Source organism: Arthrobacter sp. TJ-238 (assembly GCF_058269215.1).
This window is the reverse complement of the sequence record NZ_JBZCNH010000006.1, coordinates 224280-279185: the sequence shown is the minus strand read 5'-3', so window position 1 is coordinate 279185 and position 54906 is coordinate 224280. Positions and strand designations below refer to the sequence as shown.

Genomic DNA, 54906 nt, shown 5'->3' with positions numbered 1-54906 from the left:
CTGGTCCTCGAACTTCCTGCTCGAATCGAGTGGGAATATGACGTCAGGCATTTCATCTCCTTTGATGATTGTCGCCGTGCCAAGAACTATGGCCGCGGCAGTTTCCGATGGAGCGGATTGGACGAGTAGAGCGGGGATCTGTGTGGGCCCGTCGACGGCAGCGACCCGGAGACGACCTGGGGTTCCGACGCGCTCTGGTTGGTCGCATCGAGCAACCGGAACGCTGCAGTTCCGGTCCTGGCGAGGTGAGGAGCGGTGAAGCGTCGCGCGGCAGGCTCCCCGCAGGTGGGGCAGGCATCCACTCCCTGTGCTGCGCCCATGGCGCGGACGACCTCGAAGACATCGCACCGGGGACAGCGATACTCGTAGATCGGCATTCGGAGGACCTTTCTTCCCGATGAGCAACGATCAGGCCGGCGAGACCGCCGCACCTTCCCGCGACGACGCCGTGCCGCGCGGGATACCTCTCCTGCCGAGGACGAACGCCACGCCGAGGGCTGCAGCGGCAACGATCGCCACCAGCACCGCCAGGACGGTGTTCGTCTCATATCTGCCCACCAGCAGGAAGAACGCCGGGATGGTGCCGGTGAGATGGGCGACGAAGATGGTGAACCAGCCTGTGGCGTAGGTCAGCGATTCCTTCCCCAGCCCCAGCAGCAGGAAGAACAGCAGCCACAGGATGGCCCAGGTCCACCAGATGACGCCGAAGACGGGATCCCCCACGAGGGTGAACTGAAGGGCACCTATCACCACGGCACACGTCGCGACGAATAGCGAGAACCAGCCCAGGCCCTCACCGCTGATCCCGGTGATCTGGAGGATGCCTACGTACAGGTAGGTGAACCCGAAGAGATACAGGCCGGCCGCACCGAAGATCGTCGGGAGGTCGTTGTCGGCCTGTACCAGGATGATCGTCGGGAAAACCACCTGCATCGTCCCGACGAAGAAGTTGAGGATGGCCGCTGATCTGCCGGGGACTACCCCGATGAGCATGAGCCCGTTGATGAAGAGGACGGCGCCGACGTACAACAGACCAACACTGCTCATGGTCGCTCCATTGCGAAACGAAGAGTGGGAAAGTGACACGGGAAGGCTGTCTCCGACTGCACCTGTGGGCGGTGCGGGAACAGCGGTCGAGATTACCGACGTTCAGTTGTGACGGCGAGCCTAGCCCCGGGCATTTTCGCTGTCAACGATGCGGGCCGCGACCTCTTTCCAGCTCTGCAGGGCTTCGGGCGTCAGCCGTGTCCAGTCGGGGACTCAGGGCCACAGGGCGATGGTCAGGACCGCTGCGGCGAGCAGGAACAGGGCGATCGCCATCGGGATGGAGCGCTTCACGGTTCCCGTGGAGAAACGGTCGAACACCTTCTGCAGGCGAGCGCTGACATTGTCGCCGTGGGTCATGCCCAGTACGAGCAGGATCAGGCACGGCAGGCAGTACACGAGCGAGTAGGCGGCGAGCACCATGAGCCCGATCGGTATGCCGACGTCCGCGTCGACCATCCGCTCGATCGCGATGAAGTAGGGGAACGCGTTCGGCAGATCGGCTCCGGTCACGAGAACCCCGAGGGGAAACGCAGTCCATACACCGAACCAGGCCGGCAGGGCCACGCCCTTCCTCGCCCGGTCCTTGAAGCGGCGGACACCAGCGACGGCGAGGGCGACGGCGGCAATCAGGAATACGCCGCGACGCAACCAGATCAGTCCTTCACCGACGGCGTCGGCCGCGGCACTGGCACCGAGGAAGATCGCCATGCCCAGCACGAAGACGGTGCTCATCGCCCCCAGGACGAAGGTCAGGGCCGAGCCGACCGGACGGCGCCGGACCGTGAGGAGTATGAGGGTGATGACGACGATCGTCGCCGGATTCAGGGAGTCAGCAAGGGCAAGGCCGGTGATACCGGCGAGCAGGGCGCCGCTGATCATCTCCTGGACCTGCGATCGAGCCATCGCAGGATCGAGTCGATGTCATGCTCGGCATCGTCCGCGAGACTGTTCAGCAGGAGCCCGTCGCCCAGAAGACGGACAACCGTCGCTGTCACCGAATCCCCCGTCTCCGCAGCGAAGAGCCGCTCCCACCGTTCGGTGGACTCCGCCGCCTGCTGCAGCAGCGTCTCCGTCAGCGAGGAGTGGTCCGTCAGGATGATCGACATCGCCCGGTAGAGGGCTGCTTCCTCGCGGGACACCGACAACCGCAACCACGTCTCGACGGCCGTTCCCTGTGCAGCCGCCGTTTCCAGCGCGTCATTCATGTCCAGCATCGCCTCCCGGGCGATGCCCTCGACGAGGGCGGCCCGGGACGTGAAGTGGTGCATCATCCCACCCTTGGAAACGCCGGCGGCCCGGGCAATGACATCCATCGACGGGACCACGCCGACTTCGATGGTCAGGTCACGGGCGGTCTGCAGAATCTTGTCTCTGGTGCTCATGGAGCAACCATACCCGCGAGACAGACCGACCGGTCGGTCTTGAGGAATTCGAGGCACGATTCGAGGCGAACTCCCAGCTTCGGAGGATCGCCGGCTCGATGCCGGATGACCTTCACGGTGGAAACCGGACTCGGACCCCTCGGGTGCGGGTCAGTTGCGGCGAGTGCTTCGTAGTGGGCGTGATGTCGGTGGGCGTGCCGGCGAGCTCGTCCGCGATCCCCCGTCTGACACGTTCCGGTGTGGCCGGGTGTCGGCCAGCTGTGTTGTCGTGCTCCGGTGGGATCATTGCTGAGTGTCTGTTCCCGATCTGCGTCCGCTGCCGGCAGGCGAGGTGGAGTTGCATGACGCTCGACGTCGACGCAGGTGGTCCGTGCAGCTCGAACCGTACGAGATCGGGGCCTTCCCCGTTTCCGAGGCCCAGTACACGCAGGTGATGGGATGCGCTGGATCGGCGGTGGGCTCGCCCACCGTGGAGCTGAGCTGGCTGGACGCCGTCAGGTTCTGCAATGCGGCCTCGATTCACGCCGGGCTCCCACCCGCCTATGTGCTCGATGAAGGCACTGTCACGTGGCAGACCGAAGCTTCGGGGTACCGGCTGCCGACGGAAGCCGAGTGGGAGCATGCCTGCCGTGCCGGCACGAAGGGGCCGCACTACCAGTCCCTTGAGCGCATCGCGTGGACCGCCGATGATGAGGTGGACCGGCCGCAGCCCGTCGGGTCGAAGCAGGCCAACGCCTTCGGCCTGTACGACAGCCTCGGCAATGTCTGGGAGTGGTGCTGGGATCTGCTCGATCCAGCGCGCTATGGAGACTACCGGGTCTTCCGCGGAGGTGGATTCGCTGACGAACGGTGGAGCGTCCGCGCATCGACCCGGCGGGGCGGAGCGCCTGGGATGAGTCATCCCGACGTCGGCCTGCGGCTGGCGAGAGGCGCGCTCGATGCAGGCCGGGCAGCACAGGGCTGGTCAGCAAGGACAGATGCCGAACGAGGAGCCATCAGCGGAGCGTTGCCGTCAGGCTGGACCCCCCGACGGTCCTGACCCGGACGAGCACCGCCCAGCAGCCGAGTGGCGTCGGTCGTGGTTCGCGCGTCGGGGGATCCTTCAGCGTCCGTCAGCCGGTACCTGCCGATGGACCGGCAGTCGCCCTTGGAGGAGCCGTCACGGACCACGCGGTCCTGTCGCCGGAACGGTGGATGGACGGGATCGAAGGCGGGCCGTCATGGTCCGAAAATGAAAGAGTCGACAATTGAGCCTGCACCGGCCTGGTCGAGGTACTCGCTGAGGGTGTGCTGTTCGAGCAGGGCGGTCACCTCGATGGCGACGTTCCCGCCCTCCCAGTCAAGAAGGATGAGGCGCATTTCCAGGGGGATGCCGATGACGTGGTGGAAGTCGGAGATCCCGCCTCCGATGAGGACAGGAATGACGTCGGTGGCACCGGGCGGGCAGGAGTTCTCCCATCCATCGTCGACCGTAAGGTCGAGCGCCACTCCGGTGAGCCCGCCCACTGTCACCGGAACGTCCCGCCCGATCTCGAGGCCCGGTATCGAGCGGTAGTAGGCAGCGAGTTCCTCGGCGCTCGCGCCGATTCCGGGTTGCGCTTTCTCACCGCGGGGAGCCGGCGCACGGACGTTCTGGTAGATGCCGATGTAGCTGCCACCCCAGGTAGCCTCCTCAGGGTCATCGACCCTGCTCAGCAGCACCTGACCCGGTAGGTCCTCACGATCCGTCCAGCCCTCGGGCACCGCGTACGCGAGCCCTGGTTCGAAGGACTTCGTCGCGTAGTCCCCCGCAGCGAGAGTGCGCAGGGGACGAGGCCATGTCCGCACGTCCGTTATGATCCCGTTGAAGAAGTCAGAGGGCTGCCTGCGCGTCTGGGCCCGGCCGAACAGCAGCCAACCGCCTGCCCGGTACACACGGTCCGTGGCGATGGGGCCAGGCCGGGAGGTGCTGGCGTACGAGGTACTGCCCACCCGCAGGCCCTCGCCTGTCCATCGGGCTCCGTTCTCGGCGTATAACGCTCGATCTCCGACCGACGGATCAGGGCGCGTCAGAAACCAGACATTCTCGGCCCCCGATTCCTCGGGCGCGCTACAGGCGTTCAGGGTTCCGATCAGGATCCCGACGAGGAGCATCACGACGGCACGCGGCCGACCGTGAACTCCTGATCGCGAGGACGCGGCCCGTCCCGCGGTGATGTCCCCGTCGACCATGATGATCTCTCGTCATTGTGGGAAGGATCGAGGAGAACGTCCGATGATGCGGACGACGAATCAGGTGCGTCCAGGAGACCATACCCGGGTCACCGACAGGATGAACGCGGGCCGTCATGGTACGCCTGGCGCACGACCATGAACAGGGCGGAGCGCAAAGCAGCCGTCATCGTCGCTTCATCGCGCGCCCGGTCCCATCGACCACGTCAGATGGGAGCCCCGTCATGTAAACGATTCTTGACACAGCTCAGGGGTAGGCATAGCTTGGCCGTGTCAAATAATTTTTACATGGGAGTGGCTGTGTCGGCACAGGAGAAGAGCGCCTGGATCTTCGGGGTCGTCGCGGCACTCGGGTACTCGATCTACCTCGGCCTACTGCTCGGCAGCGGGTTCGGCGCACTGACTGAGCGCCCCTACGCGCCGATCATGCTCTGGACCATCGGCGGCGGAATCCTTGCCGGCATCGTGATCAACATCCTCGTCGGCATCGTCTCCGGCATGTTCCGCCGGGATGCCCGACGCGTCGACCAGCGGGACCGGCAGATCGCGCGATTCGGCGACCAGGTCGGCCAGTCGTTCGTCATCCTCGGCGCTGTCTCGGCGCTGTTGCTCGCGGTGCTCGAGGCGGACCTCTTCTGGATCGCGAATGTCATCTACCTGGGGTTCGTGCTGTCCGCGATCCTCGGATCGATGACCAAGGTCGTAGGGTACCGGCGAGGGCTGCCGGAGTGGTGAAGCCCACCCGCGTACGCAACAGGATCCGCACCCTGCGCGCGACCTACGGCGAGATGACGCAGGCCGAGCTGGCCGACCGGATCGGCGTCACCCGACAGACCGTGATCGCCATCGAGCAGGGCCGCTACTCCCCCACCCTCGAGCTCGCGTTCCAGATCGCGCTTGTCTTCGGCGTCGGACTCGATGCCGTCTTCGAATATCCGGACACCGACGAAGGAGCATCCACATGAGGGCGATCGTGCAGGATCGATACGGAGACGCCGAGGTGCTGCGCCTCGAGGAGGTCGAGCAACCGGAGCCCGGACGCAAACAGGTCCTCATCCGCGTCCGGGCGGCGGGCGTCGATCCCGCCGTGTGGCACGTCATGGCGGGCCGGCCTCTCGGCGTGCGGCCGGCCTTCGGCATCCGCGGACCGCGACAGCGCACCCGCGGAACTGATGTCGCGGGAATCGTGGAAGCCGTCGGCCCCGAGGTCACCCGGTTCGCGCCGGGCGACGAAGTCTTCGGCGTCGCATCCGGCAGCTTCGCAGAGTTCGCGCTTGCCTCGTCGGAGAAAGGGCTGGCACACAAGCCTGCCGGGCTGAGCTTCGCCGAGGCGGCGATCATCCCGATCTCCGGCTGCACGGCGCTCCAGGGTCTCCGCGCCGGTGGCGTGGCAGCAGGCACACGCGTGCTCGTGCTCGGCGCTTCCGGCGGCGTCGGATCGTTCGCTGCACAGCTGGCGAAGGTGTTCGGCGCCCACGTCACCGGAGTCGCGAGCACGAACAAGCTCGATTTCGTCCGCGACCTCGGCGCTGACGAGGTGCTCGACTACAAGCAGCAGGACCCGGTGGACGGCACACGCCGCTACGACCTCATCCTGGACACCGGCGGCAACCGGCCGCTGCGGAACCTGCGGCGGGCCCTCGCTCCCGAAGGAACGCTCGTCATCGTCGGCGGCGAGGGCGGCCGCGGATTGCTTGGCGGCTTCGAACGGGCGATGCTCGGCGCGCCGGCTCTGTCGCTTGTCACACGTCAAAAACTCCGGGGGCTCATGGCGACCACGAGCCACGACGATCTCGTCACACTCACCGAATTGGTCGAGGCGAGTCGGCTTCGCGCACCACTCGATCGCACCTTCCCCCTCGAGGAGGCTCCGGACGCGATCCGTTACCTGCATGAAGGGAAGGCGCGCGGCAAGGTTGCAATCACGATCTGACCGCTTGGCCGCTGTCGTCGTTGGCGTCGTCACCCGGGCCCGCTCTCGGGGAGCTGAGACATGAGCTAAGGCGTTGCGAGGACGAGCGCCATGCTGAGGAGGCCCATGATCAGCGTCGTTGCAGTGACCAGTCCGGGGAGCACTCCATCTCGTCGGCGCAGTGGCGCGACCGATCCGGTCACCGGGCGGTGATGGGGCGGGTACCGTCGTCGCGCCTCGGCGAGGAGCAGGAGGGAGGAGATCACGCCCAGGAGTGAGGGTGCGAGTACCCAGCCCCCGAGGACCTCAGGCAGTACCCGTAGTGAGACGAGGGAGGCTGCTGTGAGCACGAGTGCGGTGCGCCACCAGGCCATCACGGTGCGCTCGGGCTGGAGACCGCCGTCGGCGTCCTGCGCGCCCGGGGGTGTGCTGCTCATGCAAGGATCACGCCGAGGAATACGAGCAGCCCGCCCGCAATGGCCGCGATGCTCATCGGTAGTGCGAAGAGTGCCGGTGGCAGGGGGTCCTGCTGACGGATGGCTCGCTCCGCCCGGTACCAGCCGAGCCACGCCTGGAGGGAAGCCGCGATGCCGGTGAGGATCAGGAGTAGTGCTGCCGCTAGTTGCAGGTCCGGCTGTAGGCGCAGGTTCAAGGCGCCCAGAGCGACGCCGCCTGCGAGGAGTGCCAGTGAGGTGCGAATCCAGGCGAGGAAGGTGCGCTCGTTCGCGAGCGAGAAGCGGACATCGGGTTCGATGCCGTGGCCGTACACTCCTGCGGGAAACCGCTTCATCGAGTGCTCGCAGCCAGGGCGAGAATGATTCTCACGGGATCTTCCTCCTGGGCCAGCAGCTCCTCTTCCGGAATCCTCTCATCGACCGAAGCTGGACAGCTTCACCCCAGCGGAGTGACATGCCCCAGGCGAACCGTCCTCGGAACGGTGGAGAACGCCCTTGCCATGATTGCAGTCCACGACAACCGATGATCAGGGCCGCGGAAGTGTGAGTCCGATAGAGCGCACGGGTAGCGACTTCAGCCCCATCATAGGGTTCGCTTCCCGCTTGCTCCCGGGCTTTCATCCGGACAAGGTGAGGTCCTCACTGCGCGGCGGACGGTCGCTGCAACAATTGCCGCAGCGGCCGTCCGCCGGTCAGTAAGGCCGGCAGACGTCAGCGATATGGACGTAGACCTACGAGGGAGCTTCCAGTGTCAAAATCACACCCTTTCCTTACCTGCCTCTCTGCGACTGGAGTAGTGGTCATGGCGCTGACGGGCTGCGGTTCCGATGCGCCAAGCAGTACGCCGACCGGCACTGAAAGTCCGAGCACCAGCAGCAGCCCGAGCACCAGCAGCAGTCCGAGCACCAGCAGCGGGCAGAATCAGGCCGACGTGGACCGCCTCTGTGAGACTGCTTCGGATTTCGACGGTGCGGTGACCGATTTCGTGACGATCCTTACCCCCGAGGTCAGGATCGAGCAGCTCCGGGAGGCTCGGGATGAGGTTGCAAGGACCTACACCGAGATGGAGAGGGCTGCGGTGGACGTCGCCGCGGGCCGTCTCGCCGACGTCACTGCTGCTAAAGAAGAACTCGAGGAATCCGTCGCGGACATCCCTGATCAGGCTACGGTGCCCCAGGCGGTCGATTCGCTCCGAGACGAGGCAGCCGAGCTTCGGACTGCCCTTGGTGGTCTCATCGAGGAGGTCGAGTGCCAGGACCCGGCTGCCTGAGGCAAAGTTACACACCCCGAATATCGACCGGGTTGCCGATGAAGGGGCGCGCTTCACCGCTACTACGGGGAGCAGGGCTGCACAGCCGGCCGCCGCCTTCATCTGCGGGCAGAATCCCATCAGGACAGGCCAGACGAAGGTAGGCATGCCCGGAGCTGCACTTGGCCTGCAGCCGGAGCATCCGACAATCCGTCAGGACCGTCTTGGACCGGGACGCAATGAGCTCCAATGGATGGCGGAAATGGACCTTTCCACGAACGCACGCGGCATTGAGGACCAGTCGGATGCCCGGAGCCTCGCGTTCGAGCCGGACGGGTTCGTTGCTGACCCCTCATCGGCGCGAACGTCCAGCGGCGGTCACCGATGAAGCCCCGCCGCTCCATCTGGCTGTCGGGCTACTGGATAGTGCTTGTGCTCCTGGCACTCTCCTATACCTTCTGCGCGATCCAGGGTTCGCAGTATCCGAGCGTCTTCGCCCTGTTGTGGCAACTCGGCACCGTCGCCGCCACGCTCAAGGTCGCCGAGGTCAGTGCGCGAGCCCGGTACACCGGATGGGTGGCACTGGCGGTGACCGGGCTGGCTCTGGTGGTGGTGTTGACCGAGGGCCTCGAAGGACGACTGCTCAACGTGTTGCTCACATCGGCATCACTGGTGGCCTATTTCCTCGCGCCGGCGATCATCATTTCCCACCAGTTAGGACGAAAGCAGGTCGACGGCCAGACGCTGCTTGCTTCCATCGCTGCGTACATCATGGTCGGCATGTTCTTCACCTTCGTCTACAACCTGATCGGGCTCACGACCACAGAACCCTTGTTCGGTGTCGGTAACAACGATTCGCTGAGCAGCCAACTGTTCTTCTCCTTCACCACGCTGACCACGACGGGCTACGGCAATCTGGTTCCGGTCGGGGCCCTTGTCCAGAGCGTCGCCATCGCGGAGGCGATCACGGGTCAGCTGTTCCTCGTGATAGCGGTCGCGGGAGTCGTCTCCGCCTGGCGGCCACCGGCGCGGGGCTCAGCGTGATAGCCAGTCGGCGCTCACCGGACCAGAGGCTGACCGATGGAGCGGAGGACCTAGGTCAACGAGTCGATCGCGACCGCGATTGTCAGGATCAGAGGAACATCCTCACCCGATGCGATGGAGATGCCGTAGGACTCGCGCACACGGAACCACTTCTTGGATACGGTCGCGACTGCTCGATCGTCACGCTCGATCTGGTACTCGTGGCCGACAACGTTCCCGTGCGCCTTCATCTCGGCCCCGCCCCTCACCTGGATCGAGAAGCGATCCCGGATCCCCACCAGTGCTTTGTGGATCGTCGCGACTTTGTCGCCGCCTTGCTCGATGACGACTGTGTCTCGGACCGAGAGCTTGCGCTCCTGGAGACGTGTCAGCTCCTTTCCCGAGCTGTCCTCCAGAACGAAGGTGTCCCGAAGTCGAAGCGCTTTGCCGTTGACCTTGTAGCGGCGTCTGCCGTTGTCATCCTCGATCCAGAAATCATCCCCGATCGACGCCAACTTCTCTCGCATCTGAAAGCGCTCCCCGACGGGTTGGTCAGCCCTCTGCCGAAACAGTCCCATACGGTGACCATAAAACGTCCTGCCGACGGGTGCTTCACCCGAACCGGATGACCTGGATAGTGCACCGTCGTCGCCACCGAAGGACGCTGTGCAGGCGTCGGGTGACAATGGCCTGTCGAGTGGTCAGTCGATGCGCTTCCCCGTCTTCAGTACGCCGGCAAGGATGATGACGAACAGGCCGGCAAGCGGTACGACGAGGAGCCCGTAGCGAAGGTCGGTAGCGTCGGCGATCGCGCCGACGATGGGTGGCGAGATCAGGAATCCTACGCGAAGCAACCAGCTGAGGATGGTCAGTCCGGCACCCGTTCTGAAACCGGGCAGCTCATCAGCAGCTTGCATTGCGGCCGGTATCAGGGTGGCGACGCCCAGACCGGCGAGGCCGAATCCGATGATGGTCGCCGGGATACTCGGCATGAGGAGGGCTGTGCCCATGCCGGTGAGGACAATGATCCCGCCGAGGCGGGCGATGAGTTGTTGGCCGAACCTGTCGACCAGGCGGTCGCCGAAGAGCCGGCCGATGAACTGCATGCCCTGCAGGGCGATGAATCCGAGTCCGGCCGCGAAGGACGATGCGGCGAGAGAACCGCTGAGATAGATTGCGGCCCAGGAACTTCCCGCGTCCTCTACCAGGGCTCCGGAGGAGGCGAGGATCACCAGTCCGGCCAGGACCGCGTACTTGCTCGTTGCAGCACGTCGTTTACGGACGCCTGGTTCCGTGGTCGTCGCCTCGCGCTGAGTGGTGCCGGCGGCGGTCTCGGTGCGGAGGGGCTCAGGCCCCTGCAGCAGGAGGCGGTAGATGCCGGCAGCTGCGGCACTGAAGATGAGGGCGGTCAGCCCCAGGTGCAGAGCGCGAGCCACACCGATTTCCGCGGCCAGCGCGCCGAGAGCACCGCCAGCGACCGCTCCGATACTCCAGACGGCGTGGAACGAGTTCAGGATGGACCGCTTGTACAGTTTCTGCACGCGCAGCCCGTGTGAGTTCTGGGCGACGTCGGTGATCGAGTCCATGGCTCCGGCGATGAAGAGAGCCCCAGCCAGCACGGCCCAGCTCTGGCCTGTGGCTGCGATGAAGATGCCTGCCGCGGCCGCGAACGTCGCAGCGATGGCCACTCTCGAGGAACGGTACCGCCGAATCAGGACACCCGCGGCCAGACCTGCCAGCAAGGCCCCTAACGGGTACGCCGCGACCGCCGCCCCGAACGCAGTATTCGTCAGCCCCAGCGCCTCCTTGATCTCCGGATACCGCGGAAGGATGCTGGCGAAGATGGCGCCGTTGGTGAAGAACAGGACGGAGACAGCGAACCTGGCCCGTGAAGCATCACGGGTGGGAGCCATCTGACCGGGACGTGCGAGGACCATAAAGGGCCTTTCCTATGACAGGTCTGTAAGGGCGGGATGGAAGGGCAGGGGCACCAGGCCCCTTACCTCAAGAGCGGGCTCCGGAAAGGATCGAGAGGTCGCAGGATCTGCGCCAAAGCTGCTCCGGCCCGCTCGTCATACAAGCTCCTACCTCTTCCCCACCTACGACGCGGATACAAGTGCCGGGACAGTCGACGCACGGGCCACATGGAAGGACGAGCAGCCTCTCCGTGAACGTTCCCGGTTACCTTCACGGAACCGTAGCATTACGCTTGAAGGCATGGCAAACAGTCCCAGACCGGCGACCATTCTGGACGTCGCGCGGGTGGCAGGAGTCTCCCGGCAGACGGTGAGTCGGGCAATGAATGGCCTGCCCGACATCAGCGCTGCAACTCGAGAGCGCGTGGTCGATGCTGCACGCTCCTTGAACTACCGGCCCAACCGTGCTGCACAGGGTCTTGTCCGCGGGCGGGATACGACGATCGGCTTCGTCGTGGAGGACCTGCAGAACCCCTACTACCCCGAGCTCGCGTCGGCTCTGAGCCGGAGCGCGGGCGACCGGGGATGGAGCGTCATGCTGTGCGACGTCGGGCAGAGCGAGGCGGCGGCGTCGGCCCGATTCACAGCACTCCTGCGTCGAGTCGATGCGCTCATCATCACCGGCTGCCAGGGCGGCAGCGTCGGTGCGGTGCCGCTCGACGCCTTCAAACGGTCCGTCCTCGGAATTCCCACGGTGATCCTCGACGGGTCGTCCGAGGACGGCTTCGACGCGTGCGTGAGCATCGATCACAGCGCCGGAGTCATGAGGGCCTTGAACCATCTGATGGACAACGGACGCCGGCACATCGCCATGATCGACACCCTGCAGGTCGACTCACTGCGGCGTGATTCCTACCGGAACTACCTCGCCCACCATGACCTGGCCTGGACGGACGAGTCAGAAGTCCGGACCGAGGAAACCCTCCAGGGAGGTATCACCGCCGCAACGACACTCCTGGAGCAATACCCGCGGTTGGATGCCATCCTCGCCTACAACGACATTCTGGCCATCGGCGCTCTCAAAGGGCTAGGTCGGGCAGGGATCGAGGTGCCCGACGCTGTCTCGGTCGTAGGGATCGATGGGCTCGCTGTCGGAACGATGGTCACGCCAGAACTGACGACCCTCGCCATCGACAAGACCGAACTCGCGCGCCACGCCATCGAACTCCTCGACGGACTCATGAGCAACCCGGAGGTGCCCGAGCCCAACGCGTATCGGAACCTGGACTACGACCTCATCATCAGGGCTTCCAGCTGAGTCGACTTCTGCCGGTGATCCGATGGGGAACGACTGGTCGCGCTCGGGGGCGGTGACCGGCTAGCGCGGTGAGGGCCTCGAGCTGTGCATCATCGAGATGTGTGTCGGCCGCGCCTGCGTTGGCCTGCAGTTCCTCGGGGGTTTCCGCACCGACGATCACTGAGGCGACGGCGGGGCGTCGAGCTCGCGTTCAGTAGGGAGTACTGCAAGAAGGCTTCTCCTTCACCGTGTTCTGAGCTGGCGTCGACGCGCTGCGTCACGGCGAACCTGATGCACCGCCCTGGCAGGGTGCCGTCGACTCAGCGAATCCGAGCGAGATCCCGCCGGATATAGCGCAAGTGCGCCCACTCCTCCTCCAGGATCACGCGAAGGCAGTCACCGACGGTGGGCCGCCAGTCACCACCGCCCCACGGGTCCGCGCGTTCCTCTGCGAGCACCTCTGGCGAGGCCGCGGCCAGGAAGTCGGTCACCTGCAGCTGCCGCTCGGCCCGCACGTCGAGTATCTCCTCGTATGTCGGCGGGTCCACGCGGAAGACCGACAGGTCGAAGCCCGTCTCGCCCGCACCCGTGAAGGGCTGCCCGATCTCGTGGAACGGCTGCTCCATCCGAAGGATTCCACCGCGGAGCCACGCATCGGTTGCCAGAACGAGGTGCCGCAGGGTCTGGGCCAAGGACCACTCGTCCTCCACGCAGGCATCTACCAGCTCCGGCGGCGTACCCGTCACCGTCTCCTGCCACGCGGACTGCACAGCAACCCACCCCTCCCGTAGGCCTTCGGGCGTCTGTGCCTTCTGCAGCTCGCGGCCGGGGAACTGCCGGTTGAGTTCGGCGTCCACAAGTGGCACCACGTCGACCCCGTTGACGAGAAGGCTGCCGAAAAAGAGGTCGTGGCTGTCGATGTCGAGTCCGTCGACGTCGACGCCGCGCATCACCATACCGCTGACATCGGAGAATCGGAGGGTGGCGCCCTTGAAGCTCGCCCTGACGAAGGTTGCGCCTTCGAAATCTTTCGTGCCGGAATAGGTCGTCATGGTCCCAGTATCACCGCTGTCGCGGACCACCCCTCGGGTCCCACGCGGGGACCACGATCCGGCATCAAGCATGATCGGCTCGAGGGCTGCGGGTAACTCGAAGCAGAGGAGAGAGCCGGGGTGCAATCGGTGCGGCCTCAGTTCGTGGCTCTCCAGGCGAGGACCGATGCTCCTGCTTTCATTGCTGGTCCTGCGGGCATTACTCTCATCATGGTGTTGCGGACAGTGATGCTGATCCTGCCTTCGAGGCCGGCCCCCACTCGCCCGGCGCTTCGTGACTGTCGGGCTATCTTCTGCGTGCGGGGGCGGCGAAGCGCGTCGAACGTGCTCAATGCGGCCTGCAGGGACACTCCCTCGTTGACGGGTCGTCCGATCAGAAGTCCGATGCATGCGCCGTCCTCCAGTGAGGAGTTCGCTCCCTGGCCCATCGTGGGGATCATGGCGTGTGCTGCATCGCCGATGAGCACCACGCGTCCGAACACATAGGTCCTGAGATCAGGGGCGAGGTCATGGACGTCGTGTCGCATGACCTGGTCGCTCGGCGTGTGATCGATGAGAGGTTGCACGGGGTCTGCCCATGCCCTGAAATGATGCAGAGCCGCGGTCTTCTCATCTGGCCAGCGATGGCCTTCCTTCGAGGAGGTGTACCCGTACCAGTACACCTGTGCAGGTCCGATTCGTACGGCCCCGAACTCTGTTCCCGGACCCCATCGAACAGTGAAATCCTCGGTGACGAGCGCCGAGTCGGCGACGATTCCCCGCCACGATGACTTGCCACTGAATCGAGGCACCGTGGTGGGAGCAACGAGGCCCCTGACCGCGCTCCGAAGACCGTCGGCCCCGATGACAAGGTCGGCATCGTAGGACACGGCACCCTTCGCGCTGACACAGGTCACTCGCGCCCTGGCTCCGCTCGGTGTACCCGGGCCGACGTTGATCACCCGGGTACCAGTCACCAGCACGGCCCCTTGAGCCGCAGCAAGCAGCAAGCCATGGAGGTCCCGTCGGTGAATCCCGTGGATCTCCTGGCTCGAGTCCGATGGACTGGTGAGTGGAACGCGCAGCAGCCACGAGCCGTGTTCATCGGTGGTACCGGCCATACGTACCCGATGACCCGCACTGCGGACAGCGGCGTCAACACCAAGAGCTGCCAGTGCCGACATCCCATTGGGAGTGATTGCCAGGCCTGCACCGACCTCCGTGAAGGCCTGAGCCCGCTCGAGCACGGTCACCGTCCAGCCCTCACGTACGAGCGAAACCGCCGCAGCCAGACCGGCAACGCCCCCGCCGACAACTACTGCGTGGTGCGCGACCGTCATGACAACACCCTTTCACTGCCTCGCTGCCCGAGCCTACGCCGAGCAGCACCGATTGATCGCCGCCGTCGAGCCGTGCCCGCTCGGTTCGTGAGGGGACTCCTCTGATCTGGTTCGCCTAGGTACCCGCCACCGGCAGGGCAGTATCTGCGCGGCCGGCAGCGGACCACCATGGACGCTCCTCGTGTCTGAGAGGGAAGTTCCGCTCGGGTCTCTAGCGGGTACTGCGGCCTTGAGTGGCAGAGGTGATGAGGTCACTCTTGGTCAGCGTCACGCCTGTGCGTAGTGCCGCGGCCCAGGTTGCGGTGTCGGTGACGGCAGCCCAGTTCGAGTGCAGGACAGCCATGAGGGTTTCGTGGACCTGGCGTGCGGGTGCGGTACCGGCGTCGTTGGCGAGATCGATCGCTCCGGTTGCATCGGAGAGGACCTCGACGGCGAAGCCGAGGGGCTCGGCGGCCGCAGCGGAGGCGATCACACAGTTGTTGGTCATGTAGCCGACCAGAGTGATCGTGTCGATGTTCTGTTCACGCAACCAGGCCTCGAGGTCCGTGTCCGCGAAGATGCTGGAGAACTGCTTGCTGATGCGCTTGGTTGCGGCGCCCTCGTGGACGGCTACCGTGGGATGGTTCTGCCAGGTCGACGATCCGGAGGCGAACACGGGTGCTCCTGCCGGGAGTTCGTGCTGGACGAGCACCACAGGCGTGTCTGTTTGCCGGGCCGCGTCGACCACCGCCTGGATGCGGGCGATGGAGTCCTCGCGAGCCGGGAACTGGATAGGGAGTAGTCCATCGAAGTATTCCTGCTGGGCGTCGATGACAATGAGGGCTCGGCGTGGTGCGGTCATGAGGACCTCTTTCTGGGGGCTGATCGGGAATGCGGGACGTGCACACTGTGTGTGATCCGGGAAGTCGGCTCTACTGCACGGCCCGACGCCACGACCATTCCTCACGGGAAAACAGCTTGTTTGACATGATGCGAGCCTAACACCCCTCTCATGGTTAAAAGTCACTGATAACATGAGACCTATGTCTGAATCACTGCTGGCTGCCGCCCCGGGCGCGCAGGATCATCCGAGCCTCGCCCTGGTCAACAGCGCAGGCGACGTGGTGGGCGGCAAGGGCTACGACGAGATGAACACCCCAGAGGCCGCAACGGCCTGGCTGATGGCACGCGATCTCATCGGGCCGGAGGCCGTGCTGCACGAGCATTGCCACGGCCGGCTCGTGGCGCTGCGCTCGGATCTGCGCGATCTTTTCACCGCTCACACCACCGGAGACGTGCCCATGACGTCCTCGGTGCACGCTCTGAATTCTGCCCTGACCTGCGTCCCCGGCGCTCTGCTGTTGCGGTTCGATCCGCAGGCGGGATTCACCCGTCGCGCCGACCATCCCGTAACTCAGGTCGTGGAACACGTCATGGCGTTGATCGCCGACGATGCAGCCTCGCTGCTCAGCGGCGACCACGCCTCGCAGCTCGCGTCCTGCGATGCAGACTCCTGCCGGCGGTTCTTCGTGCGCACCCACGCACGACGGCAGTGGTGCTCAACGCGGTGCGGCGACCGGGTCCGCGCCGCGCGTGCCTACTCACGCAGACGTTCGAGCTCCAGCGTGCAGACCGTGTAAAGCCTCCGTGCTCCTCCGATCACGGGGCGACGCGGCCGAGCCGCCCCAGTATCCGAGTCTGTCGGTCGGCATCCTCGGGAACGGGTACAGCCGGCCCGCAGATACCGTCCATGTGCAACGCGCTCCCGAAGCTGTCAGCGCCGGCCTCGATGCGTTCCATCTCGCCGGGGGTGAGAACCTCCGTCCCACCTGTGGCGCGCGCAATATCCCAGCGGTGAACGAGCATGTCCCACACATAGAACTGTTCCAGGGTTGCTCCAACGGTGGTGGGCCCGAAGAAACCCTCGTACGAGACATCGACGATGTCGTCGCGGCTCACCAGCCTGGACACCCGGTCTGCGTGGTCTCGGAATCCGCGGGCAGGATCGGTCAGGTCGGGGGCCGGCCCGAGGTCGTGCCCATGTTCCGTCAGCAGGCTCCGCTGCGTGTCGATCATGTGCGCGACGACGTCACGCGCGGTCCATCCCGGGCAGGGGGAAGGGTTGGCCCATGCTTCGGCCGGAACAGCGCTGAGAAGGAGAGAAAGAGGGCGGAGGGAGGCCTCGTAGGCGAGTGAGGTGGAATTCATGTGCTCAATGGTGTCGGGTACGGCATTCTGGGTCTTGATGGAACCCGACACAGCACCGCCTGCTCTGAACGAGATCGAACGGGCGCACCTCAAGGCTCCCGACGACACATCCCACGTGATGTATCGGTATCCGGTTCCGTCCGAACTGGCCGGCCTGGTGCAGCGGTTCTGGATCCCGGTGTGGGCCGTTCCTGCGGGGGAACAGTCCGTGCAGCAGGTTCTGCAGTACCCGGTGTCGTTGCTTGTCATCGCATCGGATTACGCCCGCTTCTACGGTGTCACGACCGGGCTGTCGCGGACTGTGCTCGCCGGCAACGGGTGGGCCGCCGGCGTCATGTGCACTCCGGCCGCCGGCTCACTCATCTCCCGGGGTTCGATGGCTCGCTTCACGGACATGCACGTCGACGTCTCGGACGTCCTCGGCCAGGCGGGCACGGACCTGACCATCCGTGTCCGAGCAGCGATGCTCGACGACCCGCACCTCTCCAGCGCGCACCAGGCCGTGATGAACGCGTTCGGCGATGCCCTCCGGCCTCTGCTGCCCGTCGATCCGGAGGGTGAACTCGTCGACCGCGTCGTGGCACTCGTAGAGGAACGCCCCGACGTGCTCACGGTCGCCCAGCTGTGCGCCGAGATGAAGCTGCCCGAACGCGCCCTGCAACGCCTGGTCCGCCGACGACTCGGGTTGACCCCGAAATGGCTCATCCAGCGGCGTCGCCTCCAGGAAGCCGCGGAGCGACTGCGCACCACGGAGGGGACCCTGGCCGGGACGGCTGCGATGCTGGGCTACGCCGATCAGGCCCACTTCACCCGTGATTTCTCCCGCGTCACTGGAACCACGCCAAGCAGGTTTGCCGCCGAGCACCGAACGACGAGCACCCCTCCATGAAGAAGGAACCGCTGTGCGTCAGGTGCGCCGATGAGCTGGATTGCTCGGACGGTAGTGCTCATCCGCCCTGCCGCAGCTGCTGATCGCGCCGCGCGCTCCGCCACCCGGAGTTAGCTGGTTGCGCGGCTCGAAGGATAGCTTCCGCCGCGGGGCCCCTATCTGCGTCTCCCCTCGACAGACTCCAGCGATCCTTCCTCTGACGGCACTGGTGGCTGTTGGTCCCGTTTAGGGTTGAATCATGGCTGCCGTGGGGGAAGTGCTTGAAGCTGATGATCTGCTGGTCGGGTATACCGGCACTCCTGTATGCGGTGAGGTCTCTTTCGCCATCGGTCCGGGTGAGATCCTCGGGGTGGTGGGTTTCAACGGCGCGGGTAAGTCCACGGTCGTCCGGACCCTGGCGGGTCGTCAGGATCCGCTGGCGGGTGATGTGCGGATCCACGGTCTACCGGTGATGCCCGACGCTCTGGTGTTCCGCCGGCAGGTGGCCGCGGTGTTCGACGAGGACGTGTTCTTTCCGTCGTTGACGGTCCGGGAGCACCTGCTCCTGGTCGCTCGGGGTCATTCGGTGGCTGCTCCTGAAGAAGCAGTGGATGCGGAGCTGGACTTCTTTGGGATCGCGGACAGAGCCCGCGCGGTCCCTGATGCCTTGTCCTCCGGGCAGCGCCGGCGCCTGCTTCTAGCCGCCGGGTTCATCCGGCCGTCGTCACTGTTGTTCCTCGACGAGCCCGAGCAGCGCCTGGACCCGGTGATGCGTGACGCACTGTCCCGGCGGATCCGGGAGCGTGCTGCTGCCGGGACGGCTTGCCTGCTGGTCACTCACGACCCCCAGTTGCTGGTCAGCACGGCGACGTCGTGCCTGGTCATCGACGAGGTGTGCGCGACCGTGGGTACGGAGCGGGGAGCGCAGATCATTGCAGGTTCCTGATCGGGTCCGGACCCCGACGACAGGATGGGCGGCACCGGACCGCGAAACGGCGCGTCTGGCCCGGGACGTGGTCGCCTTCACGCGGCAGGCATCCCGGCAGTACAACCGAGCCCGCTCATCAGTGCGCGATCTTTTCGTCGATGTGTACTCGAACGCGTTGGCGGGCGTTTGCTTCGCCATGATGGTGGCGTCGCTCGTTGTGGCGCTTCGGGACGAGATCACACACAGGAACGTCGGCGGAGCGAGCCTCGTGGCCGCGCGCTGGCAGGTACTACCCTCCGACGTCCTGTGGGTGGTTCTGACCTACCTGGCGTTGGCCGGGATAGTTCTGTTGGCTCGCAGGCTCGGGCCTGTCGTCGTGGGTCAGGCGGAAGGAGCGTGGTGGTTGCCGCTGCCGGTCGATCGCCGGCCGATGGTCCTCCCGTCGTTCCTCCGCCGGCTGGTCGGCGTCGGTGTTGCAGCCTGCATCTCCTATGTGCCGTTCAGTCTCCTGACCGCGCTCGACCGGTCACCCGTGGAGCATGCGAGCTCGGCGGTGACCTTCAGCGGAACCGCCGTCGTGGCTATTGCCGGGGCGGCTGTCCTGCAACTGCGACCGGCGTACAGGCCGTACCGGGTAGGGATCCTCCTGGGGCTCATGCCCCTGGCAGTCCTACCGTTCCTTGCTCCCGCAATATGGCCGCTCGTCCTGGTCTTCACTCTCGCGGTGGTGCTCGGTGCGTACGTGGCCCCTCGCGTCGGTGACGTCCATGGCGTCGAGTTGCAGCGCGGCGGCGCTGTCTCGGGCCACGCGGCTGCGTCCGTCTTCTTCATCGACATCAACGAGCTGCATCGCTCACTGGTAGCCGCACCCTCGGTGCGTGTCAGCCGCCGCGGCTCGCGCTACTACGGCCGCCCTACCCGGCGGGCCTACACTGCGATGATGCGCGCCGACGTCGTGGCATACCTTCGCCTAATGCCATCGCCCACGGTCGCCCTGGTGTGGTTCGGGATATGCGTCAGCGTCGCCCTTGTCACCCCAGCCCTTCCCGTGCTCCTCCAGCTGGTCATGATCCTCATCGCAGGCTGTGCTACGACAGCGCGAACGGGGACCGTTGCGCGACGGACGGCAGTCGTTCCCGAAGTCGACGCGCTTCTACCTGTCAGCTCGGTCCTGGTGCGGTGCAGCCGGATGCTCATGCCCGCGTTGACCATGGGTGCGTGGATGGGCGGCCTCAGCGGAGTGCTGATGGTGCTTGGGGCCGGCCCGCCGAGCCTCGCGCTCCTCGGCGCCCTCGCGGGCCTGGGGATGGGGGCCGGCGCTGTCCGCGCGGCAACACGTCCCGCTACGGACTGGACTACACCGCCGGTAGAGACTCCTTTCGGCCCCGTACCCAGAACCCAGATGTCCTCGCTCCTGCGCGGAACAGACACGACAGTGCTCGCGATGGCCCCGCTCCTCCTCACCCTCTACCTGGGCGCGGTCCACCCTTGGCTGATCCTCGCCCAGATCATCGCCAGCGCCACGGCCATCATCGTGCAGACGTCGACCCCGACCGTGCGCTGAAGAATCGCCCAGCGGGACATTCCGAGTTCTACGTGCCGGTGTTCGCGCCCGGGCCGGCAGTCGCAGGGTCGTGTGGTTTCCGGGCGATGATCGTGTAGGTGCACGGAACGAGGTCGCGCTCCGACTCGGGCCAGGCGAAGCCGTCGGGTACTTCGACCATACGGGGTGAGAACCGCCACGGAAGCGTCGTGCCTTCGTCGACGCGAAGGACCTGCAGGCCTGCTCCGATGAGGGAGTTCAGGATCTCGGACAACGGATGCGGCCACTGGTAGGTCCGGGTATGGGCAACCGTTCCGTCTCCTGCGTAGGTGGATTCCTCATCCCATACCTGAGCCTGACCGGTGCTGAAGTACGGGTACCGAAGATGCAAACCGTCGGCGTTCTCGTCGAGTGCTTCGAGGAGAGGATGCCCGTCCCGGATGTAGAAGGTGCCGCCGGCTCGGAGGAGTCCGGCTACCTGTGCCGCCCAGCGGTTCAGGTCCGGTAGCCAGGTGATGGTCCCGATGCTGGTGTACACGAGGTCGAAGTCGCCCGGGACAGCGGCGCGGGCATCCAGCACATCGGTCTCGACCCACGTCGCATCCAGACCCAGCCGCTGCGCCAGGCCGGCTGCGGAGGCGAGGGCGCCGCGGGAGAAGTCGACGCCGGTGACGCGGGCTCCTGCCCGAGCCAGGGACAGCGTGTCGGTCCCGATGTGACACTGAAGGTGGCAGACATCCAGTCCCGTGACTGTGCCCTTCGGGAGGAAGGGCGCCAGAGCCGTCAGGTCTGTTCGGACGACCGAACTGAGATGGTCGGGGTTGTCGAAATCGCTGATCTCGTAGGCCTTCTCGTGCAGAGGTACCCTGTCTTCCCAGTTCTCCCTATTGCTTGTGCGTGCGTCATCCCAGTCGATCGAGGTCCGGTTATCGCCCATGAAGCGAGCCTAAGTGAGGGAGACCAGGAAAGCGTGCCACTGATTGCGGGTTCTGGTCAGCCACGTCAAGCCCAGGCCCCACAGGGCCGAGAGGCCGGCGCTGGATGCCTCGAGCGAAAGCCGGTCCTCCGGAAGCGTGATCGTCAATGCAAGCAGGACTCCCCCACGACGAATCCGATACTGCGTCTGGCGAAGCCGGCCACATACGGCCCTCATCTCACCGGCAGACCAAACCTGGCGCCCTGCCCACTGCGGCCGGACAGGCGTCCGCGAACGGCCGCAGTTGGTGGTTGCTCGTGGGGTTCGATGTCACCTTCGGGCGCGCCGTAACGCTCTCGGGCCGGGTGCGGGGTCAGTCTGGTGCCAGGATCTTCCGAAAAAGAAGGGGAGAACCGTGAACTTCTCGAAGTGATCGGGCATTACTGAGTGTGAACACAGACGCAGAGATAGTTGAGCGGTCGCGCTACGGCCCGGCGGCTTTTGGGGAACTCTACGACCGGCACGGCCCGGACATCTACCGGTACGCCGCCCGTCGAGCCGGTGATTTCGTGGCGGAAGACGTCATGTCGGAGACATTCCTGATCGCCTTCGAAGGACGTTTCGAATTCGTCGGACCTGCGGGTGCGGTACGGCCGTGGTTGTTCGGAATTGCCACGAACCTGCTGCGCAGACACCATCGGGCCGAGGCACGCGTGCTACGGGCCCTCGTAAAGCTAGGCGGACGTGTTGAGGAGCCCGATCTGCTGCGTGCCGTCGACGAACGGCTTGATGCCCCCGGCAACCAGGCCCGGATCGGACGGGCGTTACAGGACCTTCCTCCGATCGATCGGGACGCGATCCTGCTGCTGGTCTGGGCGGGCCTGTCCTACGAGGACATCGCCACAGCTACAGCTGTGCCTCTGGGAACGGTCCGTTCCCGTATCAATCGCGCCCGGCGCAAGCTCCGCGTGAACCTCACTCTCAGCGATCAGGAAGACGGTCATGGACGATCTGCAGTTGCTCCGCGCCACGCGTAACGACGTTGGCCTCATCCCCGCCGCCACGCTCGCTCGAGGACGTGAGCGCCTGATGCGCGCGGCCCATAGCGAGGAGGCCCTACAGCCGCACCAGGAACAAGCTGCCGCGCACGCCGCCCCTCATGTTGCCCGTCGGAGGGTCAGCACGTTGAGGGTTCGTCGCGGCTTCGCCCTGGCAGCGGCCGCCGCGGTCTTCCTCACAGGAGTGCTGGTCGCCTCTGATGTCGCTCTACCTGAGCGGCAGCCCCTGAGCGCTGCCGCAGCAGTACTCGAGGACGCAGCAGCCGCAACAATCCGGACGTCGGACCCCGTCGTCCTCCCCGGTCAGTACCTCGAGGTCGAGACCGAAGCCCTCACCGGGGCCAGTAGCGTCGCGGACGGCCAGCAGGTGTCCTGGTACAACACGACAACCGACAAGCTCTACATCCCCGCGGACACCGATGGCGAGTGGATCTGGAACAGGCAGGCACCCGTACCCACCGAATCGGCTCCCGAGGTTGTGAAGGAAGCAGCCCGGCTGCAGCCGACCGTGGACCCTGCGACATACGCGGCACTCACCGGAGTCTTCCGCGCACCTGGTGGAGCGTTCGGGAGCGGGGAGCAGTACACGATCATCGGGACGCCCCTGACGGAGACCGGTGATCTACCCCGCGACCCGCAGGCACTGCTGGACAGGATCTACGAGCACACGAAGGGAGCCGGAAAGAATCCGGACCTTGAGGCCTTCGAAACCATCGCGGAGTCCCTGCGCACCGGCATCATTCCCGCCGACCTACGGGCGGCCTTCTACAGGGCCGCGGCACTCATCCCCGGGGTCGAGGTCATGGACAGGCAGGCGACCATCGATGGCCGCGCAGGCATCGCGATCGGCAAAGCAGCCCCTGAGGGCGGGTCCCGCCAGGACATCATCATCGACCCGACATCAGGCCTGGTCATCGGCGAGCAAATCGTCATCCTCAAGGGCTATCCGGGGGCACCTGCCGGCACCGTGGAGTCCTGGACCTCCGTCCAAACCTCCGTCGTGGACTCAGCGCCATGAGCCCGGGCCCTTGAACGTACTGACCACGCGGAGGACATGGGTAGCGACGGCCCGGAGCAGCGCCGGAGAGAACCTGACAATTACCTACTTTCCGACGAATCACTGTCGGAATACCAGGTGTCCTACGCCGTCTACTTCCGCTACATGTTGCGGAAGCCCTACCGGACCTCGGGCGATTTCGTGGACGGAATGGCGCCGAACTTCGTGGCGTCGATGTGGCGCATGACCAAAGCCGCAGAAATGAGAGCCGCGGAAAAGGGCAGGCAAGCCAAGGGTGCCAGCAGGTAGATCTGGGTCAGAACGACGAAGAACGCGTTCTCACCATTGAAGGTGGTTGCGCCGAAGTTCTGCATGAACAGGTTCGTGAAGAGCATCGCGAGGAGGCCGACCACCCCGACGATGATTCCTGCCCGCAGTGTTCGCCGATACATGCTCGATGGTTCTGTTACGGTCACTTGTCCCCCAAGGATTGCAGTCGGCGCCTCCAGGGCTTCACCTAAACACGTAGCAGGGGCTGGAGCAAGCATGATGGCAGGGCACGAGGCTCAGATGCCACGACGCCAGTAGTCCAGGGTTCATGACCTCGGCGCGTCGCCGTATCCCCTTTCCGGACGGCCCTTGCATCCGCTGGGCCGAAGATAGAACAGTTGGGCAGATGCGCTCCCACGTCCTTTTCATCAGCGGTCGTTCCGGTGTCGGCAAGTCCACCGCTGCCCTGACCCTTCACGAGCAACTCATCGATCATGACATTCAGCACGCCGTCATTGAGGGCGACTATCTCGACCTCGCCTATCCCGCTCCACATCTCGCATTCCCCGATGCCAATCTCACCGAGCAGAATCTTGCCACCATGTGGGCCCGCTATCGATCGCTGGGCTACCGCCGACTCGTCTACACCAACACTGCGGCCGTCCTTGAACTCTCGAGCCTGGTGGCAGCGATGGGCGATGACCCACTAGTCACAGCGGTTCTGCTGCGCAGCAGCGACGAGCAGGCCCGTCCGCGGCTGGAGCGTCGGAACCACCGGGCACTAGAACCTGCCCTGCTCCATCACAGTGCCGCTATGGCGGACAGGCTCGATGAGCAAGCTCCTGCGTCCGTGCACCGCATCGATACCGACGAACTCGACCCGTCCGATGTCGCGACCCATCTGCTCTCACTCACTGGATGGGCGGAGGCCCGTCCTCTCACTAGGCGACAGCGCCGATCTCAGGGATGAGCCCGAGCTGGATCCCGGGAAGTTCCTCGAATGCCGGCCTGGCGAACCAGTATCCCTGGAACAGGCGGATGCCCTGTGCCTTCAGGAACAGGAACTCCGCCTCGGTCTCGATGCCTTCTGCGAGCACCGTGATGCCGAGGTCCTCGGCGATGCCCACGATGCCGGCGATGACGGCCCGGCGGGCCGGGCTGCAGTCGACCCCCCTGACGAGCTTCATGTCGATCTTGATCAGATCGGGCTGGAACTCGACCAGGAGCCCCAATCCCGCATGACCGGCACCGAAGTCGTCGATGGCGGTGGTGAAACCGTGCTTGCGATACTCGGTGATGATGTTCGTCAGGTGAGCGGTGTCCGCCACCTCCTCGTTCTCCGTGAACTCGAACATGATCGACGACGTCGGGAAACTGCACCGGGCGGCTGCGAGCAGGGTCGCCCGCAGGCAGGCAGCCGGTTCGTAGACCGCATTGGGCATGAAGTTGATCGACAGCTTCAGATCGTCGCCCACCGGGAACAGCCGCGCTGCGAGCTCGATCGCCTTCACACGGCAGTCCTGGTCGAAGCGATACTTCTGCTCCGGCGAGATCCGCGAGAGGACATCGAAGGCGCTCTCCCCCGACATCCCTCGGACGAGCGCCTCATAGCCCCAGACGCGGTCGTCAATGGCGTCGTAGATCGGCTGGAAGGCCATGCTGAACTCGAAGTCGAGCCTCGCGGATGTCGCGCAGCCGTTGCATGCCATACAGAACGCCCCCTCACTGGTCTCGTCCAGCCTAGAACAATCAGTTCAGAACGAGACCGAGGCACGACAACCAGGATGATCTCTGATCCGGAGCCAGGGCGCCGCCCGATCAGGAGCCCGGCTTCTCCTCGATGACCTTCAGCACCGCGGCGTCATCGAGCTTCTGCCACGGCGACGCATCCGAGCCCTGCTCGGCCGCCTCCGGGCTGTCGCTCTGGCTCCACCACTTCGCCTCGTACACGCGGCCCTCCACCAGAATCCGGTCGCCGCGCTCGTACACGGCCTTCGCGTCCCACTCGGGATAGAGCCCCGCCGGCGCTGTGACCGCGGGGACCGGCCGCTCGTTCGGCAACACCGGGCCCAGCAGGGTCCACGGGGTCTCCTCCGCCTGCAGCACGGGATCGTCCGGCAGGTCGCCCTGCGTCCAGTACTTCGCGGTGTACACGTTGCCGTGCCACACCACGCGGTCGTCCTCGCGGTACGTCCCGACGTCGGACCAGACCGGGTAGGGGCTCGTCTCGGGATCGTCCTCGACCAGTGCTTCCGGCGCCTCCTCGACCACGGGCTCCTCCGCGAGCGTCGCTGCCCGGCCCTCGAAACCGTCCCCCAGCAGGGGCGCGAACTGCAGGCCCTCCTGGTCGATGCCGCTGCACGCGTCCGAGACGACGGTCCTGTCCGCGTAGTTCTCGCTGCACGTGCCGTCGCGGTTCAGCGACCACATGGACATGCGGCCCACTCCGCGCTCAGCGGCGAAGGCATTGAACGCCTTGGCGTCGTCGAGCGTGAAGACCTCGCCCTTGACGTCGTTCTGCCCGATCATCGGCGTCAGACCGACCTTCCGCCACGCGGCCTGCGGGCCGATCCCGATGCCCGCCCGCTCGTACAGCACCTGTAGTTGGCGGTGCGTGGCGTCGGCGGCGTTCTGCGACGCGGTCAGCATGCTGGTGCCCTCGGGCCGGCTGCCGCCGTAGTCCATGGTCATGACGTTCACCCCGGCGAGATCGACGCCGGCCTCGAGAAACTGTGCGACGGCGGCGGTTCCGTCAGCGGTCAGCCCGCTCGGTGCGACCGGCAGGGTCAACCAGACGTTGAGCGGGGTCTCCGTACCGGCCCGCTCGGACTGCAAGGCGGCGAGGGCCTCCGCGCGACGCTGCCCGGCTTCGGTGTCCTTCAGGTTCTCGCCCTCGATGTCGAGGTCCACGGTGGAGAGCTTGTACCGGTCGACGACGTCCGCATATGCGTCCTTCAAGTCGTCGGGATCCGTGCAGGCGGTGGCGAGCTCATCATTGAGGAGGCCGCCGAACGACACGATGACCTCCCCGCCGTCCTGCACCAGCCGGGCGACGCGACGGTCCAGGTCCAGCCCGGCCTCGGCCTCATCCAGCCCGTAGAAGGTTCCCCAGGACGGGGTGCACGGCTCGGTCTTCGACGCGACGATGAAGGACAGCACCACGCTCCCGCCGGTTTCCACCGCCGGGTCCTCGAACTCGTACGACGGCGTTGCGGTGACGTCCACGTACCCCGCGAAGAACGCACCCGTGCTCTCGGCGGCCCGCGCGTCCTCCCAGCGGTCGAAGCCGGTCAGGCCGCCGACAGCGAGACCGCCGACGACGACGGACAGGAGGGAGAGGCGCAGGACGGAGAGTTTCCGGCCGGGAAAGCGAGCAGACACATGGACCCCAGATGACAGCCTCGAGAAAGGCGGAAGAGCGCACCCAGGGTGCGCGAGACGCTTGAAGCGTAAAGGAAAATCACGTCGCCGTCATTCTTTTGCCTAACGCCGACGGCGCGCGGGCCGATGGTGGAGAGTGACGCTGCGTATCGCGGGGGCGACGTCGTGCGTCCACCCGTCCGCCTACTGCCGAGGTAGCCATGTCCAGATCCAGCGATGCCACCGAGTCCGCACCCAAACCGCGATCGCGAGCCGGTTCCGAGGCGGCCGGGACCGTGGGCGCGACCGCCGTGCCGTCCTCGGGCGTCGCCGCTGCCGCCGTCCTCGAGCAGGTGGCCGCCGCTGCTCCCGGTGCCGCACCGGCTAGGCGTCGGCAGTGGGGGGCCGAGCGGCGCTCGGAGCCGCTGTCCATCGTGCACCCGACGCCGTCGTCGCGGAAGATCGCGCTCGGCCGGGTCGGCATCGTGGTCACAGTGCTGGCGTGGCTCACCTACATCGTCACGACGATCCTTCGGCAGTTCGCCAACAATCCGAACGCCGGCTTCCGGTTCCAGATCGAGGCGACGTCGTACCTGATCGTCGTCACGTTCCTGACGTTCTCGGCGCTCATGTACCTGCTGGCGCGCCAGGGTGCGCTGTACCGGTTCCGTGACCACCGGCGCGTACCGCGCGGCGAGCTGGACCGGCACTTCGCGCACCACGAGGAGGGCATCACCGTCCTGGTGCCGTCCTACGCGGAGGAGCCCGCCGTCGTCCGCGCCACGCTCTGGTCCGCAGCCCTGCAGGAGTTCCCCAACATCCGGGTGGTGCTCCTCCTCGACGACCCGCCCCACCCCAAGGACCCCGTCGTCCGCGAGCGCCTGGACGCCACGCGGGCCCTGTCCTTCGAGATCGAGTCCGCCCTCCTCGAACCCTCCACCCGGGCGACTGCTGCGCTCGCCGCGTTCGAGGCGCACCTCGCCGCGCGCGATATCGACACCCCTCCGTCGTGCGATGACCTGCCCCCACTCATCGCCGCGTACGAGGCCGCCGCCGTCTGGCTCGAGGACATGGCCGACGCAGAGACCGTGGACGACCACGTGGACGAGTTCTTCGTGGACCTCGTCCTCATGGGCCTCGCCCGCGAGCTCCGCCTGACCATCTACGCGCTCGACGCCGCACTGGTGCAGGAGCAGTGCCCCGAGCCGGACCGCATCCGCGAGCTGTATGTACGGCTCGTACGGATCTTCAACACGCGGCTCGAGACGTTCGAGCGGAAGGCCTACGCCTCCCTCTCACACGAGGCGAACAAGGCCATGAACCTCAACGCGTACATCTCGCTGATGGGCCAGCGATGGCGGAAGGAGCAGGTGGCCACAGGCACGGTGCTGCGGCCCCTCGCGGACGGGGAGGGCGGTGAGGACGACGACATCCTCGACGTCCCCGACTCCACGTACCTGCTCACGCTGGACGCCGACTCGCTGCTGCTGCGCGACTACTGCCTGCGCCTCGTGCACCTGCTCGAATCACCCGGCAACGAGCGGATCGCCGTCACGCAGACTCCGTACTCGTCCTTCCGCGGCGCACCGACGCGCATCGAGCGGGTGGCGGGCGCGACGACGGACATCCAACACATCCTGCATCAGGGCATGTCCTACTACGGGGCGACTTTCTGGGTGGGTGCCAACGCCGTCATCCGGAAGCGGGCGGTGGAGGACATCGTCGAGGTCGAGAACGTGGGCGGCTTCGAGATCAAGACCTACATCCAGGACCGCACCGTCATCGAGGACACCGAGTCCAGCGTGGACCTCGGCACCCACGGGTGGACGCTCATGAACTACCCCGAGCGCCTCAGCTACAGCGCCACACCGCCCGACTTCGGGTCCCTCGTGGTCCAGCGCCGGCGCTGGGCGAACGGCGGCCTGCTGATCCTGCCGAAGCTGTGGAACCAGCTCCGCCGGCGGCGCCACCTCCGCGAGCAGGTGCTGGCCCGCGAGGTGCTGCTGCGCGTCAACTACATGGCGTCCATCGCGTGGGCGAGCTTCGGGCTGCTGTTCCTCCTCGCGTACCCCTACGACAGCAGGCTCCTCAGCCCCGTCGTGTTCCTCGCGGCCGCGCCGTACTTCCTTGCGATGGGCAGTGACCTCCGCGACTGCGGGCACCGCTTCTCGGACATCTTTCGGATCTACGGCTTCAACCTGGTGCTGCTGCCGGTCAACCTCGCCGGCGTGCTGAAGTCCATTCAGCAGGCGTTCACGGGTGAGAAGATCCCGTTCGTCCGGACACCGAAGGTGAAGGACCGCACCGCGGCGCCGGGCCTCTACGTGGTGATCCCGTACCTGATCGTCGCGTTCTCACTGCTCACCCTCGCCCGCGACGTCCTGAACCAGAACTGGGGCAACGCCGTTTTCGCCGGTCTGAACGCCGTCCTGGCCGCCGGCGCCATCCGCGCCTACATCGGGATCAAGAATTCCCTGGTGGACATGTGGCTCGGCGTCCTGAACTGGCTGTACGTGGCGCCGCGGACGAAGAAGGTCGAGGAGTCGAAGGTCGTCCCGAAGACTGCGGCCGAGGCGGACTGGTCATCGATCCTCTACCACGGCGACCGCCGTCTGAACCGTGACCTGCGCTCGGGCAACGACCGCCGCCGTCGGGCCGGGGTGCGCTGACCCGCCCTCGGCGAGGCACTACCGGTCACTCCCCCCGGTCCGGACCGGGCAGCACGAGCAGCCCGTCGATCCGGCGGGGAACGGCCTCGTAACCGTCGCGCAGTTCTTCCGGGGAGGGCGGCCTGCGGAGCGTTCCGCCAGGCCACAGGCCGAAGGAAGCGCCGCACTGCCGTGACGCCTGCCGGACCTCCTCGAGCGCGGAGTACCGCGCTGCGACGATCAGCTGGCCGAAGCACTCTTCGGCCAGCTCCTCCGTCAGCAGCGCGCCGGAGGTTTCAAGGACCGTGGGCGTGACCATGAATCCTCCGGACGGTCGACCGCCGGTATCCGTAGCCGGCACCGGGAGGTCGAGGCCGGTCGCTACCCTGGCAGCCCCGCCCTTGACGAGACGCTCCGAGATCGCACCGAATGACGCGCGGATTCGATCGTTGAGGAGAACCTGTGGATGTGCTTGGTGGTCATAGCGCTGACACCGGTGCGCGGGTCGGTTGTCGTCAATATGGCGCATCCTTTGCCGGGTGGTCAGAGCCGATCGGCTCCGGGTCAAGCGCTTTCGCGGGGTATCACGGAGAATCCGAGATCGACCTTCGGGGTGAGTACGGGCTGATCCGTCATCCGGGCGAGCAGCAGTCGCCCGGCGGTGGTGCCGATCTCCCGGTTCGGGACCGCGACAGTCGTGAGGGTCGGTACGAGATGCCGGGCGATCTCGAAATCGCCGAAGCCGGTGATCGCGATGTCACGGGGGATGGACATCCCGCGCCGAGCGCATTCGAGCAGGGCACCCGCGGCGAACACGTCGCTCGCGAACATCAGGACGTCAGTCTCCGGATAGGCAGTCAGGGTTGCGTCGAGCAGTTGGCGCCCCGTGTCGAAATCCACGGTTGCGGTGCCCGAGTCTACGACACGCACCTGCTCGCCCGGGTACAACTCGCGTACCGCGGCCTCGAAGCTGGCCCGCCGGGCCACGGCGCGGAAGTCGCCGCTCTGGAAGGACCCGGCGAAGGTGGGGTGCGCGTACCCCCGCCCGGCGGCGAACTCCACGACCGCCCTGAGGGCGTCGCCGTTCGAGAATCCGACGACGCTGTCGATGGGGTCCTCCGTGAGGTCCCACGCCTCGACGACCGGTACCTGGGCTTCACGAAGGAGATGGTCGGTCAGCGGTGAGTGGTGAGTCCCCACGATGAAGATGCCATCCGGCCGGCGGCCGAGGAACGCGCGCACGAGTTCCTCCTCGTGCGCGGGCCGGTAGTCGGTGGAACCGATGAACAGCTGGTAACCGGCGGGGGCGAGGATCTCATCGAGCCCATGAAGCGCGTCGGCGAACACCGATGCCGAAATGGCCGGGATGATCGCGGCTACGGTCATGCTGCGGTTGGAGGCGAGGTTGCTCGCCGCCAGATTCGGTACGTACCCCGTCGCCTCGATGGATCGCCGGACGCGTTCGAGGGTGAACCTGGAGACCAGCTCGGGCGAACGGATGGACCGTGAGACCGTCTGCGGCGATACACCGGCGTGCAGCGCGACATCGGTGAGGGTCACCGTGTTCGTTGAACGCCGGGTCTGTCGAGGGCCGGCAGGTCCGGCGCCCGTCCCGTCAGGGTGGTCCGGCCCGAGACCGGACCGGACAGGTGGCGCCGGTGCCGGGGGGCCCGCGTCGGTCACAGCAGGCTCCGGCTCGCAAGATTCCGCATCAGAGAACCGATGCCGAACTCCCACCGGTCGCACCTCTCGCTCTCCTCGACGTAATTGACAAGAGTACCCAGTTCCCGAGAGGAGATCCTAACGACGTCGCCCCGCTTGTGCGTGAAGCCCTGGCCTTCCGCACCGCGGTCGACGATCGGGGCGAACATCGTCCCGAGCATGAGCACTGCGCCGTCGGGGTACTGGTGCTGCGGCCCCATGAGCTGAGAGACGAGTTCGAGCGGGTCGCGGCTGATCTGCGCCATGTCGGAGGTCGCTTCGAGGGTGAAGCCGTCCGGGCCGTCGATCTCCAGGCTCACCTGCATGATCCGGACCGCCTCCAGATCGAAGGTGCCATCGAACAACCGGATGAAGGGACCCAGTGCGCAGGACGCGTTGTTGTCCTTCGCCTTGGGCAGCAGGAGCGCCGACCTTCCCTCGATGTCGCGCAGATTGACGTCATTGCCGAGGGTGGTGCCCACGATGCGCCCGGTCGAGTCGACGATCAGTGCAACCTCGGGTTCGGGGTTGTTCCAGAGCGACGTGGACAGTACTCCGACCTGCGCTGCTGTGCCGACGGCCGACAGGGTCGGACCTTTCGTGAAGATCTCCGCATCGGGGCCGATGCCGACTTCGAGGTATTGGCTCCAGAGCCCCTCGGCGAGGAGGTAGTTCTTGAGTGCGATCGCGCCGTCGGACCCAGGCCGCACTTCGTGCAGGTCGGTCCCGATCTCGGCCAGGATGCTGTCACGCATCCTCGCCGCCGCCTTGATGTCCCCGCGGACACGCTCCTCGATCACGCGTTCGATCATCGACACGGCGAAGGTGACACCTGCCGCGCGGAGTGTCTGGAGGTCGACGGGGGCGAGGAACCGGGGCGCCGAGGCGTTCCGGATCGGAGGCATCGTGTTGGCGTAGATGGCGCTGAAGGAGCCCAGGTGGTTACCCGCGGCGGCCCGGGCGGCGCTCGCAGGCTCCGGAACCTCGCACAGTTCGCTCATCGTCGGGAAGGTGGCGCTGAGATCGAAGACGCCGTCCTCTCCGATGATCACAGGGGACGGACCGCCGGCGGCAGGATCCCAGACGCGTCCGATCAGTGTCCCCGCAAAGCGGTCAGCCGGAAGTGCCGGGGCGGCATCATCGTTGCGCTCGCCCGCCACGACGCCGTCCGGCGTCACAGTGCTGTTGATCGTGTCCTTGGTGCTCATCGATTCTCCTGGATCAGTGCTCGGGACGGGGCAGTGCAACCCGCCGGTGTGCGTATCACCGGCGCCGGAAGGTTCCCTGGCGTTTCTCGGCGAAGGCAGCCCGACCCTCTGCTGCGTCGTTAGTGGCGAAGGCCACCGTCTGGAGGTCCCGCTCGTAGGCGATCGCCTGGTCCTGCGGGAGGTTGAACGCCGCGTGAAGGTTCGCCTTCGCCGTCTCTGCGGCGATCGGAGGGCGTGAGGCGATGGTCGCGGCGAGTTCCGCGGCGCGGGCGAGCAGCGCATCAGGTGCCACGACCTCCGACACGAGTCCCCATGAGAGAGCGCGATGGGCGTTGACCGGGTCGCCGGTCATCAGCATCATGGCCGCATTGGTGGCACCGATCGAATGAGCGAGAAGAGCGCTCATTCCTCCGCCCCCGATCCAGCCAAGCTTGATCTCGGGGGCCGCGAACGACGCGGTGGCCGAGGCGATCCGGATATCGCAGGCCATCGCCGTCTCCAGACCACCCCCGAACGCGTAGCCGTTGATGGCCGCGATCACGGGCTTCCGTAGGAGGTGGAGCGCATCGCAGTAGTCCGCTCGATTACGGAAATCCCAGGGGGTGGCGTACTTGTCGAGCTGCCGGATGTCCGATCCCGTGCAGAAGGAGCGTTCACCAGCCCCTGTGAGGACGATGGCGCGGACGTCGTCGCTGTTATTTGCCCATTCCGCGGCCAGGACGAGGGCATCCGACATGCCCTGCGTCACCGAGTTGAGCTTCCCGGGGCGGTTGAGGGTGATGGTGGCGACCTGCCCTGAGAGATCGACCAGGATCTCCTCGGTTTCGAGCTCGAGCGGGGGCAGCATCAAGAGACCCTTTCTGTCGGGACGGGGAGTGCGGCGGCGAACGCTCTGCGGAGCCGGCCGAAGCCCGACTTCGCGGTTTCCTGCCCTCTCACCACGTCTCGCACGATCGCCGAGGCGGCTGACTGGAATTCGATATAGCCGGGGAACCGAGGGCGTACCGAGGAGTCCTCGATCGTGGCAAGCGTGGAGCGGTAGAAACCAGCGGAGGCGTGGTTGACCTCGTCGTCGATCCACGCGTGCCGGCTGGACGGCTGGCCATCGTGTCGCGGAATGAATCGGCCCTGGACGTCCGGCGACATCAGCCAGTCGATGTGGTGGACGAGGGCGGAAGTGACCAGCGCACGGGTGCTGACGGCGAGGCCGGTCCCTCCGATCGTGGATCCGTGCCGTCCTCCCGGAACCGCGGATGGTGCGTCCCCGAAGCGGAGGGTCGGCGAGGAGTAGTTCACGTAGCCGTAGACGAGCGGGCAGTAGGCGATGTCGTCGGTGTCTGCCATACGCTGCAGCAGGGAGATGGGGTTCTGCCCGGCTGCGTCGGCTGGCGCGCGGGAGCCGATGACCCGCATCCGCGAGAGGGCGCGGACGCCGATTTCTTCCGGCACGAAGGCATCGGCGGCACTCGCGGAGCCTCCATCCGCGCCGCCCACCGGGGCATCGTAGGCCGCGCAGATCGAGGCGAAGGTGAGGAAGGCATGCGGGCCGGCGAGTGAAAGGGCCACGGGCACGTTTGTCGAGAGGATCTCGACGTCGTCCCAGAGTGCTGGCGGGTCGGGTACGAGCGCGGGTTTGTACGCGGAAACCTGGGTGGCCGCATCGAGGGGTAGGGCCCACTGGATGCCGCCGACGGAGTACGAATCGAACGAGGGCCCCACGGATTGTCGAGACCAGCGCTCGATGCGTTCAGCCCCTACGACCTCTTCCATGGGCATCAGCGCGTCGTGCTGCAGGGCTTCACCCAGATGGGGGTGGTCGAGGACGATGAGGTCGTAGTCCTGGGCGAGGTCGTCGATCGGATGTGACTCGAAGTGCTCCAGGGAGTGCGCGAACCAGGTGAGCTGAAAGTCGGTTCCGCGCCTCCGTTCGTCCTCGGCGGCAGCCACGAGCGCGTTCCTACCGCGAGGGTGGTCCCACGTGATGCCCCGGTAGGAGGTCATACGGATCCCCCGTCCGGCGCGATAGTCCGGGAGCGTCCCGCGGTGACGGGCGCATCATCGACGACGACTCCGGATTCCACCAGCGCTGCAGCCCGATCGCCCCCGATACCGAGTTCGGTGAGGATCTCCAGCGTGTGCTCACCCGTCAGCGGTGCCCCCCTGTGGATGCGTGGAGGAGTGGCAGAAAGGCGGTAGGGGAAGCCCGGCGTCTTCACGAGTCCCTCCGTGGGGTGCTCGTACTCGACGAAAGTGCCGTTGTGGGCGATCTGCTCGTCGCCGAGGAGGTCCTGGTAGTCGTAGACGGGACCTGCCCAGATGCCCGCGGCTCCCAGGAGTTCGAGCCACTCGGCGCTGGTGCGGGTGACGAGCCGGCCAGCGGTCTTCTCGAAGATCTCGTCGCGAGCGGTCCAGCTGTCGGTCTCCGAGTCCATGCCCAGGAACGAGGGCTCGCCGATGACGTCACCAAGGACATGCAGGTCGGGCATGGCGAGCGCAATGAAGCCGTCCGCGGTGGAAAAGGTTCCGTACGGCGCCCGGATGTAGACGTGCGCATGAGCCTGTTCCCCACGGGTCTGCGGGATATTTCCGACGGTGAAGACCGACAGCTCCTGCATCTGCAGGGTTGTGATTGCGTCGAGCATGTTGACCGACACGAGTTGCCCCTCACCCGTCCGTTCGCGGTGGAACAACGCGGCGAGAACTCCTTCGAACGCCGTCGACGCCGTGACGGCGTCCACCAGGTACTGGCCTGCTGCTGCCGGAGGTTCGCCGTGGCGACCCGAGGAGAGCATCGCACCGCTCATCGCCTGGAGTAGCAGATCCTGTCCGGGCCGGTTGCGGTAGGGTCCGTCCTCTCCGTAGCCGGAGATCGAAACATAGATGATTCCCGGATTGAGGGCCCTGATCGTCTCGTAGTCGACGCCGAGTCGGGCGGCGACCCCCGGGCGGTAGTTCTGGAGAAATACGTCCGCTGTTTTCACCAGGTCATGGATGATCCCTCTGCCTTCATCGGACTTGAGGTCGACCGCGATCGACCGCTTGTTCCGGTTCAATGACAGGAACGACACATTGATGCGGTTACCTGTCGCCCCGCCGGCGGCAGCATGGCGCTGCCACTCTCCGGTGGTCGGTTCGACCTTGATCACGTCCGCACCGAGGTCGCCGAGGCGTTGCGCCGCGAAGGGCCCCGCCATGGCGATGGAGCAGTCGAGAACCCGGATGCCGGACAGCACCTCCGGAGCATCGTTGGCGGTTCGGTCACTCATCATGGATTCCTCGTGATCGGTTGGCAGGGCCTCCGTCGACCGACGGAGCGCTTGCATTGCAGGGGTGGGTTGGGTGGACCGCCGCGGATCCTGTACTACTCGGGCTGGTCACCGGCTGCCCTGATCGTGCTCCGTGCAGCGTCGACGGCGCCCGCGCCGTCGAGGATCCGGATGGTGGTGCGGTACTCGCGCGACTGTCCGTGATCAAGCCAGATCATCGAGCCGTCGGCGCGGGCTCCTGCGTCGCCGGTCACGTGATGCGTGGAGGGCTCGAGGCCTATCGCGTATTGACCGCTCCGCAGGTTCTGCCATTCGAAGAAGCGCGGCATACCTGCTGCATCCCAGGACACCTCGACGCCGAATTCGCTGTCCGCGGAGAGGAGCGCCACCCGGTGGCGGCCTTCTTCATCCGCCAGCAAGTCATGCTCGAAAACCTGTTCGACGAAGCTTTTCTGCGGCCGCGGCAGCTTGCGATAGGACACGCCCTGGAGCGCGGCCGAGTCCGACGCCCACAGCGTGGAGCCGATGGCCGCGACGAACTCGGTGCCCTCGTCGACCAGCGGCCAGCCGAAGTTGAGGTGGTAGAGGAACATGTGCGGCGTCCGTTCGAAGCCGAGATTGTCCACGACATCATGCAGCCGGATCTCGCGCCCGTCGAAGTCCAGTTCGATGGTCCGCGTGAGCCGCAGGTGTTCGCCGAACGAGGTGGCCTGCACGATTTCCCCCACGACCCTCAGGACCGAACACCCGTCGTCATCTACGATCTCTCGCGCCTCGAGCAACCGGGCAGGAATCGCGGTGAGGCGGCCGTGCAGGCCGTGGGTCACCTTCCGCTTGGGCGGGTAGCCGTAACCCGTCGCGTCCACCTCGCCTCCGAAGAGGGTGTGGTCCAGGCCTCCGCTCACGAGCAGTCCGTCGAGTGCACGGAGCCAGGAGAGTCCTCCCTCGTCGTTGTGCTCGTGGAGGCCCGGGTGGCGGAAGCCGTTCCCCGAGCGCCAGCCAACTGGCAATCCCCGGTATCGTGCAGACCCGAGGTCGAAGGCTCGGTCCACCAGCACCTCGACCTCCAGGCCCGCCGCAGTGCGTAGGTCGATGGCCCGCACCCCCCGTTCGAGGCCGTTGTCGAGAACCACCTGGCGGATGCCCGCCACTGCCGAGAGGTCACCGGTACGCTGCGCGAGCTCCGCTCGCGTCAGGTTCGTGCCGAAGATATTCATACCGAGATCCTCATTCCATGATCCATCCGCCGTCGACATTGATGGTCTGCCCTGTCACGAAGGACGAGTCGGGGCCGACCAGGAAGGAGATCACCGCGGCGAGTTCGGCATCGGTGCCACGGCGCTTGAGCGACTGGTGCGCGAGGACGTGCGCACTGTAGTGCGCGGCGTCGCCCTGGATCTCCTCCGCCTTGGTGGGGAACGCGCCCGGCGAGACGGCGTTCACCCGGACACCGAACTCCCCGAGTTCCCGCGCCAGGGCCCGTGTCAACGAGACCGCAGCGCCTTTGGTCGACACATAGCTGGCAAGGTTCGACCAGCCACCGTGCCAGGTGATCGATCCGACGTTGACGATCGCGCCTTCACGGCGCTCCACCATCCCCCGCGCGGCCACCTGGGCTGCATAGAAGTAGGCGCGCTGGTTGACCGTGACGACGTCGTCGTACTCGGAAAGGGGGATGTCGATGAACGGCGTGCTGGGATAGATCGCGGCGTTGTTCACGAGGACCGCGACGGGCCCGAAGTCCTCGTTCGTAGATGTCAGGGCGACGTCGATGGCGTCGGCGTCCCGCAGGTCCACCTCGAGGATGCGGGTCGGGACGGACTGCGCTTCGAGCTGGCGCGCTGTCTCCTCCAACTCGGTACTCTTCCGTCCGAGCACGGCAACAGCGAGGCCGTCCGACCCCAACCGGAGAGACGTGGCACGTCCCAATGCCCCTCCGGCTCCTGTGACCACTGCGACGCGCTGATGCAGCGCTCGCCCCCCTGCCACTGTCAGATTCCGTATCTCTTGAGCGTCTCGACGATGAACTGCTTGGCGCGCGGCACATCCGACTCGTCCAGGTGCTCGATGATGAGCGGGACGTTCGGATTGCGCTCGGCAAGCCGCTGGAGGTAGAGGTCGTAGTTCAGGGACCCCAAGCCGGCTGCGGGCAGTTCGATGTCCCCGACCCCGCGGAAGGTGTGGGACGCCAGGGCGTTCTCGTCCCCGATGTCGGCGTGCTTTTCGCTCTTGTCGTCGCCCGCGCGCTTGACGTCCTTCGCGTGGGCGACCCGAACCCGGTCTCCCAAGGTGTCGAACACCTCGTTCAGAACGGCGTCCATCTGATCGATGTTGTTGCCGTCGAAATAGTTCGTCGGGTCCATGAGGAGTTCGAGACCGGGCGTGCGGATGTCGTTGAAAACGCGCACCGTCTCGCGGACGGAGCCGATGACGTTGTTGACATAGGTCTCCAGGAGGAACGTGGCACCGTGGTCGTAGGCCGTCTGTGCGAGCTCCGTAAGGACGCTCCGCACCTGCTCGTAGCCTTCTTCCGTGCGGTTGTGGGGGTGGTGGTCCCACTCGCTGTCGGGATTGAAGGTGCCCGATTCGCTGATGACGTAGGGGGTGCCGAAGGAGCGTGCGTTGCGCAGGATCTCTTTCAGGTACTCGACGTTCGCCTTCCGGTGGTCGGGGTCCGGGTGCACGATGTTCGTATAGCCGGAGATAGCGCAGATCGGGAGGTCATTGTTGCGGAAGGTGTCGCTCACCCTCTTCGCCTTCTCCTTGGTGATCTGTCCTGCTGACAGATCCAGGTCCTTGAAGTGCAGGTCGAGTTGCACGGTGTTGAATCCGAGGTCGCGAATGGTCTTCGCGGTGGTCTCGAGTTCGTAAGGGAAGTACCCGCTGAAGATACCGACTTGGATCATGGCGTCATTGCTCCTTGTGATCGAAATGGGACTGCAAATGGAACCGGGATTGAACGGGCAGCGGAGCACGCGAAAGCGCGCCCTCCGGAGGATCAGAGATCGAACTCGCTGAGAAGAACTGGCCGGTGTTCGGTAATGGACCGGTAGCCGGCCTCGACCAGGGCCATCGTCCTGACGTTGTCCGCCACGGAGAGCACAGGCGGAGTGGCCGTCTCGACCGCGTATTGCAGCTGCTCCATGACCCCGATGAATGCATGAGGGAACCAGTGGGTGTCCCACGTGGGGGTGACCCAGGTGCCGCCGGTGGTCAGCGCGGATGCGTAGGTGAGCGTGGAGGGCGTGCCGGTCGGCCAGCCGATGGTGCCCTGGGCGACACCGCGGGTTCCCTCCACACGCCACTTGATGTAGGTGTCGGAATCGAAGCCCTCTTCGCGGGGCCCGCTCCAGACGTCTTCCATCGTCACAGCGAGCACATTGTTCGGGAAGCGCAGGGTCGACACCACGATGCCGTCCTCATGGTCGAAGGCCGTACGGGGATCCTCGCGGGCGACGCTCATGATCTCCGTGGGTTCCCCGAAGAGGAATCGCAGTGCATCGAGGTGGTGCACACTCATGTTCGCCAGGGTCAGGCGGTCGTAACCCTCGAGGAACCCCTGCCAGTGGGGGATGGCGCGCATCTCAATGGTGGCGATGACTGGGGTTCCCAGGTCGCCCCGGTCGAGGAGCTGGCGTAGCACCCGGATCGACTGGTCATAGCGCATGTTCTGGTTGACCGAGAGAATCTTCCCGGCGGCGGCAGCGTCGTCCCGGAGGGAGAGCGCCTCAGCAAGATCGAGGGCGAGTGGTTTCTGGGCGAGAACAGCCCGGATGTGCGGCGCTGCCAGGGCGCGTCGGATGAGAGCGGGCTGGAGGTCGGGCGGATAGGCGATATCCAGGATCTCGATCGACTCGTCATCGATGAGCTCCTCCGGAGTCGGATGCACTGTCGGGATGCCGTAGCGCTCGGCGACAGCCGCTGCTTTCGCCTCCGTGCGCGAGGCGATGGCGACAACAGGGAAGCCGGCCTGACGGTACGCCTCCAGATGCACGTCCGCCATGATCATCCCGGCGCCGATGCAGCCGATGCGGTACCTACGGCACCGGATGCCGACGTCGGGGAGCAATTCGGACTGCCCTGCCGCCATGGTTGTACTGCTCACGGGAACTCCAATCGCGTCGTTGCGAAAATGTGTCTCAGTGGTGCGTCCTGGCGAGATCTGATTTCCCTCACCCTACCAAAAATTTATGATAGCGCTACTGGTAGCGCTATCACTCGTACGGTAGTGTCCCCGATTACATCCGTCAATTGCAGTTCAGTCAGGTAGTTCAGCTGCCGACCGGAGGGGTTGGCACAGCGAACATCGGATTTCAAAGGAGAAATCATGAGTAGATTCCAGCGTGTTCCTTCGCTGCCCCAGGCAGTCGTGGCGAGCGCGGCAGTCTCCGTCCTCGTCCTCGCAGGGTGCGCGAGTGCTCCCGTGAACTCCAGCGAGGAGGCTCCGGCCGGCAGCGGCAGCGAGAAGTTTGTGATCGGCTTCGAACAGCCGCTCGGTGGGCAGGCCTGGCGGGAGATGGGGCTTGCTTCGCTCCAGGCCCTCGCCAATTCGCCCGAGTACAAGGACAAGGTCGAGCTCAAGATTGTGCGGACCAATGACAACGACGCCGCCCAGCAGAATGCGGCGATGCAGAACCTGATCGCCGACGGCGTGGACCTCATCCTGTTCGATCCGGCTTCGTCGAGCGGCGCGGACGCGGCCATCACTCAGGCCTCGACCCAGGGGATCCCGGTGATCGCCAACGGCGGTCCCTACGACAGCGAGGATGTATACGTCGTCTCGACCGACTGGGCGACCGCCGGAACCACCGGTGCCGAGTGGCTGCTGGACAACCTCGGGGACAACAAGAACATCGCAGTACTCGAGGGTCTTGCCGGCGTCCCCCTCAACGAGGGTTCGATGCCCGGTGTCATCGAGACCCTGGAGAAGGGGGGCGCCACGATCGTCGCCCAGGACACCAACGGTTGGAACGAGGCTACTGCGCAGGAGGCGATGTCGAACATCCTGCGCTCCAACCCCGACGTCGGCGGCGTCTACTCGTTCCTCACCGGGGGCCAGGGTGCGCCCGAGGCCTTCGCCTCGGCTGGTCTGCCGTTCGTCCCTGTGGTCGGCGGCTCCGGGTACAACGGGGAGGCCTGTGCCCTGGTGAAGTACGAAGCCGACGGCCTGACCGGGAACATGGTCTTCGGCCAGCCGGCAATCTATGCAAAAGGCCTCGAGCAGGCCGTGAAGTTGCTGGAAGGCGAGGAGATCGACAAGGAGCAGTACTTCCCGCCGCTGGAGATCACGAACGAGAACGCCAAGGACTACTGCCTCGATGACAAGCCGAGCAACTTCCAGCTCGGCTACAACTTCCCGGGCCTCAACCTGCCGCTCGAGGATGTCATGACGTATTACTCGGGATCCTAGGAGATTCGCCGTGACTGATGCACGAATCGGCGTCGCGGCTTCGGCGGCAGCGCCCACCCCTGCCGCCGCGCCGGAGGGCAGGCCTCCGGCGTTGGACGCACTCCTCGTTGCCACCGACCTGGTCAAGACCTACGGTCCCGTGCACGCGGTGCAGGGCGTGAGCTTCCAGTGCAACCCCGGCGAGGTGCTGGCGCTCGTCGGTGAGAACGGTGCCGGGAAGAGCACTGTGGCGAAGATGCTGGCCGGTGCGGTCACACCCACCTCGGGCAGCATAGTCGTCGGTGGCCGGCCCCTTGCTTCCGGCAGCGTCAAGCAGTCGAGGCTGTCCGGAGTGCGCTGCGCCTTCCAGGAACTCGCCCTCGTCCCGGACTGGACCGTGGCCGAAAACCTGGGCCTTCCCGACGGTGCCCCGTACCGGGGATTCTCCCAGAGAAAGTCGATTGTCGCGGCCGCTGAACTGCTCAGTGCATTCGATCTCCCCCACATAGATCCGCAGGCGACCGTCGGAACGCTGTCGCTGGCCGATCGCCAACTCGTCGAGATCGCCCGAGCCCTTGCCGGCCGCCCGAGACTACTGATTCTGGACGAGGCGTCCTCCGCCCTGACACCTCCCGGGGTGGCCTGGCTCTTCCAGCGCATCCGGGACCTCACCTCCGAAGGTGGCAGCGTCATCTACGTCTCCCACCGCCTGGGCGAAATCGCCGAGATCGCCGACCGTGGAGCGGTCCTCCGCGACGGGAGGGTCGCCGGCGAATTCGTCCGGGGCGGCTGGACCGACGACCAGCTCGTCTCGCTCATGGCAGGGCGCGACGCCGCTCGATTCTTCCCGGCCCCGCCGGCACGCACGACCGATGCTGTCGCACTGGAAGTGACCAACCTGAGGTCCGATGGGGTGCATGGCATCGATCTGGTTCTCGGAGCGGGCGAGATCCTCGGGGTAGGCGGCCTGCAGGGCCACGGACAGGCGGAACTGCTGCGATCCCTCTTCGGGGCTGCCCCTGCAACGGCGGACACCTGGATCATCGCCGGACGACCTGTCTCGGGGACCACACCCGTGCGGTCGGTCCGGCGCGGGATCGGGTACGTGCCGGAGGACAGGAAGCGGGAGGGTCTGGCGCTGGAGATGAATGTCGGGGAGAACCTCCTTGTTCCCTGGTTCAAGGCCTACCAGCTTGGCGGCAGGCCGCGACTCACACGGGAGCGGAGGTGGATCGACGGTGTTCTGGGCGCACTGTCCGTTCGCACCCGCGGCCCCCAGGAGCTTGCGGGGAATCTATCAGGCGGCAACCAGCAGAAGCTCGTCTTCGGGAGGTGGATGGACAGGGCCCGCACCGTCGTCCTCCTGCATGACCCGACCCGAGGCATCGATGTGCGCGCCAAGCAGGAACTGTACGCAGCGATCGTCGATCTGGCGGAGCAGGGTGTGGGCATCCTGTGGTTCTCGACAGAAGTGGAGGAACTCGTGCACGTCTGCCATCGCGTCGCCGTGCTGTATCGGGGCGCTGTCATCGACGAGTTGGTTGGCGAACGGCTCACCAGCGACGCCGTCGTCGGCGCTTCCATGGGACTGAGGGCGGCCGTATGAGCGTCTCCTCGCCTCCCGCCGTCCGGTTGCGGCGCACCGGGATGACCCGGCTGCGCCGTGAGGGTGGCATCGCGCCGATCTGCGCGTTCGTCGTGTTTCTCCTCGTCTATGTCATCATCAACCCGGAACTCCTCACCCGGTTCCAGTTGCAGACCGCGGCCAACCTCGTGGTGCCTCTGGCCCTGGTCGCCCTCGGGCAGCTCCTCGTCGTCCTTGTCGGCGGGATAGATATCTCGATCGGTGCCATCATGAGCCTCTGCAACGTCGTGTTCGCGACACAGCTCGAGAGCGTCCCGCCGCCCGTCGCGCTCCTCCTCGCGCTCGGAGTCGGACTTACCTGCGGACTGTTCAACGGCTTCCTGGTGGCCTACGGCGGATTACCCGCCATTGCCGTGACGTTGGCAAGCGCATTCATCTTCGGCTCCCTCGCCCGTGAGGTGCTCGACCGGCCCGGCGGTGGGGTCACCAAGGAGATCTACCTCGCCACGAGCGGCGAACTGCTGCCCTATCTCCCGATCTCACTGGTCTGGCTGGCGGTCGTGGCTGCGCTCCTGTGGCTCCTCCTGCAGCGCACCGCGCTCGGGCGGCACATCTACGGGGTCGGATCGAGCATGGAGAGCGTGCGGGCCGCCGGCATCGACGCGCGGCTCACGAAGCTGCTCGCCTTCGGGTTGGCAGGAATGGTCACGTCCGCCGGCGCCATGATGCTCGCCGCATCCACGGTCACGGGTGATCCCAGGAGTGGAGACGCCTACCTCCTGAGCTCGATAGCCGCTGTCGCGCTCGCCGGCGCCGCCTTCACGGGCGGCCGGGGAAGCATCATCGGCACGGTCCTCGCAGCCTGCACGCTCGGCTTAATCGGGAACCTCCTCTTCTTCGCCGGTATCAACTCCTACTGGCAGTACGTCATCAGCGCGCTCATCATCTTCACAGTGGTCGGACTCCCGGTGGTCTGGGCCAGAACGACCTCCGCCCTGAAGGGAATCCGATCATGACCGTCAGGGACTCACCCGTCACGCACTCCCCGACCCCGAAGATGACCGGCAGGCCACCAGGATCCGGATCGGTCCGTCGAGTCGCGGCCGCCGTTCCCCGCAGCGTCTGGCCCCTCATCGCCTTCCTTGTGCTGTTCGGGATCGGAGGTCTCATCCGTCCGAACCTCGTCACGATAGATTCGCTGATCGGCACGGCGACCTTCGCGATCATCCTCGCGATCGCTTCCTTCGGTCAGACGGTCGCGGTCATCCAGGCCGGCATCGATCTGTCGGTCCCGAACACGCTCGCCTTCTCCGCCCTGGCGTTCCTCGGTCTCGCGGGCCCGCTGGGTCCGATGGGCGCGTTTCTGGCCGCGCTCTTCACCGGGGCCGTGATCGGCTTCCTCAACGGCTTGGTCATCTCGAAACTCGGGCTCACTCCGATCGTGACGACGATAGCCATGAACGGACTGCTGTTCGGAGTCATACTCCTGGTGTTCAATTTCTCGGAGCTCACCGCCATCCCCGAGTTCGTCATCCAAATCACCTCGGCAAAGATCTCGGTGTTCGGCGTCGAGATGGCCTCGGTGCTGCTGCTGGGACTGATTCTCATGGGAGTGCTGCAGATTGTGCTGAGCTTCACGGGATGGGGGCGGTCGCTGTTCGTCGTCGGTTCCGCGGCCGAGGCCGCGCGGCTCGGGGGTCTCCCTGTGGACCGTATCCGGATCGGTGGCTACATCGTGAGCGGCGTCCTGGCAGCTTTCGCCGGCATCGTGATCGTGGGCTACTACCAGCAGGCGTCGGCGACGATGGGAGCGAGCTATCTGCTGTCCTCGGTCGCGGCAGTGGTCATCGGGGGCGCCTCGATCTTCGGAGGACGGGGATCGGTCGTCGGCACCGTCGGAGGGGCACTCGTGCTCGCTCAGGTCTCGACGCTCGTAACCGTCCTGAACCTCGGGGCGAACATTCAGCAGCTCATCTACGGAGTCATCATCCTCCTCGTCGTCTCCCTCTACGGGCGGAGTGCTTCTACCTGAGGCGCTTCGCGACGCGAGATGACAGGTGCCTCTGGACCCGCCGTCGAACCCGACCCGGCCTCGGAGCAGAATCAAGGGTTCCAACGCAGAACTCTGGTTTGTTGGACGGCACCCCGCGCTGTAGTGGGTGCCCAAGGTGAGCATTCGGCCCGGCACGGAACGTGCGGGCAAGGACGGCGCTTCCTCGTCCGGGGACTGGAAGGCGTTCGCCGGGTCGATCTCGAAGGGGTCCTGGCGGAGGAAGACGGAAGGAGCGACGGCGGCCAGCACGAGGAAGGCCAGCAGTGCCGCGGGGATCCAGACGCGGATCGGGGTGCCCCGGACGAGGCCGGAGGCGCGCAATCGCGCGGTGGACGGCGCGGAAGCGTGGAAGCGTGGAACACTCTGAAGTCGTGACAACACATCCGCTGTGGAGGCCGTTTCGTGATGACGCCAACTACCGCCGTCAGACCGCCCGCACCGCGTATCGCCAAACACCGCCCGGTCCCCCGGAAGCACACCGGATAGCGTGGGCGACCCAGTTCGCCCTCATGCATCAACTCATCAGCAAGACGATTCCCGACCAGGTAATGCAGATCCGTCATATCGGCTCGACGGCCGTACCGGGCCTCCTCGCCAAGCCCGTGATCGATATCGATCTCACGGTCCCCCACGTTGCCGACGAAGCCGCGTTCGTCCCCCTGCTCGAATCAGTAGGCTTCCGACTCATCTTTCGGGACGACGTGGCCGGTGACACGCACCGACAGCTCACCTTCGGTGACCCCAACACGAATCTGCACATCTGGGAACCGAACGCCATCGAGCCTCGTCGCCACGAGATGTTCGTCGCGTGGCTCCGGTCCGATGTACAGGATCGACAGCGCTACGCCGAAGCAAAACAAGCGGCCACGGAAGGTGACGGGAACCGTCGGTACAACGACCTGAAAGCTGCGGTGGTCTACGACATCTACGAACGGATCTTCCTCGCCGACACAGCGCATGTTCATAACCCTCGGCCCCGCCGCTGACGGCGCACTGCCTTAAGAGGGCGCCGTGAACGGCTTCCGGGAGCGATCCTGCCGCCTGGGCGGCTCCCAAGATCACACTCAGTTAAGGCAAGGGACCCTGTCCAGTTAGCAAGCTCAAAGCAGGGTAGGTCCTGTGCAGTCGCTCGGACCGGTCCTCCATAGCGCTGAGCTGTTCCCAGAACTCGTTCCCCGAGAGCGTTCTCCCGTACTCCGTGGCGCAAGTATCGCACCCGTATCAAGGTACGCAACGGGTCCTGAGTGGATGTTGTACGCGCACGGCCCGAGCCAAGGACAAGGCTGCTTTCTGACATCAGCTACTTCCACCGCTTCCGGGCCGCTTGTAAAATGTGGGTTGGAGAGCCGGGAAGCCTGGTCGGCCCGCAAACGGAAACGCCTGCGGCATGCCATGGCAACCGTCGCGGCGTGTTGGCCGCGACCAAGGAACGGATCCTGTCATGCAGTCAGATTCATCTCCCGTCATCAACACCTCACGCCTCGCCAAGAGCTTTGGACGGACGGCCGCGCTTGCCGGCCTGGACCTGTCCGTCCTGCCGGGCGAAGTCCACGGATTCCTGGGGCCCAACGGGGCCGGAAAAACCACCACCCTTCGCATCCTCTTGGGACTTATCCGCCCCACGTCGGGAACCGCCCGACTGTTCGGCATCGATCCCTGGGCCGAACCGGTGCGGTCACACCGGGATGTGGCCTATGTTCCCGGGGACGTGACGCTCTGGCCCAACCTGACCGGCGGCGAGGTCATCGACCTGCTCGCCGGACTGCGCGGCGGTGCGGATGAGAACCTACGCCGCCAGCTCATCGACGAGTTCGACTTCGATCCGCGGAAGAAGGCGCGGACCTACTCCAAGGGCAACCGGCAGAAGGCAGCCCTGATCGCAGCCTTCTGCCGCCCCACCAGGCTCTACCTGCTGGACGAACCAAGCTCGGGCCTCGACCCGGTCATGGACGCCGTATTCCGTCGCCATGTCCGCCGGGTCACAGCAGACGGGGCGACAGTGCTGCTCTCCAGCCACATCCTGGCCGAAGTGGAACAGCTCTGCGACAGGGTGACCATCATCCGCTCCGGAGTGGCAGTGGAATCGGGGACCTTGGCCGAACTCCGGCACCTCACCCGCACGCGCTTCCGTGTCACGTCGGCGGCGACACCTGAGATGCTGTCCACATGGCGGGGAATCCATGAGCTCCGCGTTGACGGGACAACCATACAGTTCGACGCCGACACAGCCGACCTTGGCTACGTGCTGGATGCTTTGGCTACAGCAGGTGTCACGGGCATCACGGCCACACCCCCTTCCCTGGAAGAGCTCTTCATGCGCCATTACGGCGTGCAGGATGCCGGGCAGTCCAGCCACAGGAGCCAGAACGGTCAGGTGCTGTGATGAGCGCTGTGCTCCGGCTGGCCCTGCTCCAGGCCCGCAGGGACCGCGGGACCCTGGCCGCCTGGATCCTAGGCATCGCCGGTCTGGGCTACGCGGCCGCTACCGCTGTCACCACACAGTTCGGCGAGGACGGCGAGCGCGCCGCCCTGATTTCCGTGGCTGCCGTCAGTCCGGCCTTCCTCTTCCTCCGGGGGCTACCCGACGGCATCAGTTCCGGAGCGGTCACCTTCTTCCAGGGGTACTCGTTCACCGCTGTGCTGGCCGGGCTGATGAGCTCATTCCTGGTGGTCCGGCACACCCGTGCCGATGAGGACCAGGGCCGATCCGAGCTGGTCGGTTCCACCCGGGTAACCCGGGTGACGTCCCTGTACGCAACCCTGCTCCTCGGCACCTGCGCCGCCGTGGTCCTTGCCCTGGCCGTTACCGTCGGTTTCATCGGCGCCGGCCTACCGGCACGGGGATCACTCCTGGCGGGATCAGCTGTTGGCGCCGTGGGTCTGTTCTTCATGGCGGCCGCCGCCCTGGTAGCACAGGTCATGCCCTCCGCCCGGAGCGCCAACGCTACGTCCGCGGCGCTAGTGGGCGGCGCCTACCTGATCCGCGGTACCGGTGACGCCCTTGGCACAGCCGACCCATCGCTGCTGCACGTTACCGCAGCCTGGCCCGCACTGTTCTCACCCATCGGCTGGGGCCAGCGCACCCGGCCCTTCACAGAGACGGACCCGCTGCCGCTGGTCATAATCGGCGCCGTTGCCTTGATCCTGGCAGGGATTGCCGTGGCGCTGCGCAACAGCAGGGACCTGGGCACCAGCTACATCACTGCGGATCAGTCAGGCGCCGAACGGGCCGGCACCGGCCTGGCGTCGATGCTGGGCCTGGCCTGGCGGCTGCAACGTGGAAGTCTGGCCAACTGGTCCTTCGCCACCGCTGCGCTTGGGGCCGTGGCCGGCGGTCTGGGCCCGGTGGTTCGCGACGCACTGGAAGGAAACCCGTCCCTGACCGACCTGATGAGCCGCGTCGTCCCCGGTGACGCGGGCCTGGTTGACCTGTTCACCACAGCCATGCTGGGCATCGCCGGGATCATGGCCGCTGCCGCCGGTATCGAAGCGGTCCTGCGGCTTCGAACGGAAGAGGCAGAAGGCCGGGCCGAACTTCTCCTGTCCGTACCGGCGTCGCGATTGCGCTGGATCGGCAGCACCCTCGCCGTCGCAGCACTCACGACGACCACCGTAGCCGCTGCCGCCGGATTCTCTGCCTCGGTTGTCCTCGCCCTGGGACAAGCAGAGGGAAGCAGCCCCGGCACAGTCCTGGCCGCAGCACTCGCCCACATCCCTGCGGCGCTCATCTTCCCTGCCCTGACCCTGCTTGCGTTCGCCGTCGTACCCCGGTGGAGCAGCGCTGCCGGCTGGGGCTCCTTGGCAGCTGCGCTGGTCCTCGCACAGTTCGGAGAACTTCTCGGCCTGCCCTTGTGGGTCCAGGATCTGAGCCCGTTCCGACACTCTTCAGCCATGCCCGTTGAAGCCTTCCATCTGGAAGGCGCCCTGCTGATGGTAGCCGTGGCCGGCATCATGGCGGCTGTAGCCACCCGCCTCATCCGGGAACGGGACGTGTCGGTTTGAGGCCCGCACCGGCAGAGGCACCAGCTGCCGTCGTCATTGCGAGCACGGATAAGCCTTCATTGCAGCGCGTGGTCCAACGCCGGGACAGCGGGATACGCATGCGTTCGTCATAGCTGCCTGTGCTCGCTGGGGGTGCATGTAGGAAACAGTGAAAGGGGCGGGCACCGTGAGCCGCCCCTTTCACCGTCGAATCGGCGGGATCCGTTCGCTTCTTGGATCTTGCGGATGCTCTTGGGTCAGTGGTGCCCGGCTTCTGTTGTGCCGAACATCAGGGTCCGGCGTTGGACGTCGTAGTAGACGGTCTCCGCTGAGGAGAGCAGGTCCTGGAGGTTGTCGGCATCGTCGGCGTCGATGGTCAGGACTTCTTCCCATGCTCCCTGGTCGAGGACCAGTTGCAGGGTCCAGGATCCGGGCTGGCCCGGATCACCGGCTACCCAGCTGAATTGGTAGTGGCTGAGCTGGCGGACTTTGATGCTGTCGTCGGTAACGGGCTGATTCAGGTTTTGTGCCATGGTGACGGGTTCCTCCTTGCACGACCCACCAGAGGGCGGGTGCTGTGGGTGGTTCGGACAGATACCGGAAAAACCCCGTTCGTGCTGAGGAAGTGCATCGGGCTCGCCCGGATGCCCCCAACGTAGTGCCACAGTCAGCGCGGGTAAACACTCGGCCCCAGCATCCGGGCGCCTTGACGGAAGACACCGTGAAGCACCCGGCGGCCGCCGTTCGTGACCACGACCATCAATGACCTGTGGAATTCCGGTGTCGCAGTACCGTGCGAGCAGCTTACGGGAGGAGTTCCGCTACCGGCGGTCGTTTCTGGCGCACCGGCGAATCTCCCGGTTCGATCCGGGCCGGGCGGGCGGCACTGTTGGCCGTCCTACCCTTCTCCCGTGGCCGCCCGTGTTCAGCATTCAGCGATAGGACGAGCGATTGTTGGCCCCCGCGCTGGGTAGACTAGTCGTCGGTCATCGCGGCCGCAGGCCACCGGCCTGCGTGAGCCTTCTCTCCACTCCAGGATCTGAAATGAGTACCTGATGAACAGCAGAATCACCCCGTCCGAACCCTTCCCCGAGAACCTGGACGTCTTGGCGGACTCAGAAGTCGAGGTGCTCAACAGCAAGCTTCACCGGGAACTCGACCACGAGTACGTGCACGAGGACGGGCCCGCCCCGGAAACCGAGAGCCGGCTCGAAGAGGTCACGGAGGAACTGGATTTCCGCGACGTCGTGTCCGAGAGCCCGAAGGACGCGGGAACCGATCGGACTTCAGCCGATCTGGTGGACGCGAACGCGCCTGATCGTGCTCCGCGAACGAGGACCGGCGCACCGGCATCGGACTCGAGTGAGCCGGGTACCGAGCATCATGCCGGATGAGCAGGAGCTCAGGCGCGAGGTGAGGCAGGACACCGTGACGGCGATGCTGCAGGACATGGTGTTGGACAGTGCGGACGTTCAGGAGTTCCTTGACGGGCTTGTGAAGGTCGCTGCAAAAGCTTTCACCGGCGCCTACGGGGAGGTGTTCTGCGGGGTGACGTTGCTGCGCCCGCGGTCGATGATCACGGTTGCCAGCAGCAGTGCCGAAGCGCAACGGATGGACGAGATCCAGTACGGGTTCGATGACGGTCCTTGCCTGCGCGCCGCCCGTGAGGGTTACACCGTCCACATCCCCGATTTCCTCACGGAGACACGTTTCCCTGAGTACCGGGAAGCCATCGCGTCCTATGGGATTCGTTCCGCCCTGGGCATTCCCATCAGGCTCGATTCCGGTGGCAGCGCAGGCCTGGACTTCTACTCCACCCGGCCGAACACGTTCGACGAGAAGGGCATCTCTGTCGCGGAAGGGTTCGCCCGGGACACCTCGCGGTCGCTGCGTCTTGCCGTGCGCATCGCCCAGCTCGGTGACGAGGTACGGGACCGTCAGACGGCGATGGAATCCCGCACCGCCATCGACATGGCCGTCGGAGTGATCATGGCACAGAACCGGTGTGGGCAGGACGAAGCCATCGCGATCCTGCGCCGGGCATCGAGCGCCCGGAATGTGAAGCTCAAGGATCTGGCCGAAGGAATGCTGGCCTCTCTCGGTCAAACCGGCCCGATTCGCACCCACTTCACCTAGGCATCCCCTGCCCCTGCCCGCTGTCTCCTGCCCGCGTGGGCCGACACCGTAGTCGACTGGATCTACGCGTCAGGCGTTGATCTCGTCCTCGACGAGGCGGGCCAGATTTCGAAGGAATCGTTCGTCGTGACCTGAGAAGTCGCGAGGCTTCTGGTCGATGACGCACAAGGTGCCGACGATCCACCCGCCGGGGCCTCGTAAAGGGTGGCCGGCATAGAAACGGATCAACGGCTCTCCCACGACCAGAGGGTTGGTTCTGAAGCGATCGTCCTCGAGTGCGTCCGTGACGATCAGCGGCCCGGCGCTACGGATCGTCGCGTGGCAGAACGCGATCTCCCGGGGCAGGTTCTGCTCAAGCGGTCCGATGACGGACTTCAGGAACATGCGCCGGTCATCGAGCAGCGCAATGACGGATGTGCCGACCCGGAAGTAGTCCGTCGCCTGCTGCGTATACCGGTCGAACCGGCCCTCGGGAGCGGAATCGAGCAGATGCGTCCTATCCAGCGCGGCCAGGCGCTCCGTTTCCTGCTCCCCTGCACTGAACAAGAACGCACCGGCAGCACCGAGCGCTCTGCGTGAGCCCTCGACCGAAGCGTCAGCGTCATCCTCGGCGTCGAAGGGCACCCGCAACTGCACCGCCCTCGACTCGAGCAGCTCGTTCGTGGCCTCCGCGAGGAGATTCCGTTCAAGTGGTGAGGGCACCAGAAGACCGGCAAGATACGACTGGACCTCGAACAGCGAGATGGAACCGCCCAGGCCGTAGTACCGCACCCACAAATCCTCGACGCTCACATGCGCCTCGGAAAGCGCGAACGTCGTCATCCTGACCTGCACTAGCACATCCACAGCGACCTCCGCGGCCATCATCACCCAGCACCCGCACCGCCACTGGCATCAATCACCCGAGACCCTCGATCATCAGCGCACTTAGTAGTTCAGGCTACAGTCTCCTCCCCGATTAGGACGAGTGCCGGCGGAAAGACCGGCCGCCCGAGGTACATCCGACGCGTGGAAGTAGCGACTCCCCGGTACACCTGCCGGCACACCTGCCGCCCCGCCGCACGGGCATCACCTTGCGCGGATCTACGGGACGGGACGAGCCAAAGGACGAGGAGACGGAAGCGACCACCTCGACCTGGCTGGCAAACATTGCGACGGTGAACGCGTGACCGGGTATCTGTTGCTTCCGCCGGTAGCGCCCCGGTCGCAGGTCTTTCTCAGGCTGGGGCGGGTCCAAGGCGATTGATGATGGCGATCAGCTGGTCACGGAAAACCTGGTCGGACAGTCCTGCTGATTCCGCTGCAGTCACACGCATCTGATCAATGTTCTGCACTACCGTCTGGCCGCGGGCTGTGATGCGGGTACGTATCGAGCGTGCATCCAATGTGTCGCGGGCCCTGGATACCAGCCCTTTGAGCTCGAGCTTTTCCAGGACTCGTCCCATTGTCTGGCCCTGAACGTGCATCAGGGCGGCAAGGCGGATCTGGCTGATCGGGCCACTCTCGGACAGCGCCTTCAGCGTGGTTGCACCGGCATGGGTGACGTTCTGGTCCGTCAAGCGCTGGTTCTGGTCCTGATCGTTCAATCGGGCGGCCGTACTCAACAAGCGACTGGTCGTCCAGTGTGCTGTATTCACGTACACCTACTCTCTTTCCTGACTCACCGTACGCTCTGCCCTCAAATAGCACCCGCGTACCGCGACAACTCACACGTCGTATTTATCCACCTGACCGCGTCCGGGTCGTCCCTAGCGCCCGCGGAACAGGGCGGGCAGGAACGGATAGTTGATCTCCCAACTGTGCCTGGCGGCGTCGGGATCCGTTAGGTATCCGCGCGTAGTCTGGGCAGTGTCTCGAGGTAATAGTGGTGTACGTCTTCTGGGTGCCACGTCCCGGGTTTTCCGAGCGTTGCTGTCCAATGAACGCCGATCTCCCGACGAGGAGAATCATCATGAACGACATCTCCCGCTCGGTCGGAGCCTCCGCAGACCGTCCCGAAGGGTCGGCTGGGAAGCAACGCCGCGATCCTGCCCCTGCTCCGTCGGCGCGTACAGCCACTTTCCTGCAGAACCTGGTCCTGGACAGCGGCGATGTCGATCAGTTCCTCAACAACCTGGCACAGGTCGCTGCCCAGCATCTGTCCCGCCTTGACCACGAGGTTCTGTGCGGGGTGATGCTCCTGCGCCCCCGGCATGCAAAAACCCTGGCCAGCAGCCGTCCATACGCCGCTGAACTGGACAGCATCCAGTACTCGTTCGGTGACGGACCCTGCCTGGAAGCTGCACGGACCGGCGCCCTCGTCCATGTCCGCGACATCCGAACCGATGAACGCTGGCCACAGTACTTCAAGGCCATCACTTATCTCGGGATACGATCCATCCTCGCAGTCCCGATCGCACTGGACGGCGAGGCCGGTTGCACGATGAACCTTTACTCCACCTCCGTTGACGGATTCACACCCGAAGCCGTCAAAACCGCGCAGACCTTCGCCCGTGACACCGCACAATCGCTGCGCCTGGCTGTGCGCATCGCCCAGTTGTCAGACAAGGCCGAGAATCTCAACGCAGCACTGCGGTCGCGGACCACCATCGACCTCGCGGCGGGAATCGTGATGGGGCAGAACCGGTGCAGCCAATCAACAGCTATCGAGATCATGAAAACCGCTGCCAGCCATCGGGAGATGAAACTCCGCCACCTCGCCGCCACCATCGTGTCCAGCATCAGCGCGGAAACCCCCGCCACCCACTTCGACTGACACCCCCGCGTGCCACCCCCGGCCCATCCCGCGTTGCCCCCCTTGGGGGTCATCCACGTGTGGGTGGTCGGACCGCCTCGCGCGAACCCGTCCCGCCGTGTTCTCGTCTTCGGCACAGCACGCAAGGCTGTTGGGATACGGATCCGAAACTGGAAGTGCAGGTGGAGCAGTGGCTATGCGTCGATGAGCGTACCCGTAGTGTTGCGCCTATCAGCGGCATCCAAGAACACAACGAAGTGCAGGAGGCATCATGCCCAATGTCGAGACCGCTGCGGCGAAGGCCTTACAGGAGGCCCTAATCACCGAAAAGGGTCGGTCCGCCGCGATTCTCATCCATGACGGGCCACTGCGTCAGACCATCCTCGGGCTCAAGGCGGGTCAGGTTCTCGCCGAGTACAACTCACCACCTGCTGCGAGCATGCACCTTCTCCGGGGACGGGTGCGTGTCACCGGTCAAGACCAGTCCGAAATAGGCACCGGAGAGATCGTCGCTGTGACTCACGTGCGTCACGGGGTGGAGGCATTGGAGGATTCCGTGTTCCTGCTGACAACGGTCACCAGCCAGGCCGGCGACAGCCACGGCGGCGACCCCACCGGGAAACATTCCTGATATGAGGGACCACTGGTTGGTGCCCGGACGATCAAGAGGTCCGTCCTTGCGTCATCTCACCGTGCGGTCTCTGCGCGATCAGTGTGGGGTCGTCCTTACGCTGCGCCGCCCCTCCGCACCACCCGCCTCAGCACCCGCCGCACCGTGCATCGAAGAGACAGGACGCACACTAGGGGTACCTGGCTGTTATCGGACGCGGCACGTCAAATCTCACTAAGGCACTGCAGCAACCCGACATAGGAGTATCAACATGAACACCTTCAGCACCTCACTCAAACCGGTCCTCGTCGGATACGACGGCTCTGACGGATCCCAGCGGGCGGTGCGCTGGGCCGCCCGGCATGCCTCAGCAACCGGAGTCCCCCTGCTCGTCGCCCATTGCTCGGTATGGCCGCTCTTCACCAACAACCTCGGCCCGGTGGAGGGCATCAAGGGCAGCGGCCTGCAGCGCGAAGCCGAAAAGACACTTGCTGAAGGCGTGGAGCATGCCGTTCAGGTTGCACCGCAGATCGAGGTCACACAGCGCCTCGTCACCGGATTCCCGGCCGAGGTACTGACCAAGCTCTCAGCAGAGGCATCGTTGC

The 54906-nt window shown here is 65.6% G+C and carries 58 protein-coding genes and 1 riboswitch (2 of these 59 running past the window's edge); of the genes, 27 read left to right on the top strand and 31 right to left on the bottom strand.

The features are described from left to right. The 5 genes from fmdA to AC4D2O_RS14800 all read right to left on the bottom strand — a co-directional run. Positions 1-51: the beginning of a formamidase gene (gene fmdA, locus AC4D2O_RS14820; RefSeq protein WP_490908102.1), read on the bottom strand. 1206 nt of this gene lie to the left of the window's left edge; 51 of the gene's 1257 nt are visible here — the first part of the coding sequence; the start codon lies at positions 49-51; the stop codon falls past the left edge of the window. A 35-nt stretch (positions 52-86) separates the two neighbouring features. Beyond that, on the bottom strand, positions 87-377 hold the full coding sequence (locus AC4D2O_RS14815; protein ID WP_490908101.1) for an FmdB family zinc ribbon protein: 291 nt from the start codon (positions 375-377) through the stop codon (positions 87-89). Positions 378-408: 31 nt separating this feature from the next. Then, complete coding sequence (locus AC4D2O_RS14810; protein ID WP_490908100.1) at positions 409-1047, bottom strand: AmiS/UreI family transporter; 639 nt, start codon at positions 1045-1047, stop codon at positions 409-411. 213 nt (positions 1048-1260) lie between these two features. After that, a complete protein-coding gene (locus AC4D2O_RS14805) occupies positions 1261-1950 on the bottom strand; it encodes a GAP family protein (RefSeq protein WP_490908099.1) in 690 nt (229 codons plus the stop codon). Further along, a complete protein-coding gene (locus AC4D2O_RS14800) occupies positions 1923-2429 on the bottom strand; it encodes a TetR/AcrR family transcriptional regulator (protein WP_490908098.1) in 507 nt (168 codons plus the stop codon). The genes AC4D2O_RS14805 and AC4D2O_RS14800 overlap by 28 nt, the downstream gene beginning before the upstream one ends. A 292-nt stretch (positions 2430-2721) precedes the next feature. On the opposite strand from AC4D2O_RS14800, the gene AC4D2O_RS14795 reads away from it, so the two are divergent. Further along, positions 2722-3468 carry a formylglycine-generating enzyme family protein gene (locus tag AC4D2O_RS14795; RefSeq protein ID WP_490908097.1) on the top strand — a complete coding sequence of 249 codons (747 nt, stop codon included), beginning with the start codon at positions 2722-2724 and terminating at the stop codon, positions 3466-3468. A 179-nt stretch (positions 3469-3647) separates the two neighbouring features. Here the strand turns inward: AC4D2O_RS14795 and AC4D2O_RS14790 are convergent, their stop codons facing one another. After that, entirely contained in the window at positions 3648-4256 is a 609-nt protein-coding gene (locus AC4D2O_RS14790) for a hypothetical protein (protein WP_490908096.1), read from the bottom strand. Between the two features lie 672 nt (positions 4257-4928). On the opposite strand from AC4D2O_RS14790, the gene AC4D2O_RS14785 reads away from it, so the two are divergent. From AC4D2O_RS14785 to AC4D2O_RS14775, 3 genes are read left to right on the top strand one after another with little or no spacing between them, the layout of a single operon-like run. Beyond that, on the top strand, positions 4929-5375 hold the full coding sequence (locus AC4D2O_RS14785; protein WP_490908095.1) for a hypothetical protein: 447 nt from the start codon (positions 4929-4931) through the stop codon (positions 5373-5375). After that, positions 5369-5605, top strand: coding sequence for a helix-turn-helix transcriptional regulator (locus AC4D2O_RS14780; protein ID WP_490908094.1), 237 nt, complete (start codon positions 5369-5371; stop codon positions 5603-5605). Before AC4D2O_RS14785 ends, AC4D2O_RS14780 begins: the two co-directional genes overlap by 7 nt. Beyond that, positions 5602-6573 (top strand): NAD(P)-dependent alcohol dehydrogenase, encoded by a 972-nt coding sequence (locus AC4D2O_RS14775; RefSeq protein ID WP_490908093.1) that lies wholly within the window; start codon positions 5602-5604, stop codon positions 6571-6573. The genes AC4D2O_RS14780 and AC4D2O_RS14775 overlap by 4 nt, the downstream gene beginning before the upstream one ends. A 65-nt stretch (positions 6574-6638) precedes the next feature. On the opposite strand, the gene AC4D2O_RS14770 is transcribed toward AC4D2O_RS14775, so the two are convergent. Together AC4D2O_RS14770 and AC4D2O_RS14765 are read right to left on the bottom strand one after the other, a co-directional pair. Next, the gene (locus AC4D2O_RS14770) at positions 6639-6989 is read right to left on the bottom strand and encodes a DUF202 domain-containing protein (RefSeq protein WP_490908092.1); all 351 of its coding nucleotides are present in this window, start codon (positions 6987-6989) and stop codon (positions 6639-6641) included. Continuing rightward, the gene (locus tag AC4D2O_RS14765) at positions 6986-7342 is read right to left on the bottom strand and encodes a YidH family protein (RefSeq protein ID WP_490908091.1); all 357 of its coding nucleotides are present in this window, start codon (positions 7340-7342) and stop codon (positions 6986-6988) included. The genes AC4D2O_RS14770 and AC4D2O_RS14765 overlap by 4 nt, the downstream gene beginning before the upstream one ends. A 596-nt stretch (positions 7343-7938) precedes the next feature. Here AC4D2O_RS14765 and AC4D2O_RS14760 point away from each other — a divergent pair. Continuing rightward, positions 7939-8277, top strand: coding sequence for a hypothetical protein (locus tag AC4D2O_RS14760; protein ID WP_490908090.1), 339 nt, complete (start codon positions 7939-7941; stop codon positions 8275-8277). Positions 8278-8640: 363 nt separating this feature from the next. Continuing rightward, positions 8641-9300, top strand: coding sequence for an ion channel (locus AC4D2O_RS14755; RefSeq protein ID WP_490908089.1), 660 nt, complete (start codon positions 8641-8643; stop codon positions 9298-9300). Positions 9301-9350: 50 nt separating this feature from the next. On the opposite strand, the gene AC4D2O_RS14750 is transcribed toward AC4D2O_RS14755, so the two are convergent. Beyond that, positions 9351-9857, bottom strand: coding sequence for an LURP-one-related/scramblase family protein (locus AC4D2O_RS14750; protein WP_490908088.1), 507 nt, complete (start codon positions 9855-9857; stop codon positions 9351-9353). 123 nt (positions 9858-9980) lie between these two features. Next, on the bottom strand, positions 9981-11216 hold the full coding sequence (locus AC4D2O_RS14745; protein WP_490908087.1) for an MFS transporter: 1236 nt from the start codon (positions 11214-11216) through the stop codon (positions 9981-9983). 280 nt (positions 11217-11496) lie between these two features. On the opposite strand from AC4D2O_RS14745, the gene AC4D2O_RS14740 reads away from it, so the two are divergent. Continuing rightward, positions 11497-12513, top strand: coding sequence for a LacI family DNA-binding transcriptional regulator (locus AC4D2O_RS14740; protein WP_490908086.1), 1017 nt, complete (start codon positions 11497-11499; stop codon positions 12511-12513). 299 nt (positions 12514-12812) lie between these two features. Here AC4D2O_RS14740 and AC4D2O_RS14735 read toward each other — a convergent pair whose 3' ends face one another. The 3 genes from AC4D2O_RS14735 to AC4D2O_RS14725 all read right to left on the bottom strand — a co-directional run bounded on the left by AC4D2O_RS14735 (position 12813) and on the right by AC4D2O_RS14725 (position 15704). Then, complete coding sequence (locus AC4D2O_RS14735; protein ID WP_490908085.1) at positions 12813-13544, bottom strand: DinB family protein; 732 nt, start codon at positions 13542-13544, stop codon at positions 12813-12815. A 137-nt stretch (positions 13545-13681) separates the two neighbouring features. Then, positions 13682-14863, bottom strand: a complete 1182-nt coding sequence (locus AC4D2O_RS14730; protein WP_490908084.1) for an FAD-dependent oxidoreductase — start codon at positions 14861-14863, stop codon at positions 13682-13684. A 211-nt stretch (positions 14864-15074) separates the two neighbouring features. Next, a complete protein-coding gene (locus AC4D2O_RS14725; RefSeq protein ID WP_490908083.1) occupies positions 15075-15704 on the bottom strand; it encodes a cysteine hydrolase family protein in 630 nt (209 codons plus the stop codon). Between the two features lie 181 nt (positions 15705-15885). Here AC4D2O_RS14725 and AC4D2O_RS14720 point away from each other — a divergent pair, with 181 nt between their 5' ends. Next, complete coding sequence (locus AC4D2O_RS14720; protein WP_490908082.1) at positions 15886-16482, top strand: CGNR zinc finger domain-containing protein; 597 nt, start codon at positions 15886-15888, stop codon at positions 16480-16482. 19 nt (positions 16483-16501) lie between these two features. Here AC4D2O_RS14720 and AC4D2O_RS14715 read toward each other — a convergent pair whose 3' ends face one another. After that, positions 16502-17101 carry a TIGR03086 family metal-binding protein gene (locus AC4D2O_RS14715; RefSeq protein WP_490908081.1) on the bottom strand — a complete coding sequence of 200 codons (600 nt, stop codon included), beginning with the start codon at positions 17099-17101 and terminating at the stop codon, positions 16502-16504. Between AC4D2O_RS14715 and AC4D2O_RS14710 the strand changes: the two genes are divergently transcribed. The 3 genes from AC4D2O_RS14710 (at position 17088) to AC4D2O_RS14700 (ending at position 20410) form a co-directional block, all read left to right on the top strand. Beyond that, positions 17088-17939: a helix-turn-helix domain-containing protein gene (locus tag AC4D2O_RS14710; RefSeq protein WP_490908080.1), complete on the top strand. Its 852-nt coding sequence runs from the start codon at positions 17088-17090 to the stop codon at positions 17937-17939. The two genes, AC4D2O_RS14715 and AC4D2O_RS14710, sit on opposite strands and share 14 nt — an antisense overlap. A 247-nt stretch (positions 17940-18186) precedes the next feature. Then, positions 18187-18864: an ABC transporter ATP-binding protein gene (locus tag AC4D2O_RS14705; protein WP_490908157.1), complete on the top strand. Its 678-nt coding sequence runs from the start codon at positions 18187-18189 to the stop codon at positions 18862-18864. Positions 18865-18985: 121 nt separating this feature from the next. Further along, positions 18986-20410: a DUF6297 family protein gene (locus AC4D2O_RS14700; protein WP_490908079.1), complete on the top strand. Its 1425-nt coding sequence runs from the start codon at positions 18986-18988 to the stop codon at positions 20408-20410. A 28-nt stretch (positions 20411-20438) separates the two neighbouring features. Here AC4D2O_RS14700 and AC4D2O_RS14695 read toward each other — a convergent pair whose 3' ends face one another. After that, positions 20439-21326: a class I SAM-dependent methyltransferase gene (locus tag AC4D2O_RS14695; RefSeq protein WP_490908078.1), complete on the bottom strand. Its 888-nt coding sequence runs from the start codon at positions 21324-21326 to the stop codon at positions 20439-20441. A gap of 428 nt (positions 21327-21754) precedes the next feature. Between AC4D2O_RS14695 and AC4D2O_RS14690 the strand changes: the two genes are divergently transcribed. Together AC4D2O_RS14690 and AC4D2O_RS14685 are read left to right on the top strand one after the other, a co-directional pair. After that, positions 21755-22342 carry an RNA polymerase sigma factor gene (locus AC4D2O_RS14690; protein WP_490908077.1) on the top strand — a complete coding sequence of 196 codons (588 nt, stop codon included), beginning with the start codon at positions 21755-21757 and terminating at the stop codon, positions 22340-22342. Beyond that, entirely contained in the window at positions 22308-23381 is a 1074-nt protein-coding gene (locus AC4D2O_RS14685; protein WP_490908076.1) for a CU044_5270 family protein, read from the top strand. The genes AC4D2O_RS14690 and AC4D2O_RS14685 overlap by 35 nt, the downstream gene beginning before the upstream one ends. A gap of 158 nt (positions 23382-23539) precedes the next feature. Here the strand turns inward: AC4D2O_RS14685 and AC4D2O_RS14680 are convergent, their stop codons facing one another. Next, positions 23540-23812 carry a hypothetical protein gene (locus AC4D2O_RS14680; RefSeq protein WP_490908075.1) on the bottom strand — a complete coding sequence of 91 codons (273 nt, stop codon included), beginning with the start codon at positions 23810-23812 and terminating at the stop codon, positions 23540-23542. A gap of 224 nt (positions 23813-24036) precedes the next feature. On the opposite strand from AC4D2O_RS14680, the gene AC4D2O_RS14675 reads away from it, so the two are divergent. Next, entirely contained in the window at positions 24037-24600 is a 564-nt protein-coding gene (locus AC4D2O_RS14675; RefSeq protein ID WP_490908074.1) for an adenylyl-sulfate kinase, read from the top strand. On the opposite strand, the gene AC4D2O_RS14670 is transcribed toward AC4D2O_RS14675, so the two are convergent. Continuing rightward, the gene (locus tag AC4D2O_RS14670) at positions 24572-25339 is read right to left on the bottom strand and encodes an EAL domain-containing protein (RefSeq protein ID WP_490908073.1); all 768 of its coding nucleotides are present in this window, start codon (positions 25337-25339) and stop codon (positions 24572-24574) included. The two genes, AC4D2O_RS14675 and AC4D2O_RS14670, sit on opposite strands and share 29 nt — an antisense overlap. 109 nt (positions 25340-25448) lie before the next feature. Then, on the bottom strand, positions 25449-27011 hold the full coding sequence (locus AC4D2O_RS14665) for a chitinase (protein ID WP_490908072.1): 1563 nt from the start codon (positions 27009-27011) through the stop codon (positions 25449-25451). Between the two features lie 200 nt (positions 27012-27211). Between AC4D2O_RS14665 and AC4D2O_RS14660 the strand changes: the two genes are divergently transcribed. Then, a complete protein-coding gene (locus AC4D2O_RS14660) occupies positions 27212-29659 on the top strand; it encodes a glycosyltransferase family 2 protein (protein ID WP_490908071.1) in 2448 nt (815 codons plus the stop codon). A 25-nt stretch (positions 29660-29684) separates the two neighbouring features. On the opposite strand, the gene AC4D2O_RS14655 is transcribed toward AC4D2O_RS14660, so the two are convergent. The 10 genes from AC4D2O_RS14655 to AC4D2O_RS14610 form a co-directional block, all read right to left on the bottom strand. Next, positions 29685-29957 carry a hypothetical protein gene (locus AC4D2O_RS14655; protein WP_490908070.1) on the bottom strand — a complete coding sequence of 91 codons (273 nt, stop codon included), beginning with the start codon at positions 29955-29957 and terminating at the stop codon, positions 29685-29687. 245 nt (positions 29958-30202) lie between these two features. Then, a complete protein-coding gene (locus tag AC4D2O_RS14650; RefSeq protein WP_490908069.1) occupies positions 30203-31198 on the bottom strand; it encodes a LacI family DNA-binding transcriptional regulator in 996 nt (331 codons plus the stop codon). A gap of 119 nt (positions 31199-31317) precedes the next feature. Then, positions 31318-32547 (bottom strand): fumarylacetoacetate hydrolase family protein, encoded by a 1230-nt coding sequence (locus AC4D2O_RS14645; protein WP_490908068.1) that lies wholly within the window; start codon positions 32545-32547, stop codon positions 31318-31320. Positions 32548-32602: 55 nt separating this feature from the next. Then, on the bottom strand, positions 32603-33394 hold the full coding sequence (locus AC4D2O_RS14640) for an enoyl-CoA hydratase/isomerase family protein (protein ID WP_490908067.1): 792 nt from the start codon (positions 33392-33394) through the stop codon (positions 32603-32605). Next, entirely contained in the window at positions 33394-34548 is a 1155-nt protein-coding gene (locus tag AC4D2O_RS14635) for a hypothetical protein (protein WP_490908066.1), read from the bottom strand. Before AC4D2O_RS14635 ends, AC4D2O_RS14640 begins: the two co-directional genes overlap by 1 nt. Then, the gene (locus AC4D2O_RS14630; protein WP_490908065.1) at positions 34545-35813 is read right to left on the bottom strand and encodes a CaiB/BaiF CoA transferase family protein; all 1269 of its coding nucleotides are present in this window, start codon (positions 35811-35813) and stop codon (positions 34545-34547) included. The genes AC4D2O_RS14635 and AC4D2O_RS14630 overlap by 4 nt, the downstream gene beginning before the upstream one ends. Positions 35814-35908: 95 nt before the next feature. Continuing rightward, positions 35909-37030, bottom strand: a complete 1122-nt coding sequence (locus AC4D2O_RS14625; protein WP_490908064.1) for an aldose 1-epimerase family protein — start codon at positions 37028-37030, stop codon at positions 35909-35911. A gap of 10 nt (positions 37031-37040) precedes the next feature. Further along, complete coding sequence (locus AC4D2O_RS14620) at positions 37041-37766, bottom strand: SDR family NAD(P)-dependent oxidoreductase (protein ID WP_490908156.1); 726 nt, start codon at positions 37764-37766, stop codon at positions 37041-37043. A gap of 38 nt (positions 37767-37804) precedes the next feature. Further along, positions 37805-38719, bottom strand: a complete 915-nt coding sequence (locus AC4D2O_RS14615; protein WP_490908063.1) for a sugar phosphate isomerase/epimerase family protein — start codon at positions 38717-38719, stop codon at positions 37805-37807. Between the two features lie 92 nt (positions 38720-38811). Further along, positions 38812-39918, bottom strand: a complete 1107-nt coding sequence (locus tag AC4D2O_RS14610; protein WP_490908062.1) for a Gfo/Idh/MocA family protein — start codon at positions 39916-39918, stop codon at positions 38812-38814. 222 nt (positions 39919-40140) lie between these two features. On the opposite strand from AC4D2O_RS14610, the gene AC4D2O_RS14605 reads away from it, so the two are divergent. From AC4D2O_RS14605 to AC4D2O_RS14575, 7 genes are all read left to right on the top strand, one after another. Then, entirely contained in the window at positions 40141-41223 is a 1083-nt protein-coding gene (locus tag AC4D2O_RS14605; RefSeq protein ID WP_490908061.1) for an ABC transporter substrate-binding protein, read from the top strand. 10 nt (positions 41224-41233) lie between these two features. Continuing rightward, the gene (locus tag AC4D2O_RS14600) at positions 41234-42808 is read left to right on the top strand and encodes a sugar ABC transporter ATP-binding protein (RefSeq protein ID WP_490908060.1); all 1575 of its coding nucleotides are present in this window, start codon (positions 41234-41236) and stop codon (positions 42806-42808) included. Further along, positions 42805-43803: an ABC transporter permease gene (locus tag AC4D2O_RS14595; protein WP_490908059.1), complete on the top strand. Its 999-nt coding sequence runs from the start codon at positions 42805-42807 to the stop codon at positions 43801-43803. Before AC4D2O_RS14600 ends, AC4D2O_RS14595 begins: the two co-directional genes overlap by 4 nt. After that, entirely contained in the window at positions 43800-44819 is a 1020-nt protein-coding gene (locus AC4D2O_RS14590; RefSeq protein ID WP_490908058.1) for an ABC transporter permease, read from the top strand. The genes AC4D2O_RS14595 and AC4D2O_RS14590 overlap by 4 nt, the downstream gene beginning before the upstream one ends. A 69-nt stretch (positions 44820-44888) precedes the next feature. Continuing rightward, a riboswitch (SAM riboswitch) is annotated at positions 44889-44999 on the top strand. A 194-nt stretch (positions 45000-45193) separates the two neighbouring features. Then, positions 45194-45826, top strand: a complete 633-nt coding sequence (locus AC4D2O_RS14585) for a GrpB family protein (protein ID WP_490908057.1) — start codon at positions 45194-45196, stop codon at positions 45824-45826. A 455-nt stretch (positions 45827-46281) separates the two neighbouring features. After that, positions 46282-47223, top strand: coding sequence for an ABC transporter ATP-binding protein (locus AC4D2O_RS14580; RefSeq protein WP_490908056.1), 942 nt, complete (start codon positions 46282-46284; stop codon positions 47221-47223). Next, entirely contained in the window at positions 47223-48842 is a 1620-nt protein-coding gene (locus tag AC4D2O_RS14575; RefSeq protein WP_490908055.1) for an ABC transporter permease, read from the top strand. The genes AC4D2O_RS14580 and AC4D2O_RS14575 overlap by 1 nt, the downstream gene beginning before the upstream one ends. Before the next feature lie 236 nt (positions 48843-49078). On the opposite strand, the gene AC4D2O_RS14570 is transcribed toward AC4D2O_RS14575, so the two are convergent. Beyond that, positions 49079-49354, bottom strand: coding sequence for a hypothetical protein (locus AC4D2O_RS14570; protein WP_334210065.1), 276 nt, complete (start codon positions 49352-49354; stop codon positions 49079-49081). A gap of 522 nt (positions 49355-49876) precedes the next feature. On the opposite strand from AC4D2O_RS14570, the gene AC4D2O_RS14565 reads away from it, so the two are divergent. Further along, entirely contained in the window at positions 49877-50215 is a 339-nt protein-coding gene (locus tag AC4D2O_RS14565) for a hypothetical protein (RefSeq protein WP_490908054.1), read from the top strand. Next, positions 50205-50957, top strand: a complete 753-nt coding sequence (locus tag AC4D2O_RS14560) for a GAF and ANTAR domain-containing protein (protein ID WP_490908053.1) — start codon at positions 50205-50207, stop codon at positions 50955-50957. The genes AC4D2O_RS14565 and AC4D2O_RS14560 overlap by 11 nt, the downstream gene beginning before the upstream one ends. A 69-nt stretch (positions 50958-51026) precedes the next feature. On the opposite strand, the gene AC4D2O_RS14555 is transcribed toward AC4D2O_RS14560, so the two are convergent. Then, the gene (locus AC4D2O_RS14555; RefSeq protein ID WP_490908052.1) at positions 51027-51779 is read right to left on the bottom strand and encodes a GAF domain-containing protein; all 753 of its coding nucleotides are present in this window, start codon (positions 51777-51779) and stop codon (positions 51027-51029) included. Between the two features lie 395 nt (positions 51780-52174). After that, the gene (locus AC4D2O_RS14550) at positions 52175-52594 is read right to left on the bottom strand and encodes a MarR family winged helix-turn-helix transcriptional regulator (protein WP_490908051.1); all 420 of its coding nucleotides are present in this window, start codon (positions 52592-52594) and stop codon (positions 52175-52177) included. A gap of 314 nt (positions 52595-52908) precedes the next feature. Between AC4D2O_RS14550 and AC4D2O_RS14545 the strand changes: the two genes are divergently transcribed. The 3 genes from AC4D2O_RS14545 to AC4D2O_RS14535 all read left to right on the top strand — a co-directional run. Next, positions 52909-53712 (top strand): GAF domain-containing protein, encoded by an 804-nt coding sequence (locus AC4D2O_RS14545; RefSeq protein WP_490908050.1) that lies wholly within the window; start codon positions 52909-52911, stop codon positions 53710-53712. Positions 53713-53962: 250 nt separating this feature from the next. Then, positions 53963-54322 (top strand): cupin domain-containing protein, encoded by a 360-nt coding sequence (locus AC4D2O_RS14540; RefSeq protein ID WP_490908049.1) that lies wholly within the window; start codon positions 53963-53965, stop codon positions 54320-54322. A gap of 250 nt (positions 54323-54572) precedes the next feature. After that, positions 54573-54906: the 5' end (the start) of a universal stress protein gene (locus tag AC4D2O_RS14535; RefSeq protein WP_490908048.1), read on the top strand. The gene runs 509 nt beyond the window's last position; 334 of the gene's 843 nt are visible here — the first part of the coding sequence; it begins with the start codon at positions 54573-54575; its stop codon lies off the right edge, out of view.

Bases quoted from the DNA above. Each gene is read 5' to 3' on its own strand.
- AC4D2O_RS14815 (WP_490908101.1), bottom strand. From the start codon at position 377: ATGCCGATCTACGAGTATCGCTGTCCCCGGTGCGATGTCTTCGAGGTC.
- AC4D2O_RS14810 (WP_490908100.1), bottom strand. From the start codon at position 1,047: ATGAGCAGTGTTGGTCTGTTGTACGTCGGCGCCGTCCTCTTCATCAAC.
- AC4D2O_RS14805 (WP_490908099.1), bottom strand. From the start codon at position 1,950: ATGGCTCGATCGCAGGTCCAGGAGATGATCAGCGGCGCCCTGCTCGCC.
- AC4D2O_RS14800 (WP_490908098.1), bottom strand. From the start codon at position 2,429: ATGAGCACCAGAGACAAGATTCTGCAGACCGCCCGTGACCTGACCATC.
- AC4D2O_RS14785 (WP_490908095.1), top strand. From the start codon at position 4,929: ATGGGAGTGGCTGTGTCGGCACAGGAGAAGAGCGCCTGGATCTTCGGG.
- AC4D2O_RS14775 (WP_490908093.1), top strand. From the start codon at position 5,602: ATGAGGGCGATCGTGCAGGATCGATACGGAGACGCCGAGGTGCTGCGC.
- AC4D2O_RS14770 (WP_490908092.1), bottom strand. From the start codon at position 6,989: ATGAGCAGCACACCCCCGGGCGCGCAGGACGCCGACGGCGGTCTCCAG.
- AC4D2O_RS14765 (WP_490908091.1), bottom strand. From the start codon at position 7,342: ATGAAGCGGTTTCCCGCAGGAGTGTACGGCCACGGCATCGAACCCGAT.
- AC4D2O_RS14755 (WP_490908089.1), top strand. From the start codon at position 8,641: ATGAAGCCCCGCCGCTCCATCTGGCTGTCGGGCTACTGGATAGTGCTT.
- AC4D2O_RS14750 (WP_490908088.1), bottom strand. From the start codon at position 9,857: ATGGGACTGTTTCGGCAGAGGGCTGACCAACCCGTCGGGGAGCGCTTT.
- AC4D2O_RS14745 (WP_490908087.1), bottom strand. From the start codon at position 11,216: ATGGTCCTCGCACGTCCCGGTCAGATGGCTCCCACCCGTGATGCTTCA.
- AC4D2O_RS14740 (WP_490908086.1), top strand. From the start codon at position 11,497: ATGGCAAACAGTCCCAGACCGGCGACCATTCTGGACGTCGCGCGGGTG.
- AC4D2O_RS14735 (WP_490908085.1), bottom strand. From the start codon at position 13,544: ATGACGACCTATTCCGGCACGAAAGATTTCGAAGGCGCAACCTTCGTC.
- AC4D2O_RS14730 (WP_490908084.1), bottom strand. From the start codon at position 14,863: ATGACGGTCGCGCACCACGCAGTAGTTGTCGGCGGGGGCGTTGCCGGT.
- AC4D2O_RS14725 (WP_490908083.1), bottom strand. From the start codon at position 15,704: ATGACCGCACCACGCCGAGCCCTCATTGTCATCGACGCCCAGCAGGAA.
- AC4D2O_RS14720 (WP_490908082.1), top strand. From the start codon at position 15,886: ATGTCTGAATCACTGCTGGCTGCCGCCCCGGGCGCGCAGGATCATCCG.
- AC4D2O_RS14710 (WP_490908080.1), top strand. From the start codon at position 17,088: ATGGAACCCGACACAGCACCGCCTGCTCTGAACGAGATCGAACGGGCG.
- AC4D2O_RS14695 (WP_490908078.1), bottom strand. From the start codon at position 21,326: ATGGGCGATAACCGGACCTCGATCGACTGGGATGACGCACGCACAAGC.
- AC4D2O_RS14685 (WP_490908076.1), top strand. From the start codon at position 22,308: ATGGACGATCTGCAGTTGCTCCGCGCCACGCGTAACGACGTTGGCCTC.
- AC4D2O_RS14680 (WP_490908075.1), bottom strand. From the start codon at position 23,812: ATGTATCGGCGAACACTGCGGGCAGGAATCATCGTCGGGGTGGTCGGC.
- AC4D2O_RS14675 (WP_490908074.1), top strand. From the start codon at position 24,037: ATGCGCTCCCACGTCCTTTTCATCAGCGGTCGTTCCGGTGTCGGCAAG.
- AC4D2O_RS14670 (WP_490908073.1), bottom strand. From the start codon at position 25,339: ATGGCATGCAACGGCTGCGCGACATCCGCGAGGCTCGACTTCGAGTTC.
- AC4D2O_RS14660 (WP_490908071.1), top strand. From the start codon at position 27,212: ATGTCCAGATCCAGCGATGCCACCGAGTCCGCACCCAAACCGCGATCG.
- AC4D2O_RS14655 (WP_490908070.1), bottom strand. From the start codon at position 29,957: ATGGTCACGCCCACGGTCCTTGAAACCTCCGGCGCGCTGCTGACGGAG.
- AC4D2O_RS14645 (WP_490908068.1), bottom strand. From the start codon at position 32,547: ATGAGCACCAAGGACACGATCAACAGCACTGTGACGCCGGACGGCGTC.
- AC4D2O_RS14640 (WP_490908067.1), bottom strand. From the start codon at position 33,394: ATGCTGCCCCCGCTCGAGCTCGAAACCGAGGAGATCCTGGTCGATCTC.
- AC4D2O_RS14635 (WP_490908066.1), bottom strand. From the start codon at position 34,548: ATGACCTCCTACCGGGGCATCACGTGGGACCACCCTCGCGGTAGGAAC.
- AC4D2O_RS14630 (WP_490908065.1), bottom strand. From the start codon at position 35,813: ATGAGTGACCGAACCGCCAACGATGCTCCGGAGGTGCTGTCCGGCATC.
- AC4D2O_RS14625 (WP_490908064.1), bottom strand. From the start codon at position 37,030: ATGAATATCTTCGGCACGAACCTGACGCGAGCGGAGCTCGCGCAGCGT.
- AC4D2O_RS14615 (WP_490908063.1), bottom strand. From the start codon at position 38,719: ATGATCCAAGTCGGTATCTTCAGCGGGTACTTCCCTTACGAACTCGAG.
- AC4D2O_RS14605 (WP_490908061.1), top strand. From the start codon at position 40,141: ATGAGTAGATTCCAGCGTGTTCCTTCGCTGCCCCAGGCAGTCGTGGCG.
- AC4D2O_RS14595 (WP_490908059.1), top strand. From the start codon at position 42,805: ATGAGCGTCTCCTCGCCTCCCGCCGTCCGGTTGCGGCGCACCGGGATG.
- AC4D2O_RS14590 (WP_490908058.1), top strand. From the start codon at position 43,800: ATGACCGTCAGGGACTCACCCGTCACGCACTCCCCGACCCCGAAGATG.
- AC4D2O_RS14580 (WP_490908056.1), top strand. From the start codon at position 46,282: ATGCAGTCAGATTCATCTCCCGTCATCAACACCTCACGCCTCGCCAAG.
- AC4D2O_RS14575 (WP_490908055.1), top strand. From the start codon at position 47,223: ATGAGCGCTGTGCTCCGGCTGGCCCTGCTCCAGGCCCGCAGGGACCGC.
- AC4D2O_RS14570 (WP_334210065.1), bottom strand. From the start codon at position 49,354: ATGGCACAAAACCTGAATCAGCCCGTTACCGACGACAGCATCAAAGTC.
- AC4D2O_RS14565 (WP_490908054.1), top strand. From the start codon at position 49,877: ATGAACAGCAGAATCACCCCGTCCGAACCCTTCCCCGAGAACCTGGAC.
- AC4D2O_RS14560 (WP_490908053.1), top strand. From the start codon at position 50,205: ATGCCGGATGAGCAGGAGCTCAGGCGCGAGGTGAGGCAGGACACCGTG.
- AC4D2O_RS14555 (WP_490908052.1), bottom strand. From the start codon at position 51,779: ATGACGACGTTCGCGCTTTCCGAGGCGCATGTGAGCGTCGAGGATTTG.
- AC4D2O_RS14545 (WP_490908050.1), top strand. From the start codon at position 52,909: ATGAACGACATCTCCCGCTCGGTCGGAGCCTCCGCAGACCGTCCCGAA.
- AC4D2O_RS14540 (WP_490908049.1), top strand. From the start codon at position 53,963: ATGCCCAATGTCGAGACCGCTGCGGCGAAGGCCTTACAGGAGGCCCTA.